This is a genomic window from Cryobacterium inferilacus, assembly GCF_019599185.1.
In the GTDB taxonomy this organism is placed as follows: Bacteria; Actinomycetota; Actinomycetes; order Actinomycetales; family Microbacteriaceae; genus Cryobacterium; species Cryobacterium inferilacus.
The window spans coordinates 1-56,777 of the sequence record NZ_JAIEUL010000022.1 but is presented as its reverse complement, the minus strand read 5'-3'; the positions used below and the strand labels follow the sequence as shown (position 1 = coordinate 56,777).

Annotated in this window: 52 protein-coding genes and 1 pseudogene (1 of these 53 running past the window's edge); 22 read left to right on the top strand and 31 right to left on the bottom strand. The window is 70.0% G+C overall.

The annotated features are described in order from the left end of the window. The 3 genes in view from K2F54_RS16360 to K2F54_RS16350 are tightly spaced (at most 52 nt apart) and all read right to left on the bottom strand, a layout consistent with a single transcriptional unit that may run on beyond the window. A protein-coding gene (locus K2F54_RS16360) for a carbohydrate-binding domain-containing protein (protein ID WP_220606922.1) crosses the window boundary here: on the bottom strand, positions 1-1,536 show its 5' portion. It extends 291 nt beyond the left edge of the window; 1,536 of the gene's 1,827 nt are visible here — the first part of the coding sequence; its start codon is at positions 1,534-1,536; its stop codon lies beyond the left edge, outside the window. Positions 1,537-1,588: 52 nt separating this feature from the next. Then, positions 1,589-2,398 carry a VTC domain-containing protein gene (locus tag K2F54_RS16355; protein ID WP_220606921.1) on the bottom strand — a complete coding sequence of 270 codons (810 nt, stop codon included), beginning with the start codon at positions 2,396-2,398 and terminating at the stop codon, positions 1,589-1,591. Next, positions 2,395-3,021, bottom strand: a complete 627-nt coding sequence (locus K2F54_RS16350) for a DUF4956 domain-containing protein (RefSeq protein ID WP_374107306.1) — start codon at positions 3,019-3,021, stop codon at positions 2,395-2,397. The genes K2F54_RS16355 and K2F54_RS16350 overlap by 4 nt, the downstream gene beginning before the upstream one ends. A gap of 161 nt (positions 3,022-3,182) precedes the next feature. On the opposite strand from K2F54_RS16350, the gene K2F54_RS16345 reads away from it, so the two are divergent. Together K2F54_RS16345 and K2F54_RS16340 are read left to right on the top strand one after the other, a co-directional pair. Beyond that, the gene (locus K2F54_RS16345; protein ID WP_220606920.1) at positions 3,183-3,464 is read left to right on the top strand and encodes a hypothetical protein; all 282 of its coding nucleotides are present in this window, start codon (positions 3,183-3,185) and stop codon (positions 3,462-3,464) included. 55 nt (positions 3,465-3,519) lie between these two features. Next, entirely contained in the window at positions 3,520-3,951 is a 432-nt protein-coding gene (locus K2F54_RS16340; RefSeq protein WP_220606919.1) for a hypothetical protein, read from the top strand. A 28-nt stretch (positions 3,952-3,979) separates the two neighbouring features. Here K2F54_RS16340 and ppsA read toward each other — a convergent pair whose 3' ends face one another. Then, positions 3,980-6,397, bottom strand: a complete 2,418-nt coding sequence (gene ppsA / locus K2F54_RS16335) for a phosphoenolpyruvate synthase (RefSeq protein ID WP_220606918.1) — start codon at positions 6,395-6,397, stop codon at positions 3,980-3,982. Positions 6,398-6,511: 114 nt separating this feature from the next. Between ppsA and K2F54_RS16330 the strand changes: the two genes are divergently transcribed. Further along, positions 6,512-7,051, top strand: a complete 540-nt coding sequence (locus K2F54_RS16330) for a GNAT family N-acetyltransferase (protein ID WP_220606917.1) — start codon at positions 6,512-6,514, stop codon at positions 7,049-7,051. Between the two features lie 42 nt (positions 7,052-7,093). Further along, positions 7,094-8,584 carry a maltokinase N-terminal cap-like domain-containing protein gene (locus tag K2F54_RS16325; RefSeq protein ID WP_220606916.1) on the top strand — a complete coding sequence of 497 codons (1,491 nt, stop codon included), beginning with the start codon at positions 7,094-7,096 and terminating at the stop codon, positions 8,582-8,584. A 7-nt stretch (positions 8,585-8,591) separates the two neighbouring features. On the opposite strand, the gene K2F54_RS16320 is transcribed toward K2F54_RS16325, so the two are convergent. Further along, positions 8,592-10,298: an AMP-binding protein gene (locus K2F54_RS16320; protein ID WP_220606915.1), complete on the bottom strand. Its 1,707-nt coding sequence runs from the start codon at positions 10,296-10,298 to the stop codon at positions 8,592-8,594. Positions 10,299-10,407: 109 nt separating this feature from the next. On the opposite strand from K2F54_RS16320, the gene K2F54_RS16315 reads away from it, so the two are divergent. Next, positions 10,408-11,454, top strand: a complete 1,047-nt coding sequence (locus K2F54_RS16315; RefSeq protein ID WP_220606914.1) for an ATP-dependent DNA ligase — start codon at positions 10,408-10,410, stop codon at positions 11,452-11,454. 36 nt (positions 11,455-11,490) lie between these two features. On the opposite strand, the gene K2F54_RS16310 is transcribed toward K2F54_RS16315, so the two are convergent. Together K2F54_RS16310 and K2F54_RS16305 are read right to left on the bottom strand one after the other, a co-directional pair. Continuing rightward, a complete protein-coding gene (locus K2F54_RS16310) occupies positions 11,491-11,706 on the bottom strand; it encodes a PLDc N-terminal domain-containing protein (protein WP_220606913.1) in 216 nt (71 codons plus the stop codon). A 71-nt stretch (positions 11,707-11,777) separates the two neighbouring features. Beyond that, positions 11,778-12,749 (bottom strand): DNA topoisomerase IB, encoded by a 972-nt coding sequence (locus K2F54_RS16305; RefSeq protein ID WP_220606912.1) that lies wholly within the window; start codon positions 12,747-12,749, stop codon positions 11,778-11,780. A gap of 147 nt (positions 12,750-12,896) precedes the next feature. Here K2F54_RS16305 and K2F54_RS16300 point away from each other — a divergent pair, with 147 nt between their 5' ends. Beyond that, a complete protein-coding gene (locus K2F54_RS16300) occupies positions 12,897-13,355 on the top strand; it encodes an ASCH domain-containing protein (protein WP_220606911.1) in 459 nt (152 codons plus the stop codon). A gap of 125 nt (positions 13,356-13,480) precedes the next feature. Further along, positions 13,481-14,302, top strand: a complete 822-nt coding sequence (locus tag K2F54_RS16295; protein ID WP_220606910.1) for an alpha/beta fold hydrolase — start codon at positions 13,481-13,483, stop codon at positions 14,300-14,302. A 43-nt stretch (positions 14,303-14,345) separates the two neighbouring features. Here the strand turns inward: K2F54_RS16295 and K2F54_RS16290 are convergent, their stop codons facing one another. Beyond that, complete coding sequence (locus K2F54_RS16290) at positions 14,346-14,741, bottom strand: hypothetical protein (RefSeq protein ID WP_220606909.1); 396 nt, start codon at positions 14,739-14,741, stop codon at positions 14,346-14,348. A 9-nt stretch (positions 14,742-14,750) separates the two neighbouring features. Then, positions 14,751-16,310: a PspC domain-containing protein gene (locus K2F54_RS16285; RefSeq protein ID WP_220606908.1), complete on the bottom strand. Its 1,560-nt coding sequence runs from the start codon at positions 16,308-16,310 to the stop codon at positions 14,751-14,753. A 113-nt stretch (positions 16,311-16,423) separates the two neighbouring features. On the opposite strand from K2F54_RS16285, the gene K2F54_RS16280 reads away from it, so the two are divergent. After that, on the top strand, positions 16,424-17,737 hold the full coding sequence (locus tag K2F54_RS16280) for an ATP-binding protein (RefSeq protein WP_308287710.1): 1,314 nt from the start codon (positions 16,424-16,426) through the stop codon (positions 17,735-17,737). Beyond that, positions 17,734-18,468: a LuxR C-terminal-related transcriptional regulator gene (locus K2F54_RS16275; protein WP_220606907.1), complete on the top strand. Its 735-nt coding sequence runs from the start codon at positions 17,734-17,736 to the stop codon at positions 18,466-18,468. Before K2F54_RS16280 ends, K2F54_RS16275 begins: the two co-directional genes overlap by 4 nt. 40 nt (positions 18,469-18,508) lie before the next feature. On the opposite strand, the gene K2F54_RS16270 is transcribed toward K2F54_RS16275, so the two are convergent. Beyond that, positions 18,509-19,243, bottom strand: a complete 735-nt coding sequence (locus K2F54_RS16270) for a glutamine amidotransferase (protein ID WP_220606906.1) — start codon at positions 19,241-19,243, stop codon at positions 18,509-18,511. A gap of 87 nt (positions 19,244-19,330) precedes the next feature. On the opposite strand from K2F54_RS16270, the gene K2F54_RS16265 reads away from it, so the two are divergent. Both K2F54_RS16265 and K2F54_RS16260 read left to right on the top strand, forming a co-directional pair. Further along, a complete protein-coding gene (locus K2F54_RS16265) occupies positions 19,331-20,155 on the top strand; it encodes a thymidylate synthase (RefSeq protein ID WP_255577209.1) in 825 nt (274 codons plus the stop codon). A gap of 61 nt (positions 20,156-20,216) precedes the next feature. Further along, on the top strand, positions 20,217-20,696 hold the full coding sequence (locus tag K2F54_RS16260) for a dihydrofolate reductase (protein WP_255577217.1): 480 nt from the start codon (positions 20,217-20,219) through the stop codon (positions 20,694-20,696). 137 nt (positions 20,697-20,833) lie between these two features. On the opposite strand, the gene K2F54_RS16255 is transcribed toward K2F54_RS16260, so the two are convergent. From K2F54_RS16255 to K2F54_RS16245, 3 genes are all read right to left on the bottom strand, one after another. After that, positions 20,834-21,832 (bottom strand): CPBP family intramembrane glutamic endopeptidase, encoded by a 999-nt coding sequence (locus K2F54_RS16255; RefSeq protein ID WP_220606903.1) that lies wholly within the window; start codon positions 21,830-21,832, stop codon positions 20,834-20,836. A gap of 171 nt (positions 21,833-22,003) precedes the next feature. Next, positions 22,004-23,026 (bottom strand): non-homologous end-joining DNA ligase, encoded by a 1,023-nt coding sequence (gene ligD / locus K2F54_RS16250; RefSeq protein ID WP_220606929.1) that lies wholly within the window; start codon positions 23,024-23,026, stop codon positions 22,004-22,006. A gap of 67 nt (positions 23,027-23,093) precedes the next feature. Continuing rightward, complete coding sequence (locus K2F54_RS16245) at positions 23,094-23,564, bottom strand: VOC family protein (protein WP_220606902.1); 471 nt, start codon at positions 23,562-23,564, stop codon at positions 23,094-23,096. A gap of 166 nt (positions 23,565-23,730) precedes the next feature. On the opposite strand from K2F54_RS16245, the gene K2F54_RS16240 reads away from it, so the two are divergent. Together K2F54_RS16240 and K2F54_RS16235 are read left to right on the top strand one after the other, a co-directional pair. Beyond that, complete coding sequence (locus K2F54_RS16240) at positions 23,731-24,027, top strand: hypothetical protein (RefSeq protein ID WP_220606901.1); 297 nt, start codon at positions 23,731-23,733, stop codon at positions 24,025-24,027. 64 nt (positions 24,028-24,091) lie between these two features. Beyond that, positions 24,092-25,114: a glutathione S-transferase family protein gene (locus K2F54_RS16235; protein WP_220606900.1), complete on the top strand. Its 1,023-nt coding sequence runs from the start codon at positions 24,092-24,094 to the stop codon at positions 25,112-25,114. Positions 25,115-25,199: 85 nt separating this feature from the next. Here the strand turns inward: K2F54_RS16235 and K2F54_RS16230 are convergent, their stop codons facing one another. Next, the gene (locus K2F54_RS16230; RefSeq protein ID WP_308287709.1) at positions 25,200-25,904 is read right to left on the bottom strand and encodes an NAD(P)H-hydrate epimerase; all 705 of its coding nucleotides are present in this window, start codon (positions 25,902-25,904) and stop codon (positions 25,200-25,202) included. A 128-nt stretch (positions 25,905-26,032) separates the two neighbouring features. Between K2F54_RS16230 and K2F54_RS16225 the strand changes: the two genes are divergently transcribed. The 5 genes from K2F54_RS16225 to K2F54_RS16205 all read left to right on the top strand — a co-directional run bounded on the left by K2F54_RS16225 (position 26,033) and on the right by K2F54_RS16205 (position 28,796). Continuing rightward, positions 26,033-26,200 carry a DUF8730 family Cys-rich protein gene (locus K2F54_RS16225; protein ID WP_220606899.1) on the top strand — a complete coding sequence of 56 codons (168 nt, stop codon included), beginning with the start codon at positions 26,033-26,035 and terminating at the stop codon, positions 26,198-26,200. A gap of 73 nt (positions 26,201-26,273) precedes the next feature. After that, the gene (locus tag K2F54_RS16220; RefSeq protein WP_220606898.1) at positions 26,274-27,236 is read left to right on the top strand and encodes a 1-phosphofructokinase family hexose kinase; all 963 of its coding nucleotides are present in this window, start codon (positions 26,274-26,276) and stop codon (positions 27,234-27,236) included. Positions 27,237-27,271: 35 nt separating this feature from the next. After that, entirely contained in the window at positions 27,272-27,586 is a 315-nt protein-coding gene (locus K2F54_RS16215; protein WP_220606897.1) for a hypothetical protein, read from the top strand. 53 nt (positions 27,587-27,639) lie between these two features. Beyond that, positions 27,640-28,086 carry a DoxX family protein gene (locus K2F54_RS16210; protein WP_220606896.1) on the top strand — a complete coding sequence of 149 codons (447 nt, stop codon included), beginning with the start codon at positions 27,640-27,642 and terminating at the stop codon, positions 28,084-28,086. 2 nt (positions 28,087-28,088) lie between these two features. Next, positions 28,089-28,796: a TetR family transcriptional regulator gene (locus K2F54_RS16205; RefSeq protein ID WP_220606895.1), complete on the top strand. Its 708-nt coding sequence runs from the start codon at positions 28,089-28,091 to the stop codon at positions 28,794-28,796. A gap of 277 nt (positions 28,797-29,073) precedes the next feature. Here the strand turns inward: K2F54_RS16205 and K2F54_RS16200 are convergent, their stop codons facing one another. From K2F54_RS16200 to K2F54_RS16165, 8 genes are all read right to left on the bottom strand, one after another. Continuing rightward, positions 29,074-31,314 (bottom strand): UvrD-helicase domain-containing protein, encoded by a 2,241-nt coding sequence (locus tag K2F54_RS16200; RefSeq protein WP_220606894.1) that lies wholly within the window; start codon positions 31,312-31,314, stop codon positions 29,074-29,076. A 143-nt stretch (positions 31,315-31,457) separates the two neighbouring features. Continuing rightward, positions 31,458-34,022 (bottom strand): ATP-dependent Clp protease ATP-binding subunit, encoded by a 2,565-nt coding sequence (locus K2F54_RS16195; protein ID WP_220606893.1) that lies wholly within the window; start codon positions 34,020-34,022, stop codon positions 31,458-31,460. Between the two features lie 185 nt (positions 34,023-34,207). Then, complete coding sequence (locus K2F54_RS16190; protein WP_220606892.1) at positions 34,208-34,831, bottom strand: hypothetical protein; 624 nt, start codon at positions 34,829-34,831, stop codon at positions 34,208-34,210. A 26-nt stretch (positions 34,832-34,857) separates the two neighbouring features. Then, a complete protein-coding gene (locus tag K2F54_RS16185) occupies positions 34,858-35,175 on the bottom strand; it encodes a carboxymuconolactone decarboxylase family protein (protein WP_220606891.1) in 318 nt (105 codons plus the stop codon). Between the two features lie 168 nt (positions 35,176-35,343). Next, positions 35,344-36,141: an ATP-binding cassette domain-containing protein gene (locus K2F54_RS16180; protein WP_220606890.1), complete on the bottom strand. Its 798-nt coding sequence runs from the start codon at positions 36,139-36,141 to the stop codon at positions 35,344-35,346. Then, positions 36,138-37,190: an ABC transporter permease gene (locus K2F54_RS16175; RefSeq protein WP_220606889.1), complete on the bottom strand. Its 1,053-nt coding sequence runs from the start codon at positions 37,188-37,190 to the stop codon at positions 36,138-36,140. The genes K2F54_RS16180 and K2F54_RS16175 overlap by 4 nt, the downstream gene beginning before the upstream one ends. Beyond that, positions 37,187-38,185: a substrate-binding domain-containing protein gene (locus K2F54_RS16170; protein WP_308287708.1), complete on the bottom strand. Its 999-nt coding sequence runs from the start codon at positions 38,183-38,185 to the stop codon at positions 37,187-37,189. Before K2F54_RS16170 ends, K2F54_RS16175 begins: the two co-directional genes overlap by 4 nt. 150 nt (positions 38,186-38,335) lie before the next feature. Then, positions 38,336-38,947 carry a DinB family protein gene (locus K2F54_RS16165; protein ID WP_220606888.1) on the bottom strand — a complete coding sequence of 204 codons (612 nt, stop codon included), beginning with the start codon at positions 38,945-38,947 and terminating at the stop codon, positions 38,336-38,338. Between the two features lie 35 nt (positions 38,948-38,982). Here K2F54_RS16165 and K2F54_RS16160 point away from each other — a divergent pair, with 35 nt between their 5' ends. After that, positions 38,983-39,480, top strand: coding sequence for a DNA alkylation repair protein (locus K2F54_RS16160; RefSeq protein WP_220606887.1), 498 nt, complete (start codon positions 38,983-38,985; stop codon positions 39,478-39,480). Positions 39,481-39,603: 123 nt separating this feature from the next. Here the strand turns inward: K2F54_RS16160 and K2F54_RS16155 are convergent. After that, positions 39,604-40,482 (bottom strand): annotated as a pseudogene (locus tag K2F54_RS16155) (NAD(P)-dependent alcohol dehydrogenase); the annotation flags it as partial. Between the two features lie 219 nt (positions 40,483-40,701). Between K2F54_RS16155 and K2F54_RS16150 the strand changes: the two are divergent. Both K2F54_RS16150 and K2F54_RS16145 read left to right on the top strand, forming a co-directional pair. Beyond that, positions 40,702-42,306 (top strand): DUF222 domain-containing protein, encoded by a 1,605-nt coding sequence (locus K2F54_RS16150; protein WP_220606886.1) that lies wholly within the window; start codon positions 40,702-40,704, stop codon positions 42,304-42,306. Between the two features lie 90 nt (positions 42,307-42,396). Next, a complete protein-coding gene (locus K2F54_RS16145) occupies positions 42,397-42,600 on the top strand; it encodes a hypothetical protein (RefSeq protein WP_220606885.1) in 204 nt (67 codons plus the stop codon). 219 nt (positions 42,601-42,819) lie between these two features. Here the strand turns inward: K2F54_RS16145 and K2F54_RS16140 are convergent, their stop codons facing one another. The 8 genes from K2F54_RS16140 to K2F54_RS16110 all read right to left on the bottom strand — a co-directional run bounded on the left by K2F54_RS16140 (position 42,820) and on the right by K2F54_RS16110 (position 55,645). Beyond that, positions 42,820-46,233, bottom strand: a complete 3,414-nt coding sequence (locus K2F54_RS16140; protein WP_220606884.1) for an ATP-binding protein — start codon at positions 46,231-46,233, stop codon at positions 42,820-42,822. After that, a complete protein-coding gene (locus K2F54_RS16135) occupies positions 46,230-47,042 on the bottom strand; it encodes a DUF4194 domain-containing protein (protein WP_220606883.1) in 813 nt (270 codons plus the stop codon). The genes K2F54_RS16140 and K2F54_RS16135 overlap by 4 nt, the downstream gene beginning before the upstream one ends. Continuing rightward, entirely contained in the window at positions 47,035-48,564 is a 1,530-nt protein-coding gene (locus tag K2F54_RS16130; protein ID WP_220606882.1) for a DUF3375 domain-containing protein, read from the bottom strand. The genes K2F54_RS16135 and K2F54_RS16130 overlap by 8 nt, the downstream gene beginning before the upstream one ends. A gap of 134 nt (positions 48,565-48,698) precedes the next feature. Further along, positions 48,699-49,280, bottom strand: coding sequence for a hypothetical protein (locus tag K2F54_RS16125; RefSeq protein WP_220606881.1), 582 nt, complete (start codon positions 49,278-49,280; stop codon positions 48,699-48,701). 107 nt (positions 49,281-49,387) lie between these two features. Beyond that, positions 49,388-49,504 carry a hypothetical protein gene (locus K2F54_RS19765; protein WP_489667117.1) on the bottom strand — a complete coding sequence of 39 codons (117 nt, stop codon included), beginning with the start codon at positions 49,502-49,504 and terminating at the stop codon, positions 49,388-49,390. Between the two features lie 37 nt (positions 49,505-49,541). Further along, on the bottom strand, positions 49,542-51,215 hold the full coding sequence (locus tag K2F54_RS16120) for an FAD-dependent oxidoreductase (protein ID WP_220606880.1): 1,674 nt from the start codon (positions 51,213-51,215) through the stop codon (positions 49,542-49,544). A 217-nt stretch (positions 51,216-51,432) separates the two neighbouring features. Further along, a complete protein-coding gene (locus K2F54_RS16115; protein WP_220606879.1) occupies positions 51,433-54,933 on the bottom strand; it encodes a lamin tail domain-containing protein in 3,501 nt (1,166 codons plus the stop codon). Between the two features lie 136 nt (positions 54,934-55,069). Further along, a complete protein-coding gene (locus K2F54_RS16110; RefSeq protein WP_220606878.1) occupies positions 55,070-55,645 on the bottom strand; it encodes a hypothetical protein in 576 nt (191 codons plus the stop codon). A 294-nt stretch (positions 55,646-55,939) separates the two neighbouring features. Here K2F54_RS16110 and K2F54_RS16105 point away from each other — a divergent pair, with 294 nt between their 5' ends. Continuing rightward, positions 55,940-56,602, top strand: a complete 663-nt coding sequence (locus K2F54_RS16105) for a histidine phosphatase family protein (RefSeq protein ID WP_220606877.1) — start codon at positions 55,940-55,942, stop codon at positions 56,600-56,602. The last annotated feature ends 175 nt before the right edge of the window (positions 56,603-56,777 follow it).

The following is a 56,777-nucleotide window of genomic DNA, read 5'->3' as shown; positions in this document are numbered from 1 at the left end:
GGCGAGCAGGGTGCCGCCGGACACCGTGAAGGTGCCGTTCACATCGAGGGCACCGTTACCGCTGTTGGTCGGCCCGTTCACAACCAGGGTCCCTCCGCTCATGGTGGCCGACCCGTTGGAGTCGAAACCGTCACCGTCCGCATCGATCACGGTCGTGCCGCCGGTGATGGTGATGGTCTCCCCGCCATCGGAGTCCATGCCACCGCCGCCGCCCTGGGCCGCGGCGCCGGTCTCGGTCGTGGTCGATCCACTGGAGGCATTGAGCCCGTCATCGCTGGCGGTCACCGACACAGTTCCGCCGCCGATGCTGATCGCCGGGCTTTCCAGGCCCTCGTAGGAGGCGGTCACGGTGAGGGTGCCACCGATGACATCCACTGCCGTGTCGGCGTGCACACCGTCGTCCCCGGTGGCGAGGCTCACCTCCCCGGCGGCGACACGCACGGTTCCGTCGGAGTGCAGCGCGTCATCCGCCGCATCGACCACGAGGGTGCCGCCGTCGATGACGGTGACCACGCCGGACTTCACACCCTTCGACGAGACGTCGTCCGTGACCTGGGCGGTGTGACCGCCGCCGGACTCAACGGTGACATCCGCGCCGGCCAGCACCACGTCGGTGACGGCCTGCATGCCGTCCCCGGCCGCGGTGACGTCGACGGTGCCACCCGTGAGGGCGATGTACCCGCGGGTGACGTCCTCGTCGTTGTCCGACTTCAGGCCGTCGCCTCCGGCGGTCACGGTGACGGTGCCGCCGGTCAACACGAGGTAGTCCTTGCCGCGGATGCCGTCGTCGACGGCGGTCACCGTGATGGTGCCGGAGTCGATGACCAGGCCATCCGTGCTGGAGATACCGTCGTTGCCGTTGCCGGTCACCTCGAGGGCGCCGGTGCCGGTGATGGTGAGGTCGGCCGCGCTGTAGAGCGCGGCGTTCGCGTCGGCGTCTTCGGCGTAGGCGTCGGTGTCGGTGAGCGCGTTGCTGGACCCGTCGGCGAGCACGATCATGGCCTCGTCGGCCTCGGTCACGACGAGGGCCGCGCCGGTGGAGTTGCTGATCTCGACCCCGTTGAGGATGAGCCGCACGGTGCCCTCCCCGGCGGAGGCGACGACGATCTGGCCGTCGTCGAGGGTGCCGCTGAGCTCGTAGGTGCCGGCAGCGGTGATGGTGACGGTGCTACCGGAAACGGTGACGGCGTCGCTGTCGCTGCCGCTGTCGGCCGAGCCGGCGACGGATGCGGTGTCGCCGGCCAGTTCGATCGACACCACGTCGGCGTCGTCCCATTCGGCGTCGGCGGCGTCGTCGTGGGTCTGCTGGTTCGCGGCCAGCACCTCGGCGGCGGTGGTCGACTCGTCGATGGCCACGGCGGCCGTGCCGGTGGAGGCGGAGGAGCCGGTGGCACCGGTACCGGTCGAGTCCGCGGCGACGGCCGTACAGCCGGTCAACAGGGCGGCGGTGACGAGGAACGGCAGCACCCGATAGGTGCAGGCCGTTACGCCCCGGCGGCGGGGGCCGCCGGAGGGGACCTGGGCAGATTCGGTCATAGGGTTCTCGCAATCATTGGGGGGAGGTCAGGAACGGGGCCGGCGTGAGCGCTCAGCGGAAGTAGCGGCGCAACACCGGCGCCCACTTGTTGGCGGGCAGGTCACCATGGAGGGCGGCCATGCCCGTGGCGTATTTCGAGATGCTGGCCGGGCGATGGCCGTGCGCCCAGAGCAGCCGGTCGACGGCGGATGCCCGGGAGCCGGACTTGGTCTCCACGATCGCCAGCCGCGGCCGGTCCAGCCGCCGCTGCGGGGCATCCGCCCGCCGCACGCTCGCCCAGGACAGGCCGGTGTCGATCGTGGCGCGGCTGCTCGACTCCGGCAGGAACAGGGTCGTGCGCCGGTACCGGGTCGTCAGGGTCGGCACGAGATCCTGTCCCTCCGCACCGGTGATGTCGGCCTCGTCGAGCACGGTGTCGGTGTACCGGCGACCCTCGGTGGTGAGGGTGGCCCTGTCGCCGATCGCGTACGGCAGCCGGTCCTTGACCGTCACTCCCCTGCCCCCTCGGGTCTTCACCTCGAGGTAACTCTGCGCGGAGTCGACGTAGGTGCGGGTGCGGATCTTGAACCGACGTCGACGCGGATGCGCCGCCATCAGGAAGCTGGTGAGCTGGGGCGTGTCGAAGTACACCGACTCGTATTCGCTGGAGCGGACCCCGTCGATGTCGAGCACCCGCACGGCGGGGTCGAGGTCGGCCAGGACCGCATCGAGCCCGCTGCGCGGCAGCACATACTTGCGGTCGATCCGGGTGAGCAGGCTGGCCCGTTCGGTGAGCTCGGCCAGGTCGATCGTGGCCAGGCCGGCCAGCGGTACGTCGAGCAGGACGCCGGCCGGTCCGGCCGCCAGGGCCGCGGCACTCATCGGCTCGCCGCCTGCAGCACGGGCGCACCGGTCACGCCGTCGCGGCGCGCCGGGGCCAGGGTGTGCGGGGTGCCCACCTGGTAGCGCACGTCGACCACGGTGGTGTCGTTCACCAGGTCGAGGCTACGCACGTGCACACCGTGCACCCGGGCGCCGAGCAGCCCCTCCAGGTGCGCGATCAGCTCGGATTCGTCCGGGAGGGCGGCATTCAGCACCACGGTCTGCTGCCGGTAGCTGCGGAACAGCCGCGGGTGGTCGCCGAAGAAGACGACGGCGACGATGAGGGCCATCAGCACGACGGTGAGCACGGTGGGCTCGGCGCTCAGCCCGGCCAGCAGACCCATGGCCAGGGCCGCGAAGTAGTACGCGACCTCGTGCTGCTCGATCTCGCTCGACCGCAGCCGGATGATCGACAGCACGCCGAACAGGCCGAGGCCCAGGCCCACGCCGACGGTGCTGGACGCGAGCACCTGGGCGACCGCCAGCACGCCGACGTTCACGATGAGGTAGGCGACGACGAGGTCGCGGCGCCGGTGGCGCGGGAAATACAGCCCGAACGTGAGCAGGCTGATGAAGAGCAGATCGATCAGGATGATCGCGGCCTGCAGCATGGTGTCCTCCAAAAATGAACAGTCGGTAACGTGACGATGTCCATCTAGCCGGACGGTTCTATGTGACGGCTATGACCCGGTTATGAGCGGCAGCTGAAACCGTCGGCGCTCGCTTTGTCAGACCGGGCGGAGTAAACTTCGAACATATGTTCTACCTACCGAGGTGATGCTCCATGACTCTGATCAATGAAACCGTCGCGGTCTGGGTGTCCCCGGATGGCGCGCCCGTGCGCCTGGTCTGGCGGGCCCGCCGATTCCGGGTGAGCGACACCCCCACGCCCCTGACGGCGTCGAGCTCGCTGCCCGACGAGCTGCTGTACTTCCTCACCCACCCGCCCCGGCCCGTCGCGGCATGGCGCTGCCAGGGCACGGCCGATGACGGCACCTCGCTGGTCTTCGACATTCAGCACGACGACGGCCGCGGCCTCTGGCAGCTGTTGCGCGCCTACGACTGACTCCATTACGCCAGGCCGGATGCGGCGCTAGGCTCCCTGCGACAAGGGAGGCGCCGTGAGCGACAACGCCAACAACACGCCCAGCAGCACGCCCAGCAGCACGCCCGGCAACACGAGCGGAAACGAGACCGGCAGCACGGCCGGCAGCAACCGGGACGGCGGCCAGGCACCGGCCGGAAGCGTGCTTCCGGTCGGCAAACCGACCCTCACCGACGGCCGGTGGGAGGCCAGGATCACCTTCCTGCGCAGCCGCGCGGCGGTGGCCAGGGCCGAGGTGTCGGCGATCGAGGCGATGCACCGGGACCCCGAGGTTCTGGAGGACATGCTCGTCAACGCCTCGCCGGACGAGGTGGCCATGGCGGAGGCCGTCGAGCACCGGATCAGCGAGCGGGTGATCGCCGCCAGGCAGGTGGCGGATGCCGCTGAGGCGGACTACGAACGCGCCGTGTTGGACGGACCGGACGCGCAGCAGCCCGAGCCCAGCTGAGCCGGGGCCTACCCGGCGCGACGGTCGGTTACGTGGTCACCCGGCTCAGCGGCGGCCAGTCGCCCGCCGTCGCCACCTCGGCCGCCTTGATCCGGTGCACGGTCTTGAGGAACGAGTCCGGGTTGAGGGAGATCGAGTCGATACCCTGCCCGACCAGGAACTCGGCGAAATCGGGGTAGTTGCTCGGCCCCTGCCCGCAGATGCCGATCTTGATGCCGGCCGCGTGCGCCTTCTCGATCGCCTCCCCGATCATCCGCGTCACCGCCTCATCACGTTCGTCGAAGAGGGCGGCCAGGTCGCCGTTGTCCCTGTCGACGCCGAGCACCAGCTGGGTGAGGTCGTTGGAACCGATCGAGAAGCCGTCGAACCGGGTGGCGAACTGTTCGGCCAGGATCACATTGGCCGGAATCTCGCACATCATGTAGACCTGCAGCCCGTTCTTGCCGCGCACCAAGCCGTTCTCGGCCATCACCGCGAGCACCCTGTCGGCCTCGGTGGTGGTGCGGCAGAACGGCACCATTACGATCACGTTGCTGAAGCCGATCTGCTCGCGCACCCGCTTGAGTGCCCGGCACTCCAGGGCGAACCCGTCGGCGTATTTCGGGTCGTAGTACCGGGAGGCCCCGCGGAAGCCGAGCATCGGGTTCTCCTCGGCCTGTTCGAAGACCTCACCGCCCAACAGGTGCGCGTACTCGTTCGACTTGAAGTCACTGAGCCGCACGATCACCGGATGCGGGTGGTACGGCGCCCCCAGCTTGGCGATGCCCAACGCCAGGGTGTGCACGAAGTACTCGGTGAGGTCGTCGTAGCCGCGGGTGAGCTCGGCAATCTGCCGCAGAACCGCCGGGTCGGTGATGCGCTCGGGGTGCACCAGCGCCATCGGATGGATCTTGATCAGGTTGGTGATGATGAATTCCATCCGGGCCAGGCCCACCCCGGCGGTGGGCAGCCGCCACCATTCGAAGGCGGCCGCTGGGCTGGCGATGTTCACCATCACCTGCGTGCGGGTGATCGGCACCGCGCCGAGGTCGACGTCCTCGGTGTCGAACGCCAGCAGGCCCTGGTAGACGAAACCCTCGTCACCCTCGGCGCAGGAGATCGTGATGGGACTGTTCTCGGTGAGCACCTCGGTGGCGGTACGGGTGCCGACGACGGCCGGCACACCGAGTTCGCGGCTGACGATGGCGGCGTGGCTGGTGGGGCCGCCGTGGTCGGTGATGATCCCGGCGGCGCGGGTCATGATCGGCACCCAGTCGGGGTCGGTCATCTCGGTGACCAGGATGGCGCCGTCCCGGAAGTTCTCGATGTCGGCGGGGTCCCGGATCACGCACGCCGTGCCGGCGGCGATGCTGTCGCCGATCGCCACCCCGGAGACCAGCAGCGGTCCGCTCTCGGTCAGGTGGCTGACCGAGAACCGGGTGAGGCTCTTTTGCGAGTGCACGGTCTCCGGCCGCGCCTGCACCAGGAACAGCTCCCCGGTCAGGCCGTCCTTGGCCCACTCCATGTCCATCGCCCGGCCGTAGTGTTCCTCCACGATCTTCGCCCACCGGCCGAGCAGCACGATCTCGGCGTTGCCGAGCACGAACGCGCTCCGCTCCCGCTCCGGGGTGTCGATCACCCGGGTGCGGGCGCTGCCACCCTCCGCGTAGGTCATCTTGCGTTCCTTGCGTCCCAGGGTCTTCTCGATGATCGGTTCGAGCTCCGGCTCAGCGAGCAGTGCCTTGAAGACCAAATATTTGTCGGGGTCGACGGCCCCCTGCACGACGGTCTCGCCCAGACCCCAGGCCGCGCTGATCACCGCCGCCCCCGGAAACCCGGTGTCGGTGTCGATGGAGAACATCACCCCGGAACCGGCCAGGTCGCTGCGCACCATCCGTTGCACCCCGATCGAGAGCGCCACGTCGAGGTGGTCGAACTTCTTCACCTCGCGGTAGCTGATCGCCCGGTCGGTGAACAGCGACGCGTAGCAGCGGCGGCAGGCGTCGAGCAGGTCACGCTCGCCGCTCACGTTGAGGAAGGTTTCCTGCTGACCGGCGAAGCTGGCATCCGGCAGGTCTTCGGCGGTGGCACTGCTGCGCACGGCGACCGGCAGGTTGGCCACCCCGGCCTGGTCGGCCAGGGTGCGGTAGTACACCCGGATGTCGTCGGCGACGGCCTCGGGGAACGTTCCGGCCAGGAAGGCCTCCCGGACGTTCTGGCCGGTCTGGCGCAGAGACGAGCGCCCGGAATGGTAGGCGTCGAGCTGGTCCCGGATCACCGCCTCCAGCCCGTTGGCGGCGATGAAGGACCGGTAGGCGTCGGCCGTGGTGGCGAAGCCGTCCGGCACCCGAACGCCGTGGACCGTCAGGGATCGCACCATCTCGCCGAGGGAGGCGTTCTTACCGCCGACCTGAGGGATGTCGGTGAGTCCGATGGTGCTGAACCAGACCACTTCACGAGCACTCATGTTCTCTCTCCCGGGTTCGCTGGCGCCGGCCGGATAGCCGCCGACAGCCGCAACCTACTGCTGTGCACCGGCCGCGGCTAGGAGCGGGACCGATGGATCGTTTATCGTCGGAGCATGACCCGCACCCGTCCTCCGGTCTCGCTTCGCCCCGTGCGCGACACCGACACCGCCCAGCTGCTTCTACTGAACAGCGCCGCCGTTCCGGCCGTGAACGACCTCGACGCGGAGGAGCTGAGGGCCCTGATCGGCATCGGCCACAGTGCCCTCGCGGTCGTGGCCGATGCCGAGCCGGACACCGTTCTCGGCTTCGTGATCCTGTTCGCCGCCGGCGCGGACTACGCCAGCGAGAACTACCGCTGGTTCTCCGGCCACAGCGACCGTTTTCTCTACCTGGACCGCATCGTCGTGGCCGCGGACCTGCGCGGACTCGGGCTCGGCGCGCTGCTCTACTCCGCGGTGTTCGACACCGCCAGGACCATCGGCGCCGATGTGGTCTTCTGCGAGGTGAACCTGCAACCGCCCAACCCCCGGTCGCTGGCCTTCCATGACCGACTCGGCTTCACGGAGATCGGACGGCAGTCGACCAAGAACGACACCGTGGTCGTGTCGCTGCTCAGTGCCGCCGTGACCGAGGAGGCCGGCCCCGCCCAGTAGCACCGCGCACCGGGAACTCAAGGTGCGGCTACGCTGAGCGACATGAAGCACGCCAGCGCCGGCCAGGCCATCGACCTCCCCCCGTTGCTCGACGGTTGGGTGGCCGGGCAGCGCTGGTTCGCGGGCAAGGGCCACAGCCCGGTGCTGCAGAGCATCGGCCAGTGGGCCCTGCCCACCGATGACCCCGATGTGCGCATCGCCTGCCACCTGGTGCTCGATACCGCCAGCCGATTCCGCACGATCTATCAGCTGCCCCTCACCGAACGACGCCAACCGCTGACACCGGATGCGCCCGACGCGCTCATCGCCCACACCACCGGCGACGACGGCCTCCCCCGGTACCTGTACGACGCCGCCCACGATCCGGCCTACGCCGCCGCCCTGCTGGGTTTCATCCTGCGCCGGGACACGGTGCGGGCCGACGACCCGGCGGACATGGCAGCCTCGGGTGAAACCGCGCCCGCCGCCGCGGGCGACACGACGGTGCCCGCCAGCCCGAGCCCGAGCCAGAGCCCGGCCCGACTGACGGTGGCGGCGAGCCGGGTGCTGCGCGGCGAACAGTCCAATACCTCGATCATCATCGACCGCGTCGACGCCGGCGGCGCCCCGGGCCGACCGGTCATCGTCAAGGTCTTCCGGGTGATCGCCGCGGGTCAGAACCCGGATGTCTCGGTGCAGACCGCGCTGGCCAGGGTCGGTTCCCGGTTCGTTCCCGACCCGGTCGGAGCGGTCTGGGGCGAGTGGAAGAGCCCACTGTCGCCGGCCAGGCTCGGCGGCCACCTGGCCTTCGCCCAGGAGTTCCTGCCCGGGGTGGAAGACGCCTGGCGGGTGGCACTGCGCGCCGCCGCCGCCGGCGAGGACTTCGGCCAAGAAGCCCGCGCCCTGGGCATCGCCACGGCGGCCGTGCACCGCGACCTGGCCAGGGCCTTTCCGACCGAGGATTCCACGGCCGACGTCGTCAGCCAGCTCTGCCACGGCATGCGGGAGAGGTACCGCCTGGCCGCCGGGGAGGTGCCGGGGCTGGCCGAGCATCGGGCCCAGATCGAGGCCGTGTTCGCGCGGGCGCAGACCGCCGCGTGGCCGCGACTGCAGCGCATCCACGGGGACTATCACCTGGGCCAGGTGCTCGACGTACCCGGCCGGGGCTGGGTGCTGATCGACTTCGAGGGCGAACCGCTGCGTCCGCTGGCCGAACGCTCCCTGCCCGACATCCCGCTGCGTGATGTGGCCGGCATGCTGCGCTCGTTCGACTACGTCGGCGCCTCGATCGCCCCGGCCGTGCACGCCTCCCCGGCCACCGCGATCGAGTGGGCGGAGAAGTCCAGGGCGGCGTTCCTCGAGGGCTACCACGACGAGGCCGGCCGGACCCTGATCGGCCAGGAGCCCCTCCTGGCCGCCTTCGAACTCGACAAGGCCATCTACGAGAGCGTGTACGAGAGCCGCAACCGGCCGACCTGGTTGCCCATCCCGCTGCAGGCGGTGCGGCGGCTGGCCGGCGCGGAGCACTCCACCCCCGCCCCGCGCCGCCGTTAGCCGGCGGCTAACGCGCCTTCAGCTCCGGGAACTGGTCGTCTCGCCACTCGTCGACCAGTCGCACCTTGGCGGCGGCGGCCTCGTTCTCGCGCACCCGCAACTCCACCCGGCGGATCTTGCCCGAGTTGGTCTTGGGTAGCTCGAAGAACTCCACCCGGCGCACCCGCATGTACGGCGGCAGGCCGTTGCGGGCGTGCCGCAGCACGGCCAGGGCCGTCTCGGCATCCGGCGCCCAGCCCGCGGCCAGGGCCACGTAGGCCTTGGCGATGTTCAGCCGGGTGTCGTCGGGGGCGGGCACGACGGCGGCCTCCATCACGGCGGGATGCTCGATCAGCACGCTCTCCACCTCGAACGGCGACACCTTGTAGTCGGAGGACTTGAAGATGTCGTCGGTGCGGCCGATGAAGGTCAGGTACCCGTTCTCATCCCGGTTGGCCACGTCACCGGTGTGGAAGTAACCGTCACGGAGCACCTCGGCGCTGCGGACCGTGTCGCCGTGGTAGCCGGACATGAGGTTCACCGCGAGCGTGCTGAGGTCCAGGCAGATCTCGCCCTCCTCGGTGAGTTCCCCGGTGAGCGGGTCGACGAGCACCACGGCCACCCCGGGCAGCGGCTGACCCATCGACCCGGCCAACAGGCGTGACCCGGGCACGTTGCCCACGATCGCGGTGGTCTCGGTCTGGCCGTAACCGTCCCGGATGGTCAGGCCCCAGGCCTGCTGGATGCGGCTGATAACCTCGGGGTTGAGCGGCTCACCGGCCGAGAGGATCTCGCGCAGGTTCGCCGGTTTGGCGCCGACATCCGCCTGGATCAGCATGCGCCACACCGTCGGCGGCGCGCAGAAGGTACTCACGGCGGCGCGGTGCAGCTGGTGCGCCAGCGCGGCGGGATCGAATCTCGAGTAGTTGTAAATGAACACCGTGGCCTCGGCGATCCACGGGGAGAAGAAGCAGCTCCAGGCGTGCTTGCCCCAGCCGGGTGAGCTGATCGCCAGGTGCACGTCACCGGGGCGAAGGCCCAACCAGTACATGGTGGTGAGGTGCCCCACCGGGTAGGAGGTCTGGCTATGCACGACCATCTTGGGTTTGCTGGTGGTGCCGGAGGTGAAGTAGATCAGCGACGGGTCATCGGAGGCCACCGCGACGTCGACCTTGCCAGCGGCGGCGCGGCGCGAGTCGGCGTAGTCGGTCCAGCCGGCGGTCGGCTCGCCCACGCCGATGCGGGAGAACGCGCCGTCGACACCATCGAACTTGGCGGTGTCCTCGGCGTTGGCGATCACATGCTGCACCCCGGCGCGCAGCACCCGGTCGGCCAGGTCGTGGGTGCCCAGCACCGTCGAGGTGGGCAGGATGACCGCGCCCACCTTCATGATGGCCAGCATGGTCTCCCAGAGCTCCACCTGGTTGCCAAGCATGAGCATGACGTGGTCGCCCCTGGCGACGCCCTGCTGCGCCAGCCAGGTGGCCACCTGATCGGAGCGGGTGACCATCTCGTCGAAGCTGACCTTGAGTTCGCGGCCGTCCTCCTCGACGATCCACAGGGCCGTCTTGTGATTGCCGGTGCCGATCACGTCGAACCAGTCGGTGGCCCAGTTGAAACTGTCACCGACGTCGGGCCAGACGAACGCGGCGGAGGCGCCGGCGTGATCGGCGCGCAGCTCGAGGAGCTGGTCTCGAGCGCGGCGGAAATTGGTGGTACTCGGGCGTTCAGTCATCCCTCCATCTTCCTCACTCGAGGATGCCTGTCGCGGCATAGACGGGCATCCGCCTGAAAATCTGTGCACAGAGGTGTTCCCCTGGCCCGAAGCAGGCCAGACTGCGGGCATGGCAGTCCCCGCTCCCGTCTCCCCCATGCTCGCCAAAGCCGTCGACACCGTGCCCGAACCGGCCAGCGTGCCCGGTGGCCTCTCCTACGAGCCCAAGTGGGACGGGTTCCGCAGCATCGTGTCCTTCGACGGCACCGAGAGCACCATCGGCAGCCGCGGCTCGAAGATGCTCACCCGGTATTTCCCCGAACTGACCTACGCGTTCGAGCAGTCCCTGCCAGTGCCGTGTGTGCTCGACGGCGAGATCGTGCTGCGGGCGGGTGAGCCGGGCAACGAGCACCTCTCCTGGGAACGACTCTCCCAGCGCATCCACCCGGCCGCCAGCCGGGTGCGCAGGCTCGCGGACGAGACCCCGGCCATCTTCGTGGCCTTCGACCTGCTCCACCTGAACGGCGACAGCCTGTTGGACACCCCGTTCGAGCAGCGCCGCCAGGCCCTGGCGGCGCTGGTCGGCCCGCTCGGCGACCCCATCCACCTCACCCGCAGCACCCGCGACGTCGACCTGGCCCGCCGGTGGCTGGTGGAGTTCGAGGGCGCCGGCCTGGACGGCATCGTCGCCAAGCCGCTCGCCGCCGGGTACACCCCAGGCAAACGCACGATGTTCAAGGTCAAGCACCACCGCAGCGCGGATGTCGTGCTGCTCGGTTATCGCCGGCACGTGAGCGGCAGCGGGGTGGGGGCGCTGTTGCTCGGCCTCTACGACGCCGACGGCGAACTGCGGAGCGTCGGCGGCGCATCCGCCTTCAGCGACGTGCGGCGCCTGGCCCTGGTGGACGAACTCGAGCCCCTCGTGCTGCGGGACGAGGCCGGCGAGGTGTTGACCGGTGAGACCGAGAAGAGCCGGTTCTCGGCCGGAAAGGACACGTCGTTCGTGAGACTGCGGCCGGTGCGGGTGCTCGAGGTGCGCTACGACCACATGGAGGGCGACCGGTTCCGGCACACCGTGCAGTTCGAACGTTGGCGGCCAGACCGGGATGCCCGATCGTGCACCTTCGAGCAGCTGGAGCGCCCGCTGTCGTACGACCTCGGCAGCGTGTTGGACTGACCGTCCCGCCCGACACCGGGTCGGCCGCCGGGACGGCTAGTCCTTCCGTCCGGCCAGGAAGTAGGCGATCGGGCCGGCGAAGTTGATCGCGATGACCGCCGCCCAGACGCCCTTGGGGCCGTTGACTTTCTTGGCGGGGCGATGCGCCAGGTCACTCCAGGCGAGGCCGGCGAGCACGAGTTGCACGATGCCCCCGGCCACGGTGCCGAATCTCTGTCCCCCGCTCATGTCGCTCCACTTTCGCGATGCCATGTCACTCTCCCGTCGTCTCGCCGCCGCCGTGACTGGCGGCACGCGTTGGACGCATCATGCCACCGAACCGGTCAGGACAGCAGCAGTCGGCGCAGTTCGGACTCGGCGGAGGCGGTGCGGGCCGGGTCGATCGTCTCTCCGGCGATGAACGCGTCGACCACTCGCGGGTCGACGTAGCTGGTGCGGGCGATCGTGGGGGTGTTGCCCAGCACCGCCGCGGCGGCTTCCATGGCCGCAGACAGCGCACGGGCCTGGGCGCGCTTGGTGGGCTCAGGGCCGTTCTTCGCCAGGCTGATCGCGGCGGCGATGGTGCCGCGCAGGGTGCGGAAGTCCTTGGCGGTGAACTCACCGCCGGTGCGTTCCCCGATGAACTCGTTCACGTCTGCGGCCGACACGGAACGGGTGAGCCCGTCATCGTCCCAGGCCAGCATTCGGCCGTCAGGGGCGTCGTGCGGCGCCTCCCGCACGAACGCGGCCACGTCTGCGTCGACGAGGCTGCTCTGCCAGGACTGTCCGCTCTTGGCCGGGAAGGCGAACTGCACGGTGTCCCCCGTCACGCTCACGTGTGTGCGCAGCAGGGTGGTGAGGCCGTGGCTGCCGTTCTCTTCCGCGTACCGGTCGCTGCCGATCCGCAGCGCACCCGAGTCGAGGATGCGGAAGGCGGCGGCCAGGGCCCGTTCCCGGCCGGCGCCGGACTGGTGCAGGCACCGGGTGACATAGCTGCGGGCCCGCGGCAGCGACTCGGCCAGCTCGAGCGCGCGGGCGAACTTCACCCGGTCCTGCTTCAGGCGCCAGTCGGGGTGGTACAGGTATTGACGGCGACCGGCGGCATCCACCCCGGTCGCCTGGATGTGACCGTTGGGATGCGGGGCGATCCAGACCTCACGCCAGGCCGGCGGGATGGCCAGCGCGCTGAAGCGTTCTCGCAGGTCCCGGTCACTGATCAACTGCCCGGCCGGATCCCGGTAGCTGAAACCGCGGCCGGAGCGCCGACGGGCGTACCCCGCCCCGGAGGTGTTGCTGCGACGAAGCCTGACGGCCATGATTTTCCTCTGCCCGATCTGTGGCTTTTCAGCGTAGGGGCACCGTCGGACGCGGGCAAGCAGCGCGCCGGCCGGTGTCGCGTTGCGCGGCCACCGCCGCGACGGCCCTCCCCGTGGTCTTCGGCGCGGGAAACGCTCCCTATACTGATGCTCACCCATCAGCTGACGAAAGCCACCATGCTCGCCGATATCGACACCCTTCCCCCGCTCGTCTTCGGCGAACCGGGCGAGTTCCGTGAACTGATGGTGGCGCTCGTGGTGACCGGTCAGAAGACCGGGTCCTCCAACCTGCGGATCGCCTACGACCTGGCCGGGGATCCCCTGCCCGTCGTCGGCACGACATACGCGCTGGTCGACTCCGCGAACACCCGCGTGGCCGTGGTCGAGGTGCTCGAGGTGCTCGAGCACACCGCCGCCGAGGCCACCCTGGAGCTGGCCAGGCACGAGTCGCCCACGCTGGAGAACTGGCACACCATGCACCACGACTACTGGCAGACCCTGGTTCCCGCCATCCGTCAGCACCTCGGCGACCCCGACTGGGTGTTGACCGACACTGAGCCCGTGATCAGCAAGGTGTTCCGCGTCACCCAGGCCGGGGCCGTCTAGCTCGTTCCTGCCGCGGTGTTGGGTGGAAAAGCACGCCGTTTCGGGGCATCATCGCCAGGACGCCGCGCCATCCGTCTTGACGGGTTGGTGACGGCACGAATGCCCCACCAAACGAAGGGTCACAGATGCCGTACATCACCACCACCGACGGAACCCAGATCTACTACACCGAGCAGGGCACCGGGCGGCCCGTTCTGCTCAGCCACGGCTGGCCGTTGAGCTCGGACGCCTGGCAGGTCGAACTCAAGCTGCTGGCGGATGCCGGCTACCGCGCCATCGCCCACGACCGCCGCGGTCACGGCCGGTCGTCGAAGACCTACACCGGCAACGACATGGACACGTACGCCCAGGACCTGGCCGAGCTGGTCGAGGCGCTCGATCTGCACGATCTCGTCGTGATCGGGCACTCCACCGGCGGCGGTGAGGTGGTGCGCTACGCCGCCCAGCACGGGGTCGGCCGGGTCGTGAAGGTCATCACCGCCGGCGCCGTTCCGCCGCTGATGCTGAAGACCGACGCCAACCCTGAGGGCACCCCGCTCGAGGCCTTCGACGGTATCCGGGCGGGGGTGCTGGCGGATGCGTCGCAGTTCTACCAGGACCTCACCGAGCCGTTCTTCGGCGCGAACCGGGAGGGCTCGACGGTGTCGCAGGGCGCGAAGGACGACTTCTGGCGGCAGGGCATGCTGGTGAACCTGGCCGCGGCCTACGACTGTGTGAAGGCGTTCTCCGAGACCGACTTCACCGAGGATCTGAAGGCCCTGGACGTGCCGATCTTCATCGCCCACGGTGACGACGACCAGATCGTACCGATCGGTGCCGCGGCCCTCAGGTCCGCCGAGCTGGTGAAGCACGGCACCCTCAAGGTCTACCCGGGTGCTCCGCACGGAATCTATGGCGCCTACCGCACCGAACTGGACGCCGACATCCTGGCCTTCATCGCCTCGTAGCCGATTGCGGCGGGGCCGGCACTCGGCGCAGCCGGGGCCGCGCTCAGCCGGCCCGCCGGGACGCGGCCGCGATACCGGCCACGACGAGCAACAGCCCGATGCCCACGACGGCGGTGAGCAGCCAGGTGACCAGGTCCAGACCACCAGGAACCAGTTCCCTGGCGGCGATGAAGGCGGCCAGGGCGAGCATCAGCGCACCCCAGAGGATGGTGGGGAACAGCGGCCGCCGCCTGGGCAGGGCCGCTGTCGCCGGCGCAGCCGTGCTCGTCGTCGGTACGGGGGTGATGGGAGTGGTGTCCGCCGCCGGATCGGCCATCGGGTCGGTCGTCTGGTCCGCCATCGGGTCCGCCGCCGGATCGGCCATCGGGTCGGCCGTCTGGTCGGCCATCGGGTCGGTGGGATCCTGGCCGGAGGTCGGTGTGCTGTTCGCGTCGGTCATGGTGCTCTCCTAGCGCAGGGCCGGCTCGGCCGGCGGGTTGATGGTGACCTGGCCGAAGCCGGTCCAGACGCGAACAGTGGTGACACCGGTTCCGGCACCGTCGCTCACGATCCGGGTGTCGTGTACGAGCACACCGCCGCGATCCGGATCGGCCTCGCCGACGGCGTCGTAGTCGATCTCGCCGGCCAGGACGCCGGCCTCGACGACCACGGTGCGGTTCTCGGGCAGAACCAGCTCCACGTCACCGAAGCCGAGCCACACCTCGACGGTGTGGGAAGAGGCAGACGGCGTGTCATCGACCGCGGTGAGGTCGATGGTGGGCGCCCCGGCGATCATGGCGAACCCGGTGGGATCGCTGGGGTTGTACTGCCAGGTGGGGTCGCCGAAGGTCACCACCTCTGTGCCCGTGGGGATGAACGCGGTGCCGAGCATGGTGGCGGCCAGGACGATGCTGAAGAAGTTCAGCCATCCACCTTCCTTGCCGCGGATGCCCGCGATCACGATGCCGAGGGCGATCACGGCGAGCGCCGCAGCGGCGCCGACGAGGAAGGCCGTGCTCGACCAGGACCCGTCGGCCACGAACGATGCGGCAACGGCCCCGGCACTGAGGGCCAGCCCGGCGACGACCGAGATGAAACCGGCGCCGAGGTGCTTGCGGCGGTGCAGCTCCCGATAGACGTTCGGGTCGAAGGCACTCGCCTCAGTCGGCTTGGTGACGTATGGCGAGGAGCCGCTCGGGGCGCCGCCGTACGGGGCGCTCGACTGGGGGTTGCGGCCGGTCAGGTCATCCCAGAGCGACGGCTGGGAGGGTTGTGCGGGCGGGTCTGGCACCGGCGGGATCGGCGGCACGAAGGAGGAGGACGGTGTGAGCGGTGGCTGTGCCGACGACGAGTGGTTCGCCGAAGCGGTGTCGGGGTATGCGGCGGTCGGGTACTCCGCCGCCGGGGCAGTGGTCGGGTATGGGGTCGTCGCAGTTCCGGTGTTCGCGGTTCCCGTGTTCGGGTAGCCGGAATTCGGGTACCCGGTCTTGGGCTGCTCGCCGGCCCTGGTGCGCGGTGACGGCACCCGCTTGGCGATGTAGATCACCAGCAGGATGATCGCCACCGTGAGCCCGATGGCCCAGCTGGTGCGCAACAGCACCTCCAGCCAGCCCGGCATCCCCCAGATCTCCGGCGGTCCCTGCCACCAGATCCCCTGCATCCACGGTACGAAGGTGAGCAGCAGCAGACCACCGACGGCGATCATGGCCGGCTCGAATACCTGGTTCACGGCCTGCTCCACCAGGCTGCGTCCGCTCTGGTCTGGCATGAGCGCCCAGCCGACCGCGTAGAGGAAGAAGATGGGTCCGCCGAGGATGGCCACCACCACGGCGATGCCGCGCACGATCAGGGGGTCGAGGCCGGTGCGGGCCGCGATGGCACCGCACACGCCGGCCAACCAGCGGTCCTGACCGCGCACGAACCCGAGGCCGCGCACCCAGTCGAAGAAGGCGGCGCCGCCGGGCGGCTTGGGCTGGGAGGCTCCGCCGTACGGGGTGCCTGGCGTCTGAGTGGACGGTGCATCTGTCATGGCTCCATCCTGCTGCTCCCCCGAAGCCACGACCATGGGGGATGACCCTGATTGCACCCTGACGATCCGGTTCAGGGTGCAACCAGTAGCACGGTAGGTGATTGGATGAACGGGTGACCGAACCCCTCACCGGCGACGCCCGCATCACCGGGCAGTTGACTCGACCGCGCCTGCGCATCGTGGCCGGCGTCTGCGCGGGGTTCGCCAGGCACACCGGATTGCCCGTGACCTTCGTGCGCTCGGTGACGTTTGTGCTCGCGCTCTGCGGCGGTGCCGGAGTGCTGCTCTACGCCTGGCTCTGGGCCACCACCCCCGATGACACAGCGGATGCCCGGCTCGGCCCGGACGAACGGTCGGACCCCCTGCCCAAGGCGGTGTTGCTCGCCGCGACGCCCCCGTCCACCCGCGCCGCGCCCGACCGCGACGCCCTCGACAGCACCGCCCCCGTGCCCGGCGGGGCAGCCGACTCCCGGCACACCCCGGTGACGGAGATCTTCCTCGGACTGGCGCTCGTCGGCACGGCCGGGGCCCTGATCGCCAACCGGCTCGGCGCCGACCTGCCGCTGGATGCCATCATCCCTGCCATCGTGGCCCTGGCCGGAACCGGCCTGGCCTGGCGGCAGTTCGCCGAGCTGCGCAGCGGCGCAGGGCCGCGTAGCTCCGGCATGCTCGTGCGGGCCCTGGGCGCACTGGTGCTCGTGGCCCTGGGCATCCTGCTCTTCTTCATCACCAGCGAGAACCCGAACGTATGGACTGTCGTGGTGGCGGCGACCTCGGTGCTCGTGGGCGTGGCCGTGGTCGTGGCGCCGTGGGCCGTTCGCCTCACCCGCGACCTCGCCGACGAACGCGCGGCCAGGGAACGCGCCAGCGAGCGCGCCGAGATGGCCGCCCACCTGCACGACTCGGTGCTGCAGACCCTGGCCCTCATCCAGCAGAAGGCCGGGCCGCAGTCCGACGCGGCCCGGCTGGCGCGTGCGCAGGAACGGGATCTGCGGGAATGGCTGTTCACCGGCGTCACGACCGGGCCCGTGGACCTGTCGACCGAGCTGCGCCGGGTCGCCACCATCCTGGAGCGCGACTTCGCCGTGCACGTGGACGTCGTCTCCGCGGGCTCCATCGACCGCGAGGCGCCGGAGGCGCTGCTCGCCGCGGCCAGGGAAGCCATGCTCAACGCCGCCAGGCACGCCGGCGGACGCATCTCGGTGTACCTGGAAAGCTCACCGACCGCCATCGAGGTGAGCATCACCGACCGCGGGCCAGGATTCGCCCCCGGTGACATCCCGGCGGACCGCATGGGGGTGCGCGAATCGATCCTGGGCCGGATGCACCGCGCCGGCGGCACCGCCACCGTGCAGGCGGGGCCGGGCGGCACCGGCACCGAGATCCGGCTGACCCTCCCCCTCGACGTTCAGGAAGACACCCCATGACCGGCATTCCCCCCGAGCACTCCCCCGCACAGTTCCCCGCACCCTCCCCGTTCGCCGCGGATACGGCGGCCTCTTCCCGTGCCGCGCTCACCGTCGTGATCGTCGATGACCATTCCATCTTTCGGTCGGGCCTCCGCAGCGAACTCGACCCGGCCCTGGTGGTGCTCGGCGAGGCCGCCACGGTCGACGAGGCCGTCGACGCGGTGATCGCCGCCCAACCGCGGGTGGTGCTGCTGGACGTGCACCTGCCCGGCGGTACAGGCGGCGGCGGCGCCGAGGTCATCCGCCTGGCCGCGCCCCGTGCTCCCGGCACGCTGTTCCTGGCGTTGAGCGTGTCGGATGCCGCAGACGACGTGGTCAGCGTCATCCGGGCCGGTGCCCGCGGGTACATCACCAAGAGTTCGTCGGGGGCCGAGGTCTCGGACGCCGCCCGCCGGGTCGCCGGCGGGGACGCCGTGTTCTCACCGCGGCTGGCCGGCTTCGTGCTCGACGCCTTCGGTGCCATCGCCGGCGAGACCGCGGCGACCAACGATGAACTCGACCGGCTCTCGGCCCGTGAGCAGGAGGTGATGCGGCTGATCGCCCGCGGCTACGCCTACAAGGAGGTGGCCGGCGCGCTGTTCATCTCGCCCAAGACCGTGGAGACGCACGTGTCCGCGGTGCTGCGCAAGCTGCAGCTCTCCAGCCGGCACGAGCTCACCGCCTGGGCGACGGCGCGTAAACTGCTCTGACAAACCGCTCTGAGCGGCGCCACGGCCGGCTCACGGATGCCTAGGGCGTGCCGAACCGCTGCACGAAGGCCCTCATGATGGTCGCCGGCTCGGTCACGCTGGAGGCGTCGATGGCGGCCATCACCTCGTCGTAGGCATCCGGTTGGAAGTAGCCGTTGTCGTGGTACACCCGCAGCCGGGTGAGGATGCCGGCCTGGGTGAGCTCGGGGTGGAACTGGGTAGCGTAGACGTTGTGGCCGATGCGGAAGGCCTGCACCGGGCAGTTCTCCCCCGTCGCCAAGAGCACCGCGTTGCTGGGCAACACCGTGCAGGCCTCCTTGTGGCCGACGAAGGCCTCGAAGGTGGCGGGGACCCGTCCGAACAGCTGGTCGTCGACGCCCGCAGGGGTGAGACTCACCAGGGTGGGCCCGGCCACCTCTGACCAGGTGTCGTCGACGACACCGTCGAGGTAGCTGCTGAGCAGGCCGATGCCGTAGCACGCGCCGAGAAAGGGATAGTCCTGCGCGACCACCTCGTCGAGGAGCCCGGCGAGTTCGCGCTCGACCCGGTGTTGCACCACGGACTTGGCGTCGTCGGGGTCGCTGGCGTTGAACGGGCTGCCGCCCACGATCACCCCGGAGTAGTGCGACAGCACGATCGGCGGCAACGGCGCGGCCTCGAGGCGCACGCGGTGCAGCTGGTCGGGGCGCAACCCCCCGGCGGCCAGGAAGCCGGCGTATTCGTCGTCGGCGGCTTCATCCTCGGAACGGGTGGCCAACAACAGAAAGGGCTTCACCGCCCCATGCTATCGGGGGCGGGTGGGCGAGCGGCGGATTCGCGCCTCCCTTCTGGCAGCGCCCGCCCAGCCTGTAGATTTGTATGGATGAACACTTCAGCCGAGACCAGCGCCATCGCCACTCCGTATGAAGACCTGCTGCGGCTGGTACTGGAAACCGGCGCCACCAAGGCGGACCGAACCGGGACGGGCACACTGAGCGTGTTCGGCGCCCAGTTGCGCTTCGACCTCTCGAAGGGCTTCCCGCTCGTCACCACCAAGCGGGTGCACTTCCCGTCGCTGGCCTACGAACTGCTCTGGTTCCTGCGCGGCGAGAGCAACGTGGGCTGGCTGCGCGAGCACGGCGTGAGAATCTGGAACGAGTGGGCCGACGAGCAGGGCGAACTCGGCCCGGTCTACGGCGTGCAGTGGCGCTCGTGGCCCACGCCGGACGGCGGCCACGTCGACCAGATCGCCCAGGTCATCGAGACCCTCAAGACCAACCCGGACTCCCGGCGCATCATCGTGTCGGCCTGGAACGTCGCCGACATCCCCGAGATGGCGCTGGCGCCCTGCCATGCCCTGTTCCAGTTCTACGTCGCGGACGGCAAGCTCTCCTGCCAGCTCTACCAGCGCAGCGCCGACCTGTTCCTCGGTGTGCCGTTCAACATCGCCAGCTACGCGCTGCTCACCCACCTGGTCGCCGCCCAGACCGGCCTCGAGGTGGGCGATTTCATCTGGACCGGCGGCGACTGCCACATCTACTCCAACCACCTCGAGCAGGTCACCGAACAGCTCAGCCGCGATCCGTACCCGGCACCGCAACTCAGAATCACCGCCGAGCGCGACAGCATCTTCGACTACGAGTTCGAAGACCTCGAGGTCGTCGACTACGTGCACCACCCCGCGATCAAGGCCCCCGTTGCCGTCTGAGCCGCCGGCGGATGCGTCGGCGGCGGATGCGTCGGCGTCCGCCGGCCGCTCACCCGTCAGCCTGATCTGGGCGCAGGCGGTGTCCGGGGTGATCGGCGATGCCGGCACCATCCCGTGGCATCTTCCCGAGGATCTGGCGCACTTCAAGGAGCTCACCCTGGCCGGCGCCGTGGTCATGGGCCGCCGAACCTGGGACTCGCTGCCGGAGCGGTTCCGTCCGCTGGCCGGTCGGCACAACATCGTGATCACCCGGCAACCGGATTGGGCGGCAGAGGGCGCCATGGTTGCGCACTCGCTGGCCGAGGCGCTGTCGGCAGCGGCCGACGCATCCGTCTGGATCATCGGCGGCGGTGAGATCTACCGGCAGGCGATGCCGCTGGCCGACCGACTCGAGGTGACCGAGGTCGACCTCGATGCGGCCGGTGACACCATCGCTCCCCCGGTCGATGCGGCCTTCAGCCAGACCGCCGCCACCGAGTGGCTCACCTCGCGTACCGGGCTGCGCTACCGCTTCGTGGGTTACCAGCGCCACCCCGCCTGACCTGCCCGAGGCGCCCGAGCTGCCCGAGCTGCCTCCACAGGCTCCGCACCCTCCGCGGGCTCAGGCTCCGCACCCTCCGCAGGTGAGTTGCCACTTGACGCCCCCTGGAGGCGCCCGAAGGGGCAGTAACTGGCAACTCACGAGATCGTGCCCCAGTGAGTAGCCGGTCGGCGCTGCAGGCGCGGCTGCGTGCGGAACTGGCCGGTGAGCACCAGCAGCACGATCACGACAGCCATCACGATCCAGGTCACCCAGCCGAGCGGGCCGGTAGCGACCGGGTCGGCGGAGGTGTTCGCGGCGACCACCAGCAGCAGGAACCCGGCCGCCGCATTGAACGCACCGTGGGCGAACACGGCCGGCCAGATCGAGCCGGTGCGTAGCCGCATCCAACCCAGCAGCACGCCGTAGAACATGCAGCCGCCGATCATCAGGCCGACCCCGAACAGGTTGGGCTGGCCGAAGTTGTAGCCGAGCAGGATCAGCGGGCTGTGCCAGAAACCCCAGACCACACCGGAGATGAGCAGGGCCGGCCAGGTGCCGAGCGGGCGCAGGCTCTGCAGCAGCCAGCCACGCCAGCCGATCTCCTCACCCAGCGCCAGCACACCGTTCAGCAGCGCCGCGAACGGGATCAACAGCAGCTGTACGAGCACGATCGCGCCCACCGGGATGGGCGAGTCGACGGTGCTGGCCGCCTGCAGCACCTGGGCGAACCCGGAGAAGTTCACCAGGTCGAGCTGCACCAGGCCCAGGGCCGCGGCCAGGAAGACGCCGACGATGACCAGCAGGGCGCTGCCGACGATGCCGAAGACGGTCATCCAGATGGTACGGCCGACCGGGCGCAGCGGCCACAGGCCCAGGTATTCGGCGATCGGGCGGGGTCTCGGTCGCTGCACCATGAACACCACGAACAGGGCGGCGATGCCCGGAGTGAACATGATCACCGGCAGCAGCAGAGCGGCGAGCGGGTTGGCGAGTCCGCTGCCGTCGAGCCACAGCGGCAGGGCGACGACCCAGGCCAGGCCGCACGCCAGCACGATGAACACCACCACCGCGGTCCAGGGCACCGTGGCCGGCACGATGTCACTCTGGTCACGCGCGGATGCTGACGCCTGGTCGCTCTGGATCGGTGCACTCATGCCTGCCACGCTAACCATCCCGCCACCCAGGGACATCCCCCGCGAGACGGAGTCCGGTCGTGAGCACCTCGCGAAAGCGGCGCTGTGGTCACTTCGCGCACGCAGAGACAGCCACACGGCCGCTCTCGCGAAAGAGCAGCAGCGCCACTCGCGAGCCGCCGCACCGCCACCTCAGGGATCGTGGCGGGCCCGGCTGGGCTGCACGCGCGGCGGCTCCCCCGGCATCTTGGGATAGTCCGGCGGGAACGGCAGCTCGCCCAGTCCCGCCTCGAGGTCGCGTTCCCACCACTGCAGCAGAACGTCGATCCGACCGGGGCTGGCGTGCATATCCGCCCACGGGTCGCCCGTGCGGCGCAACCGGTCCGGCACGGTCAGAATCGTGTGCGCCGTCGGATCGGTGGAGGCGAGTTCGTCCCAGGTGATCGGGCACGATACCGGGGCATGCGCCAGGGCTCGCGGGCTGTAGGCACCGGCCATGGTGCGGTCCCGGTTCGCCTGGTTGAAGTCCAGGAAGATGCGCTCGCCACGCTCCTCCTTCCACCAGGCGGTGGTGACGGTGGTCGGCATCCGTCGTTCGACCTCGCGGGCGGCCGCGATCACCGCGTGCCGCACCACCTGGAACTCGGCGGTGGGCTCGATGGGCGCGAAGACGTGCAAGCCGCGGTTGCCGCTGGTCTTGACGAACGCGGTGAGACCGGCCTCGGCAAGCACGGCGCGCAGCTCGACGGCCACCGGAATGGCGTCATCGAAATCGGTGCCCGGCTGCGGGTCCAGGTCGAGGCGCAGCTGGTCGGGGTTGTCGGTGTTCTCCGCCAGGGACGGCCAGGGGTGAAAGACCACGGTGTTCATCTGCACGGCCCAGACGGCGCCCGCCGGTTCGTCGATCACGAGCTGCGGATGCGTGCGCCCGCTCGGGTAGACCACGGGCACGGCACGCACGAACTCCGGCGCGCCCTTGGGCGGGTTCTTGGAGAAGAACTGCTCACCGTCGATGCCGCCAGGGAAGCGTTGCAGCGACACCGGCCGGTCGCCGTTGGCGGCGACGAATGCCTCCCCGACGGCCACGATGTACTCGGCCAGGTCGAGCTTGGTGATGCCGACATCCGGCCAGAGCACCCGCCCGGGGCTGGACACCCGCATTGTCCTGTCACCGTGTGGTCCGCCGACAACGATCTCCGTGGCATCCGCGCTCATGCCGCCCACCCTAACCCCGTCGAGCCCCGAAAATCCGGCGATTCTCGGGGCGCTCACGGTTCGCAGGCTAGACAGTGTCGCTGGAGGCGGCACCGCGGGGGGCATCCGCTGTCACATCGGCGGGGGCGCCCGCGATGTTCACCATCCAAGCCACGCCGAATCTGTCGACGCACATGCCGAATTTGTCGCCCCAGGGCGCGACCTCAAGCGGCATCGTCACCGAGCCGCCGTCGACCAGTCTGTTCCAGTAGCCGCTCAGTTCGGCCTCATCCGCGTTGTCGCCGCTGAGCGACAGCGAGAAATTGTTGCCGGGCTTGTACTCCATGCTGTTGGGCGTGTCCGACGCCATCACCGACATGCCGTTCGGCGTGGTCAGGCTCGAGTGCATGGTCTTGTCCTGCTCGCTCGGGTCCTCGCTGGCCTGGAACTCGGCGAATGTGCTGCGGGTGAGTTCGCCGCCGAACACCGACTGGTAGTACTCCATGGCCTCCTTGGCGTTGTCACGAAAACTCAGGTACGGGTGCAGTTGCGTGCTCATCGTCGCTCTCCTTCTGTGCCGTGGTTGTCAGTTACCCGACGATTATCGACCCGGATGCCACCGCACGCGAGAGAAAGAATGGCCCCAGCCATCCGGTCGGATACGCTTGCCGCAATCGCCACGAGCAGGCATCGATCTCGCGGGCACACTCCACCGAAGGGCCGCCATGGACCACGTCGCCACGATCGTCGCCGACATCCACGCCACCAAACCAGAGGCCCTCGCGGTCATCGCCGCGACCCTGGATGCGCCGGTGCAGGGGGCGCACACCGCGCATGCCTTCGTGGCGCTGCCACACGGCGGCCGGGTCGAGGTGGAGATCCCCAAGTTCGGTGAGGCCCCTCCCCTGGCCATCGACATCCACGACCCCAGGGGCGCAGCCCAGGCTCGTGCGGCCGCGCAGTCACTGCTCGACCTGCTCGCAGACGCCACGGCCTGGCCGCTGCACCACCTGCACGACTGAGCGATCCGGGACACGGATCGCCAACTCCATGCGTACGCACGGGATTTTCCCGTAGCGTGGAGCCATGAGCAATCTCACTCCCAGTACGCTGCGTCCGAGTTACGTGGAGCCCGGCAAGGACTTCGACCGCGACACCAATTACATCGAGGACCGCATCACCCGCGACGGCCGCGACGGCTGGCCCGTCGAGCCCGGCCGCTACCGCCTGGTGGCCGCCCGCGCGTGCCCCTGGGCCAACCGCACCGCCATCGTGCGCCGCCTGCTCGGCCTGGAGAAAGTCATCTCGCTGGGTCTGCCCGGCCCCACGCACGACAAGAACAGTTGGACCTTCGACCTCGACCCCAACGGACTCGACCCGGTCCTCGGCATCGAGCGCATTCAGGATGCCTACTTCGCGCGTTTTCCCGATTACCCACGCGGCATCACGGTGCCGGCGATCGTGGATGTGCCCTCCGGGAAGCTCGTGACCAACAACTACCCGCAGATCACCCTCGACTTCGAGTCAGAGTGGGTGGACTACCACCGGCCTGGCGCCCCCGACCTCTACCCGGAGGCACTGCGCGCCGAGATCGACGAGGTCGCCGAGCTGATCTTCCACGATGTCAACAACGGAGTGTACAAGTGCGGGTTCGCCGGCAGCCAGAAGTCCTACGAGCGGGCCTACGACACCCTGTTCGCCCGGCTGGACTGGCTTGAGGAACGCCTGACCACTCAGCGTTACCTCGTCGGCGACACCATCACAGAGGCCGACATCCGCCTGTTCACCACGCTCGCGCGATTCGACGCGGTCTACCACGGCCACTTCAAGTGCAACCGCAACAAGCTCAGCGAGATGCCGGTGCTCTGGGCCTACGCCCGCGACCTGTTCCAGACCCCTGGCTTCGGTGACACCATCGACTTCGACCAGATCAAGAAGCACTACTACGTGACGCACGGCGACATCAACCCCACCGGCATCGTGCCCAAGGGGCCGGATGCGTCGGTGTGGCTCACCGCGCACGGCCGTGAGGCCCTCGGCGGCCGTCCCTTCGGCGACGGCACCCCGCCGGAGGCGCCCCTGCCGAACGAGCGGGTCCCGGCCCTGTAGGGAGACAGCGGTACGGCGCCCGGCACGTCGGCGGGTCTCCCGGCGTGCCCGGCCCGACATCAGGCCAGGTGGTCAGACCTGGTCGTCAGCCCAGGTCGCGCCGGCGGATGCGCTCCAGCTCGTCGGCGATGCCGATGTCGGCCACGACCACCCGGCCGGCGTACGCGGCGGCGGGATGCTTCAATAGTCCGGCCTTGCAGCCGCCGAAGGTCACGGTGAGATCGGCGCGCAACACAGTCGCATCCGGCACACTGCCGTCGTCCACGCCGATGCCGCTGGGCAAGTCGACCGCCACCACGAGGGGCGGATGCCCCGGGTCCAGCACCGGCAGGATCGCCGCCACGGTGTCGTGCGCGGGTCCGCGCAGCGCCGGACTGTCGCTGGTTCCGGTGCCCAGGATGCCGTCGAGGATGAGGTCGGCCGATCGGGCCAGCGCGGCGACGACGTCGGCGGGTTCACCGACGGGGCGCAGATCGGCTCCGCGCGCGAGCACCGCCTCGAGCGCCTCCCGGTGCACCCGCGTGCTGGTCGGCAGGATGCACAGGGCGGCGCCCTGCTCGGCCAGCAGGTCGGCGGCGTAGAGGGCGTCTGCGCCGTTGTTGCCGGCCCCGGCGAGCACCAGTATCCTGACGCCGGCCACTCCCCCGGTTCGGCCGCCGAGCAGGGCTTCCGACTCGCGCGCCAGGGCCGCCGCCGCTCGGTGCATCAGCGGAACACCCCGTGCCAGGAATGGGGCCTCGGCCTCGTGGACCTGGGCGGCGGTGTACGTGGGCATGGGCGGGGTGGGCACGCCGCCACCCTACGCCGCCGGGAGGGTGGGCAGCCGTCGCGCCCAGCATTCGGTCAGACCCGGATATACCCCATGGGGTATTGTGGGATCTCCAGGCCGGTCGGCCTGGCCCACCAGAAGGAGACCCCATGTGCCGAGCCGTGACCTGTAAGACCTGCGGAAAAACCACCTGGGCCGGCTGCGGCCAGCACGTCGACCAGGTGATGCGCGGGGTGTCCCGCACCGACCGCTGCGCCGGTCACGAGAAGGAGGCCTCCTCCGGCGGATTCTTCTCCCGGCTGTTCTCCCGGAGCTAGCCGGCAGCCCGACCGGAGGAGCACATCCGTTCATTCGGTGACCCCGCCTGACTCACAGTCCTAGGCTGGGGTCATGGATGCCTCCAGGTCGACACCGCTGCGGCCGATACTCACGCTCACCATCAACCCCGCCCTCGACGTCAGCACTTCGACGGAAAACGTGGTCAGTGAGCACAAGATGCGCTGCGGGCTCTCCCGCCTCGACCCCGGTGGTGGTGGCATCAACGTGTCGCGGGTCATCCAGCGACTGGGCGGCCAGACCCTGGCCATCTACGCCGCCGGCGGACCGACCGGCGAGGCCTATCGGCGGCTCATCGAGGCCGAGGGCATCCCCACCGTGGTGGTGCCGATTGCCGGCAGCACCCGGGAGAGCTTCACCGTCGACGAGACCGGCACCGGCAAGCAGTTCCGTTTCGTGCTGCAGGGGCCCGAGGTCACCGAGACCGAGTGGCGGGCCTGCCTCGCCCGGGTCGCGGCGGCAGTTCCGCACGGCGGCTACTTCGTGGCCAGCGGCAGCCTGCCGCCTGGTGTTCCCGATGATTTCTACGCCAGGGTTGCCCGTCTGGCCCACGCCCAGGAGGCCCGCTGCATAGTGGATGCGTCCGGCCCGGCCCTGGCCGAAGCCCTCGCAGAGGGCGTCTTCCTGGTCAAACCCAGCGCACGTGAGCTGGGTGAGCTGGTGGGCTCGACCCTGGACACCGAGGAGAGCCAGATCACCGCCGCGAGTGCCCTGGTCTCGCGCGGATCCGCCGAGTACGTGGCCCTCACGCTCGGCGGCGAGGGTGCGGTACTCGCCTCGGCCGCCGGCGTGCTGCGCCTGGCGGTTCCGCGGGTACAGGTGCAGAGCACCGTGGGTGCCGGCGACAGCTTTCTGGCCGCCTTCGTGTTGCGCATCGTCCAGGGCCACGACGCACCCGCGGCCTTTCGCGCCGCCGTTGCCGCCGGCAGCGCCACGGCGATGACGCCCGCCACCGAGCTCTGTCACCGGGAGGACGTGGAGCGCCTGGAGGCCGAACTCGCCCTGCTGCCGGCCTGAGCGGCCTGTCGGTCGGCGAGCTTAGTCTTGGTCACATGAAGCTGACCAGAATCGACGCTCCCGATCGAAGCTTTTCACGCTGGCTCACCGATGAGGAACTGGGCCAGGTGCTGGCCGCGAGCCGCGGTTGGCGCCTCGGCAGCGACGGCAGTGTGGTGGCCGGCTCGGTGCGCAAGACCACCATCGCCCCGTCACTCTCGGCGCTGGGTGCGGCGGCGACCGCCAATCGTTGGGTGAGCCGACCCGCCCAGGCGGGCAGCGACGGTAGCGGGCCGACCCACATGATGTGGGGCGTGTTCGAGGCCCGCACCGACGCCGAAGTGGCGGCCCTGGTGGCAGGGACCCTCTGACCCACCGCACCGTCACGCGCCATTGACCCGGTGATCAATGTAGGCTGGGCGGCATGACGCTCCTTGCTCCGCAGAAGTCCCGCACCACCGTTCTCCGCACCGTGTTCCGCCTCCTGCTCGGCGTCGCCCTGCTCCTGGCCGGTATCAGCCACCTCACCGTCAACCGTGAGGCGTTCCTCGCTCAGGTGCCCACCTGGTTGCCGCTCGAGGGTGACTTCGTGGTCGTGGCCTCTGGAATCGTCGAGATCATCCTGGGCGCGGCACTGCTCGTGCTGGGTCGCTATCGCGTGCAGGTCGGCTGGATCGTGGCGCTGTTCTTCATCGCCATCTTCCCGGGCAACATCTCCCAGCTCGTCACCCAGACCGACTCGTTCGGGCTCAACACCGACCTCGACCGTACCCTCCGGCTCTTCTTCCAGCCCGTGCTCGTGCTCTGGGCACTCTGGTCAACGGGCGCCTGGAAGGCGTTCCGCGAGTACCGCGCGAAGAAGCGCGGCTGACCGTGGGCGGACCCAAGCTGCCCGAACAGGAACGCTGCGACACGATCCTCGCCGCCGCGTACCAGATCGCCCTCACCGAGGGGCTCGACGCCGTCACCGCGCGTCGCGTCGCCACAGCGGCGGGAATCTCCTCCGGCCTGGTCTTTTTCCACTTCCAGTCCAAGGACGGCCTGCTCCAGGCGCTGCTCGACGTGCTCCTGGACGGCACCCTCGACGCGCTGACCGATCCAGCCCTGGCCGCCCTGGCCCCGTGGGACCGGCTCGAGCGGATGATCAGGGTCGAGCTCGACCGGCTCGTGCAGTATCACGCCGGCGTGGAGCTGCTCTTCGCGTTCTACTTCGCCCGCCGCGACGAAGTGTTCCGTGCCCGCATCGAGGCCTCCTTCGGCCGCTACCACGACGCGTTCCTGCCGGTCTGCCGCGAGGCGGTCGGCACCGCGGTGCCCGTGGGCTCCGGCAGCACGATCGCCACCACCGGCGCACCCGGCGCACCCGGCGCACCCGACGCACCCGACGCACCCGACGAGAGTGCCGGCACGCGCGCAGGCAGCCCGGCCGGTGGCGTCTCGGCCGACGACCTCGCCACGAGCGTTGTCGCGCTCATCCAGGGCGCATCCATCCAGGCCATCCGCAACCCGGCGGCGGTCGATCCCGAGGCGCTGCTCGCGACCGTCCGGGCGCTGCGCCCACGGCCCGCCGAGAGGTCATAGCCCCGTCAGTTGCCAGTTGCGGCCCACTCGCCGGCTCCCAAGGGGCGCCACGTGGCACGTCACCCCGAGGAGCGCCCGCGGGTGGCAGCGCGGCCTGCGCCGACTTGCCGCATAAACCCCCTTCAGCACCCGCGAAACGGATGTTTGCGCGAAGTCGACGAAGCGGCCTGCGCCGACGTGCCGCAAAAACCCCCTTCGGCGCGCGTGAAGGGGGTCTTTGGGCGAAGTCGGCGACAGGTGTGCGGGTGCGACGGCGCGACGGCGCGGCGCCCTGGCGCTACGCCAGATCGCCCAGCCCGGCGGGCAGCGGGCCGTCGCTCACCAGGTACAGGCGCTGGGTGGCGCGGGTCATAGCCACGTAGAGCGCCCCGGCGCCGCGTTCGGATGCGGCCACAATCGCGGTCGGGTCCACCACGATCACGGCATCGAACTCGAGGCCCTTGGAATCCTGCGGGGTGAGCAGCGCGACGTCCCGCAGCAGGCCGACGGCTCCGCGACCGACGATGTCACCGAACTCGGCGGTGAGCAACGCGGCGAGAGAGTCGATCTGCTCCTCCACCACGATGACCGCCACGGTTCCGCCCACACCCAGGGCCCGTTCGCGCCGCAGGGCGGCAACGGCATCCGTGAGCACCTCGACCGGCCAGTCGCTGGCCCGCACGGTGCGGGATGCGGTGATCGGCAGGCCGTGGGCCACCGCCATGGTCTCTGCGGCCTCGGCGATCTGGCTGGGCGTGCGGTAGTTCACCGTGAGCTCCTCCAGACGCCAGCGGTCGGCCTCGAACGAGGCCTCGAGCACGGGCGCGAGGGCCTCCCGCCAGCTGTCCGCAGCGGCGGCAGCGGCGGCCTGGGCGATGTCGCCCACGATGGTGAATGAGCGGCGCGGCCCGCGGCGCATGAGCAGCCGCCACTGCATCGGCGAGAGTTCCTGCGCCTCGTCCACGATCACGTGGCCGTAGGTCCAGCTGCGGTCCAGCGCCGCCCGCTCTGCGGTGGTGGCCCGATCGCCCAGCTCGGCGAAGTTGTCAGCCAGGGCCTTCGCGTTCACGAGCCCCTTGACGTCCATGTTCTTGATCGCCAGCTCGGCGTTCTCGATGTCGCGCTTGCGCTGCTCCTTGGCCTCACGCTTCTGCGCCGCGTCGACGGCGCTGTACTCGCCGAGGTGCTCCGCGGCCTCGTCGAGCAGCGGGATGTCGGCGATGGTGAACTCGGCGTCGCGCGGCCGGTGCAGCAGGGCGCGCTGCGCCGCACGCCAGCGCGGGGTGAGTTCTTCGAGCCACTGCGGCCGGGCGTAGAGGTCTTGCACGAGCTTCTGCGGGGTGAGCGGCAGCCAGGCGGTGTTCAGGGCCACGCGCACGTCGTCGGCCAGGCGCAGGTCCTCGCGCAGCATCGGCAGGTCGGTGTCGTCCATCGACCTGCCCTGCCGCTGCAGTTGCTCGAGCCATTCCCTGGCCAGCGCGTTGAGGGCTTGCTTGACGAAGACCACCCTGGCCTCGTTGTGCGGCTTGCCGCCGGCACGGGCCCGGTGGATGGCGGACTCGATCAGCTGGGGTTTGAGCACCAGGGTGTCGCCGTTCACGAGCAGTTTCTGGCTGGTGGCCGGCACCTTCTGCCGGCTCTTCACTGCCCGGGCGATCAGGTCGGCCATGAGGGTCTGCCCCTTGAGCGCGGCGACGGCGGGGGCGTCCTCGTGGCTGGCCTCGACGCCGGGGAACAGCTGGCCCACCGAGGCGAGCACCACTCCGGTCTCGCCGAGGGACGGCAGCACGGCCTCGATGTACTGCAGGAACGACGTGGACGGGCCCACGATGAGCACGCCGGCGTTCTGCAGCCGATCGCGGTGCGTGTAGAGCAGGTACGCGGCGCGGTGCAGGGCCACGGCGGTCTTGCCGGTGCCCGGCCCGCCCTGCACGACGAGAACGCCGTTCAGCTCAGAGCGGATGATGCGGTCCTGTTCGGCCTGGATCGTCGAGACGATGTCACTCATGTGCCCGGTGCGCTGGGCGGTGAGCGCCGAGAGCAGCGCCCCCTCACCCTGGTGCAGGTTGGCGGTGTCGCCGTCCAGCAGCGCGGCATCCAGGATCTCGTCTTCGATGCGGATGATGCGACGGCCGCTGGAGAGCAGGTGCCGGCGGGAACGGGCGCCGAGCGGCGTCGCGGCGGTGGCCTGGTAGAAGGCGCTGGCCTGCGGCACCCGCCAGTCGAGCAGGATCGGCTGCAGGTTCTCATCGCGGAGGCCCACTCTGCCGATGTAGCGGTAGACGGGCGCGCCGTCCTCCTCCGGGGCCGTCTCCAGTCGGCCGAAGGCGAGGCGGTCGTCCACCTCGCGCAGCTGCACGATGCGGTCCTCGTAGGTGCGGGCGAAGGTGTCGCGTTCGGAGCGGGACTGGTGGTTGCCGCCGACGTCAAGCATCCGCACGGCCTTCAGCTGGGCCTCGGCTTCACGCTGCAGCTCGTCCAGGCGCGCGTACAGCGTCGCGACGTAGTCCTGTTCGCGCGCGAGCTCCTGATCAACCACTCAAACACCCCTCAAATCAAACGATCAGTTTAGCCGCGAATGACCTGAACGGATGCCGGGACCCGGCCGGCACCCGCGAGAAACGGATGCCGGCCTGGGCCTGTCGCTGCCCGGTGCGTGACGGGGAGCCTCGATGGCCGGCGCTATGCCGCCACCGGTAATCCGGCCGGCTCGGCCGCCACGCGCAGGGCGCCGTCGACGACAGTCACGGCCACCGCTCCCCCGGCACCGAGCTCAGAGGCCACCAGCAGATCGGCGATGCGATCGTCGAGCTCACGCTGGATGACCCGGCGGAGCGGCCGGGCGCCGTACTCCGGCTCGTAGCCGTGCTCGGCGATCCAGTCCACGGCCGCGTCGCTCACGGTGAGGTCGTGGCCCTGGGCCTGCAGCCTGACCTCGGTCTGGCCCAGCAGCAGTCGCACGATCTGGCGCAGTTCGGGCTGATCGAGCTTGCGGAACAGCACGACCTCGTCGATCCGGTTGAGGAACTCCGGCCGCATGGCCTCGCGGAGCTTGCCCATCACCCGGTCGCGCAACGCCTTTTCCGAACCGAAGCCGTTGTGCGCGCCGTCCAGATCGGCCGTGAAGCCGAGGGCGCCGCTGCGGCTGGCAAGCACCTCAGAGCCGATGTTCGAGGTCATGATGATGACCGTGTTGCGGAAGTCCACCGTGCGACCCTGGCCGTCGGTGAGGCGGCCGTCGTCGAGCACCTGCAGGAGCAGGTTGAAGACATCCGGGTGCGCCTTCTCGATTTCGTCGAGCAGCACCACCGAGTACGGGGTGCGCCGCACGTGCTCGGTGAGCTGGCCGGCCTCGTCGTAGCCGACGTAGCCGGGAGGGGCGCCGACCAGACGGCTGACGGTGTGCCGCTCGCCGAACTCGCTCATGTCGAAGCGGAGCATGGCCTTCTCGTCACCGAACAGCGACGCGGCCAGCGCCTTGGCCAGTTCGGTCTTGCCCACGCCGGTGGGGCCGAGGAAGAGGAAGCTGCCGACGGGCCGGTTCGCGTCGCCCATGCCGGTGCGGTTGCGGCGCACGGCCTTGGCGATCACGGTCACCGCGTCGTCCTGCCCGATGACCCGCTGGTGCAGGTCGCCCTCGAGCGTGGCGAGGCGTTCCCGGTCGCCAGCGGTGAGGCGGCTGGCCGGGATGCCGGTGGCGCGGGCGATGATCCAGGCGATCTCGGCCTCGTCCACCACGGCTGACGGCGCAGGCAGGGTGGAATCCTGGTCGGCCTCTGCGGCGGCAATGGTCGACGCCAGCTGCTCGGCCTCGTCGCGGAGGCGCGACGCGTCCTCGTACGCCTCGGCGGCGACGGCGACGGCCTTGGCGGTTTCCAGGCCGGCCTGCTTTTCGCGCAGGCCCTCGATGTCCACCCGGGAGCCGAGCGCGAGGCGCGCGCGGGCGCCGGCCTGGTCGATCAGGTCGATGGCCTTGTCGGGCAGGAACCGGTCGGGGATGTACCTGGCGCTCATTTCGACGGCGGCGCGGATGGCCGCATCCGTGTAGCGCACCGAGTGGTGCTCGGCGTAACGACCGGCGAGGCCGGCGAGGATCTGCACGGCATCGTCGATGCCGGGCTCGCCGACCTTCACGGGCTGGAAGCGCCGTTCGAGGGCCGGGTCCTTCTCCACCTTGCGGTACTCGGTGAGCGTGGTGGCGCCCACCACGTGCAGTTCACCGCGCGCCAGTCGGGGCTTGAGGATGTTGCCGGCGTCCATGCCGCCCTCGCCGGAGCCGCCGGCGCCGACGACGGTGTGCAGCTCGTCGAGGAAGACGATGATCTCGTCGCGGCGTTCGCTGATCTCGTCCATGGTCTTGGTCAGGCGTTCCTCGAAGTCGCCGCGGTAGCGGGTGCCGGCGAGCATGGCGGGCAGGTCGAGTGCGATGACGCGCTTGCCGCGCAGTTGTTCTGGCACCAGTCCGTCGACGATGGCCTGGGCCAGGCCCTCGACCACGGCGGTCTTGCCCACGCCGGCCTCGCCGATCAGCACCGGGTTGTTCTTGGTGCGCCGGGAGAGGATCTCGACGGTCTGTTCGATCTCGTCGCTGCGGCCGATCACCGGGTCGAGCCTGCCGGAGCGGGCGCGCTCGGTGAGGTCGATACCGTAGGTGTCGAGCATCGGGGTGTCGGATGCTCCGGCCTGGCCGGCGGTTGTGGCCTGGCCCTCATCGGTGTCGTCCTGCTGGGCACCGGCCTGGAGGGACTCGGCGGTGACACCGGCCGCGGCCAGCACCTGGGCGGCCGGGGCATCCTGGTTCACCACGAAGGCGAAGAACAGGTGCTCTGGATCGATGTAGGTGGAACCGAAGGCGCGGGCAACCTGGTGCGCGTCCAGTAGGGCGCGCTGGGCCGACGGCGTGAGCGCAGGCGACGAGGTGGCCTGCTGGTCGCTGGACTCTGGCAGGCGCTGGTCGGCGGCGGTCACGATGGCGGCGGGGTCGCCACCGGCACGGCGGATGGCCGAGGCGGCGGGCTCCTGCTCCACCATGACTCTGAGCAGGTGCAGGGCGTCCACGTGGGCGTGGCCGTGGTCGACGGCGAACTGGGCCGCCTGCACGAGAAGCTCGTGGGTGCGGCGGCTGAGCAGCCGGGTGATCTCGATGGGACGGCCGGACTGAGCCTGGCGCTGGCCCTGCAGGTAGCGGGCCAGGAACTCGTCGAATGATCCGTTGTCGGATCCGGCCGGGCCGAAGTATGTAGGCAAGGAAACCTCCTGGTGGAATCTCAACGAGGACGTTCCAAACTTGAGCGCCCTCGACTCAACTCAACGCCTGGGCTCCGGTTTCATTCCCGTCCGATGCTGAGATTCCCCTGACCGCCCAGACGAACCGTTCGGAAAGCCCTGAACACGGGGCCTGGGGCGTGGGTCACGGTTCGCGACGGGGAGGGTCAGGAGGTGAGAGTGCCGCACTCTGGGGCGGCACGGAAGGCCTGGCCAAGGGTGCTGGAGGTGTCTCGAGCTGCCGTACTGATGGTCTGTGCCGTGGCACCGAGGTCGGTGAGCACGTCGCTGGTGTCACCGACGAGCGTCGCCAATGCGTCGATCCTGGCCGCTCCGCTGGTTCCCTCCACCCGACCGGCACTGGTCTGCAGGGCGGTGAGGGACTGGTTGACGGAGTCGATCGAGTCCTGCACCGCGGCCAGTTCAGGGTCGTCGCCGAGATTCTCCGGCGGGGACTTCACGGTGTCGACCAGGGCGGCGACCGAGTCCGAGACCGTGTTCATCTGATCCGACACCGCCGTACCCACCGAATCCCCGCCGGTGGCCGCCGCCGTGGCCAGGCCCTGCACGTCGGTCTGCAGGGTCGAGACGTCACCGCAGACGGTGCCGGCCCAGGTGACCTGCGCGTCGGTCGGCGGCGAGGCGGTCTGGCCGGCCGAGGGTGTGGCCGACGGGCTGGCCGGTTCCGAGGCGGCCGGCGCGGACCCGGTCGGCGACGGATCGGTACCGGCGCCGGCCGCGCATCCGGTCAGTAGCACCAGCACGGCCAGCGCCACCAGGGGTTTTTTCACGGGTGCTGCTCCTTATCGATCCGTCGTCACTGGGTGTCCATCTCTGAGTCGAGTTGGATGGCCAGGTCGAAGGCCTCGACGATCTTGCGCGCGGAGGACAGCAGTCGCGGCGTGCCCACGATCGGGGCGACCGCCACGAGCACGTCCTCGACGTCGTCCACGGTCAGCCCCACGTCGGCCGCAGGGCCGATGTGCATGAAATACGATCCGACCGGCGCGTCAACGGCCACCAGCGCTGCGATCCTGGCGATCATCAGCGTGCGTGGGTCCAGATCGGTGCGGGCCAGCGACACGGCGTTGATCTCGGCCGCCGCATCCAGTATCGGTGTTGTTCCTGTTGCCATGACTCTCGCTCCATTTCCGGGGCGGTGCCCCGTCCGGTTTCTCGATCAGGGCCGGCGCACCGAAGCGCGCCCGCCTCACGCCGCAGACGGTAGCAATCAATCGGTGTGCAGCCGCTGAAGAGGAGCTGGAATCGTCCGATCCGGGTGAGGCCGGCTGGCCGGGCCGGCTCAGTCGCGCTCGAGCTCCCTGGCGAGGGATTCCAGCTCTGCTCCGCCGGCCATCAACCGGGTCAGTTCGTCGACGCTGATGCCGGTGCGGTCGTATTCGCCCAGGCTGGCGCCACGGTTGAGCACCAGAAACCTGTCGCCGACCGGGTAGGCGTGGTGCGGGTTGTGCGTCACGAACACCACGCCCAAGCCGGTGTCACGGGCGTGGGCCACGTAGCGCAGAACCACGCCGGCCTGCTTGACGCCGAGCGCGGAGGTGGGCTCGTCGAGGATGACGACCCTGGCGCCGAAGTAGATGGCCCTGGCGATCGCCACGGACTGCCGCTCACCGCCGGAGAGGGTGCCGATCGGCTGGTCGACGTCGCGCAGGTCGATGCCCATTCGGTGCAGCTGCTCGTGTGTGATGGCGCGCATCTCCCGCGCCCGCAAGCGCGCGAACGGGCCGACCCCTGCGGTGAGTTCGGCGCCGAGGAAGAAGTTGCGCCAGACCGGCATCAGGGGAACCACCGCGAGGTCCTGGTAGACCGTGGCGATGCCGGCGTCGAGCGCCTGCCTCGGGCCGGTGAAACGGATGGCGCGGCCGTCGAGCAGCAGCTCCCCCGTGGAGTGCGGGTGCACGCCGGCGAGCACCTTGAGCAGTGTCGACTTGCCCGCGCCGTTGTCGCCGAGCACGCAGAGCACCTCCCCTGCGCCGACCGAGGTGGAGATGTCGTCGAGGGCGATCACCGATCCGTAGCTCTTGCCCAGCCCGCGCACCTCGAGAATCGGTGCAGCCGTGGTTCCGGCCCCGCCGCTCACGCGCGCACCCCGGCCTGGCGGCGCACCGACAGGTTCACGAGCACCGCGAGCAGCAGCATCCCGCCGAGGAAGGCCTTGAGCCAGTTGTTGTCCCACTGGGCGAAGACGATGCCCTGCAGGATCATGCCGTAGATGAGAGCACCCAGCGCGGCGCCGATCGCGGAGCCATAGCCGCCGGTGAGCAGGCTGCCGCCGACGACGGCGCAGATGATGTAGATGAACTCCTGGCCGATGCCCGTGGTGGCCTGCACCGTGGCCACGTCGAAGAGGCTGAGCATGCCCACCAGCCAACCGGCCGCCGCTGTGCCCATGAACAGGCCGATGCGGGTGCGCCTGACCGGCACACCGGTCTGCACGGCGCTCTGCAGCGCTCCGCCGATGGCGAAGATCCAGTTGCCGTAGCGGGTGCCGAGCAGCAGCCAGCTGGCCAGGGCGGTGATGCCGATCCACCAGAGGATCGACACCTTGAGGTCCAGGCCGAGCACCGGAATGGTGGAGCCGAAGATCGCCTTGCCGACCTCGAAGTCGGGTACCAGGATCATGTTCTGAATGGCCACCTGGCCGGTGACGAGCTTGGTGCCGGCCAGGTTGAGGCCCTGCAGGATGAAGAAGGTGGCCAGGGTCACGATGAAGCTCGGGATGCCGGTCTTCACCACCAGGAGTCCGTTGGCGGCGCCCACGGCGAGGGCGATCAGCAGCGCCAGGAGCATGGCGAACCAGAGGTTCATGCCCCACTGGGTGGTGAATGCGCCCACGAGCAGCCCGGTCGTGCCGGTCATGGCACCGGCCGAGAGGTCGAATTCGCCGCCGATCATGAGCATCGCCACGGCGACGGCCATGATGCCGAACAGCGAAGCGGAGTACAGCCAGGTGGCCGCGCCGGCCGGGGTGAGGAAGGAGGCCGTGGTGAGCGAGAAGTAGCCGAAGACGGCCAGGGCGGCGATGAGCGCCCCCATCTCTGGGCGGCGCAGCAGGCGGGCGAACGGATGCCTGCCGGCCATCCGCTCGTCGGTGCCTGGCCGTGCGGCGGCTGGGGCGACCGCCGTCATCGGGTGCCGTTGCCCGCGTAGGTCGCCACCTGGTCGGCGTTCTCCTTGGTGACGAAGCCAGGGCCGGAGTAGACCGGCTGGCTGCCACCCACGACGTTGCCGTTGGTGTGGAACAGTTCGAGGAAGGTGACCGGCAGGTAGCCCTGCAGGTACGGCTGCTGGTCGACAGCGAAGAGGATGCTGCCGTCGTTGATGAGGGTGGTGACGTCGGCGGAGACGTCGAAGGTGCCGATCTGGGCGTCGCTGCCGGCCTCGGCTGCGGCCTGGGCGGCGGCGACCCCCACCGCTGAGTTGAGGGTGAGGATCCCGTCGATCTCTGGGTCGGCCAGGAGGGCGCTCTTGATGGTGTTCTGGGCATCCGCGATGTTCGCGATGTCGACCTGCACGTTGCTCAGGCCACCGTCGAGGGTGTCGGCGGCTCCGGCGCAGCGGTCTTCGAGGCCGGCGTTGCCGGCTTCGTGGATGACGCAGATGACCTTCGTTGCGGATGCCTCGGCCAGCTGGCCGCCCGCGCCCTGCCCGGCCAGGTACTCGCCCTGGCCGACGTGGGTGATGGCGCCCACGGCGGCGGAGTCCTCTGCACCGGAGTTGATCGTGATGACCGGGACGTCGGCGGCGGCGGCATCCGCGAGCGCACCCCTGAGGCCGTCTGGGTTGGCCATCGACACGATGATGCCGTCGACGTCGGCGGCGATGGCGGTCTCGATGAGCTGGCTCTGCTTCTGCACGTCTGGGTCGCCCTGGTAGGTGACGGTGCTGCCGTAGAGGGCGCCGGCGCTCTCCGCACCGCTCTTCACGACGTCCCAGAAGGCGTCGCCCGGCACGGCGTGCACGACGAGAGCGTAGGTGCGGCCGGTGTCGGCGCCGGCGGCGGTGCCGGTGTTCGCGCCGGTGGTGCCGCCCGTCACGGGTTGGCCCGTGCAGGCGGTGAGGGAGATCAGGGTGAGGGCGGCGACGGTGCCGGCAACGGCCCAGCGGGCGGGAATTCTCGACACGGGTGCTATCGTCCTTCGATCGTGAGACCGGCGCAGGCCGGTGGCGCGCCTCTGCGGCGCAGTCCAGCTTATGCGTCTGGTTTACGCGTCAACGAACCGGTGCACGAAGCGTGGCCGAACCGACGCCGGGCCGAGACCGGTCGGGAACGGTCACGCGTCGCGGGCCACCTGCTCCAATCGGTCGTGATAGCCCGCCCACCAGTCCGCCTCCGCGGGGGGCAGATTGCTGTTGCCCTGCCGCATGCCGGCCGCGCCGTCGAGGAGTTCCCGCACGATGTCGGCGTGCCCGGCGTGCCGGTGGGTCTCGCTGATCAGGTGCAGCAGGATGCGGTGCAGCGTGACGGTGTTGCGGTCCTCCGGCCACCAGGCCACCCGGCCCAGGCCGTGCAGCGGCACGGTCTCGAGCGTGACCGCGGAGTGCGCCCAGACCCGGCGGTACAGCGCCACGATGTCGGCGCTGCGCTCGTCCAGGGTGGCCCACATGTCGGCGTTGTCCTCGGCATCGTCCTCCATCCAGGGCAGCGTCTCGGGGAACGGCCGGCCGAAGGTGTCGCCCAGATAGCCCGCCTCCACGCCGGCCATGTGCTTGACCAGGCCGAGCAGGTTGGTGCCGGTCGGCACCATCGGCCGCCGCAGGTCGTACTCGCTCAGCCCCTCGAGTTTCCAGAGCAGGGCGTCCCTGGCGCTCTGCAGGTAGAGACGAAGGTCAGCGGTCTGGTCAGCAGCGGTCATGTCGGCAGCGGTCTGGTCGGCAGCGGTCATGCCGACCAGCCTCGCAGATCGGCGAGAATGGGGAGATGAGTGCAGCCGGCGAGTTCGTGGACGCCACCCTGCAGAACGAGAGCACCTGGGAACGGGCGGAGGCCGACCTGCACCGCGTGGGCGGCACCGGGCTCGTCTTCTACGGGGCCTCCGTCGGGGCCGTGCGCGGCACCATCCGGGACGCCGGCCGCCGCTACCCGGGGCTCTGCCACGACGAGATCACGCTGCTCAGCAGCGAGCTGTGGGCGGAGCCGGTCTTCGAGCGCCGCCTCGCGGCCATCGTGCTGCTGCAGACCCACGTGCGCCTACTGCGCGCCTCCGACCTCACCCGCATCGAGGGTTTCCTGCGCCAGGCCGGGGTGCCCGCACTCATCGATCCGCTGGCGACGGATGTGGTGGCGCCCCTGATCACGGCGCTGCCCGCCGGTGCCCGCGGGCGTGCCCTGGCGGTGATCGGTCGCTGGGCGACGGAGCCCGGTGCCGGGCCGCGTCGGGCCGCCGAGCTGGTGCGAACGCGGCTCGAGCCGATCTGAGCCGATCGGCCGGGGTGGGGCGGCCGGGGCGGCTACACCGTGATGACGACCTTGCCCCTGAGGCTGCCGTCGGTGAGCCGGCGCATGGCCGTCGCCGCCTCGTCGAGGGGGGTAGACCCGGTCGATGACGGGCCGGATCGCACCCGTGTCGAGCAGACCGGCCAGGGTGTGCAGGTCTTCCTGGCGCACGGTCGAGACCAGGCCGGTGAGTTTCTGCGGCACGAACGGCGACAGCAACAGGGCCAGGAGGGATCGCTCGAACCCGCCGGTCACCCGGCCGCCGCCATCCCCGCCGATGATCACCAGGGTGCCGCGGCGGGCCAGGAGCCGGCGTAGCGACGACACCGACCGGTTGCCGCCGGTGTCGAGCACGAGGTCGTATCGCTCGCCAGAGCGGGTGATGTCGCCGCGGGTGTAGTCCACCGCCGCATCCGCCCCCAGCGACAGCACGTAGTCGAGCTTGGCGGCGCTCGCGACCCCGGTCACGTGCGCGCCAGAGCCGTGGGCGATCTGCACGGCGTAGCCGCCGACCGCTCCTGAGGCCCCGATCACGAGCACCCGCTGCCCCGGGCCGGCGGCCCGCAACGGGGCCAGGGCCTGCAACGCCGTGACGGCCGAGGTGGGCACCGCCGCGGCCTGCTCGAAGTTCAGCGCCGCCGGTTTGGGTTCGAGCTTGTCGGCGCCGGCGATGGTGAACTCGGCCAGGGATCCCTCGCCGACGCCGAAGACCTCGTCGCCGGGCCGAAATCGGGTGACGTCGATGCCGACGGCCTCGACCCGACCGGCGACATCCATACCCCGCACCCGGGTCTTCGGGGCGCGAAGCCCCACCGCGGCCCGTACGAGGTAGGGCTCACCGGTCATCAGGTGCCAGTCCCCCACGTGCAGGCTCGCCGCCACGACCCTGACGAGCACATCGTCGTCGCCCACGGCGGGCGTCTCGATCTCGGCGGGGTGCAGCACGTCGGCCGAGCCATAGCGGTCCTGAACGATGGCCCTCATGAAGGTCTCCAGACTGTCGGGGTGAGGCACGTGCCGTGGATACTGCGCTCGGTCAGGTTCGCGGCTGTCTAGCCCAGCCGGGCATCGTCGACCTCGTCGATTGAACACCCGAGCGGTCGGGAAGACCACCCTCGATTCCCCCGCGGCACGGCCGAAAAAAGTTCTCCACAACCCGGATTTTCACAACACAAGACTTCGATACTGAGCTATTCTCACTACATGCCCAGCATCGCAGCTGTATCCGCCCCCGACACCCCGCCGAAACCGGCCCTGGCCGCCGATTCGCTGGCCGGTTCACTGGCCGCCGCGGTGGTGCCGGTCGAGCGGTTGGGGGCCTGCAGCACCGACTACGACGCCCTGACGGATGCGGAGCTGCTCGCCGGTCAGCGGGACCTGGCCCGGCTGAGCCAGCTGGTCGAAACCCGCAAGGCGTGGCTGGCGAAAACCCTCGCGCACCGGTCCCGACCCGAGCTCGGTCAGCAGGGCCTCGCGGCCCAGCAGGGCTTCCTCTCCCCCGCCGAGCTGATCCAGAACTTCACCGGCTCCACCCGACACGACGCCCGCAAGCTCGTGGATGTGGGCCGGATGCTCGCCGACACCGAAGCGGCCGATGCGGCCGCGGAAGAGCAGGCGCGGCGGGTGCTCGACGGGACCGACGACCCGGGCGAAGCGGGCGCGCCACCCGGCCTCTTCGACCAGACCACCATCGACGCGGAGCCCGCCGCCCTGCCCTGGTACGCGCCGATCTCCCGTGCCGCCGCCACCGGCACCCTCTCCGTTGCCGCCGCGCACGCGATCCGCACCGGGCTCGGTGACATCGACGCCGTCGTCACCGCCGAGAAGCTCGCCGACGCCGTGCACACCCTGGTGCACGAGGCCACCCGGCTGACCGTGGACGAGCTGCTCAAGCGGGCGCGCCGGATGCGGGACAGCCTCGACGAGGCCGGCATCGCCGTGCGGGAGAAGAAGGCCTGGGACGACCGCTACCTGCGGGTCTGGAGAATCGATACCGGCCAGGTCCACGTGCACGGCCTGTTCCCGCCGGAACAGGGCCAATACATCCTGGATGTCTACGACAGCCTCACCGGCCCCCGCCGCGGCGGCGTGCGCTTCGTCGACCCCGACCGGGCCGCCTGGGCCAAAGCCGTGCAGGACGACCCGCGCAGCACCGACCAACTCACCGCCGACGGCTTCCTCGAACTGCTCAAGGCCGGCAGCACCGTCAACCCGGATCGGATGCTCGGCGGCCGCACCCCCGCCGTCCGCATCCTGACCACCGCGGCCCCGCACGCACCGGCCGCACCCACGGGCCCGGCCGCAGAGCCCGATCCGACCGCGGCCCTGGTCGCGATCCCCGACGGCACCGGCCACGGCTTCATCGAAGGCAACCCGACCCCGGTCTCCCAAGAGACCATCGACCGGATCATCTGCACCAGCGGCACCGTCGAGGTCAGCTTCGACACCGACGGCCAACCGTTGAATCTCGGGCGGGAAGAACGTATCTTCAGCCAGGCCCAACGACTCGCCCTGGCCGCCCGCGACGGCGGCTGCATGTGGGGCGAGTGCGACAAACCCCCCTCCCGCACCGAAGCCCACCACCTCGACCAATGGCTGCGCGACCACGGCAGCACCGACATCCGCTCGGGCATCCTGCTCTGCCCACCACACCACCTGCTGCTGCACAACCAGGGCTGGCAGATCTTCGAGAACCACGGCACCTACTGGCTCAGACCCCCGGCCGCGGTCGATCCCGGCCAAACCCTCATCCGACTGCACGGCAAAAGCCATGCCGCCCTCGAGCAGCACCCGCCCGACCAGCACTGAGCGGCACCCGCGTGTGACGACGCCAAGCCGGACTGCACGCACCGAAAGTGGTCCGTCAGATCGTCTGCAGTGCCGCTAGCCTGAGGAACCATGACCTATCAGCCCGCACCAGCACCCGCCGCTGCACCGTCGCAACGAAGCCGCCGTTGGGTGCACGCGGTCCCGGGCGTCATGATCATTGCGGTCCTGGCGGTCGCGGCCATCGCCGGCATCGCCGCGTTCGTCGAAGCGAACGGCGACTCGGTCACCCGACCGGCCGCGCCGTTCCAAGCGATCTTGGTCGGGGGCATCTGACTGGTCCCTGCCGCTGCCACCGGGATCTTCCTCACCTCACTCGCGTACCTGCTCGTGATTCCCGCCCGGTCGCTCTGGCTGCGGATTCCGCACATCGTCCTGACCGGCGTGGCGGCGGCCCTCACCGTCGCGGCGATCATGTGGTTCCTGCCGGCGCTGGCGCGCACCTAGCCATCGCCGCCGCGAAGGCGGTGCGCGCCCTGACCGCCCCCAGGGGCGTCAGGCGGCTTCGCCCTCCTCGGCCGCCGGCGAGGCGAGCGGGGTGATGTAGGAGAACCCTGTGCCGGTGTTCTTGGTCACCGAGAGCACCAGGTCCATGTGCGGCTCGAGGGCGGTGACCTTGTCCAGCGGTGATCCCACGATCAGCTGGAAGCCCAGGCCCTTCCAGGCCGCGACGGCCCGGCCGGCGAACTCGGAGTCCGACTTCACGAACCCCTCGTCGAGGAAAACCGGGGCGAAGCGGGGCCGGGTGCGGCTCTCGTCGCCGAGCTGGAAGCGCAGGGCCGCACCGACGACGAACGCCACCAGCTCCTGCGACTCGCCACCACTCTTCCCGCCGAGCGAGGAGTACGTGCTGACCTCCACACCGTCAGGGGTGGTGCGCACGGCCGTGATCTCCACGTGCCGGCGCACATCCAGCAGCAGGTCCCGGTCGGAATCGATCGTGCCCGCGTCATCCGGTCGTCGAATGAGGTTCATGAACGCCTGCAGCCGCCTGAACCTGTCCTCGGTCTGCTCGTCGGTGAACTCTTCGGTCGTGCCGGAGGAGAGCAGCTTGAGCTCCTTGCGGAAGGCCGTGGAGTCGTCGCGGTGCAGCCGGCGCAGGGAGATCTGCAGCCGGTCCCGCCCCGCCCCGAACGGCAGGGTGCGCAGGATGTCGTTGATCGGTCGCAACCGGTCCTCGATCTCCTCGATCGAGGTGGTGAACGCGCCGACGAGCGGAACGAGGTCCTGCCCGCTCCACGACGACAACCGGCGTTTCCACTCCTGCCGACGCTCGAACAGGCCGAGGGTGTACACAGCGTCGAGGATGTCGTTGTAACTGGAGTACGACTCCATGCCGACACCGATGTTGGGGTCAGGCCAGCGGCTCTGGAAGGTTTCGAAGATGCCGATCAGGGTGTTCCTGGCGCTGCGCGCGGTCTCGCGGTCTTGGCTGGACTGCTCGATGAGGCGTTCCCGCAGCCGCTTGAGCCCGCTCGCGAAGGTGGCCAGGTCGGTGCTGTCGCCGACGGCGGCGAACTGGGCGTTCAACAGGGCCGAGTGTTCCTCGGTCAGACTCACGCTGTCATCGGCCTGGATGCGCTCGAGGGCGTCGTTCACCGCGTCCTGCCGGTCCACGATCGCGGCGTGTTCGTCCGCGAGCACGGCCCCGGCCCGTTCGGTCTCGTGCTTGTGCTTCTGGGCGGCTTCCAGCTCCGCCGTCAGGCGTGCCTCTTCGTCCTTGAGGCCGCGCAGCACGTCGCTGGTGGCGAGCAGGCGTTCCCGTTCGGCCTCCTTGTCGCCGATCCGGGCCTGGGCGGCCGCAACATCGATGCTGGCCCAGACCGTGTCGATCACGTGCTGGTGCGCATCCTTCTGCCTGCGTAGCGCGATGATCTGTCCGGCCTTGGCGGATGCCCTCTGCGCGAGCGAGTCGGCGGAGGCCCTGAGCGCGGCCAGCTCGTCGTCGATCTCGGCCAGGCGCACTCCGCTGGAGAAGCCGATGATGGAGCGCTGGTCCTTGTTCCACCCGTGCGAGCCGCGCTTGCCGTTGCGGGTCTGCCCGGCCTGGGTGACCCTGGCGCCGTCGCCGGCGAGGTCCTCCGCACCGGCCACGCAGAGCGCGTCGATCGACGGCGACTGGGCGCGATCCTGCACCCAGCGGCTGAACGGCGAGTCCTTGAAGACCAGCTTGCCCGAGACGTAGCGCGGGTCGGGGTGCACCTTCTGGTGCGGGTGCAACGCGACACCCTCGAAGTGGATGCGCACCGGGATGTGCAGCGGGTCGATGGCCTCGCCGAGGGCCCGCAGGCGCGTCTCGTCGACCAGCATCACGCGCACCACCGACGCCAGGGTGACCTCGGCGGCCTGCCGCCAGGCGTCCTCCCCCGGTGCGATGTCGATGAGCTCGGCCACGAAGGGCAGCTCCTCGGCGGGAATGCCCGCGGCCTCGGCGATCATCAGCCTGGCGTTGTGCAGGTGCTGCGGTACCAGGCTGGCCCGGCCCCTGAGGAATCCGTGCTCCTGCTTGAGGGTGCGGATCTTCTCCTCGATCGGGTATGCGGTGCGCTGCAGCGCCACCCGCTCCAGGTCGAGCTCCTGCTCGGTAGCGGCGAAACCGGCGACGAAGGCCTCAGCGGCCAGTTGCGCGGCGGCGAAGCTGTCGGCCGAGTCGATGGCGTCGGCGTCGATGACGGCGGTTCCGTCGGCATCGCGCAGACCGATCCGGTCGTCGAACCTGGCCCGCTCGGCGGCCACGTCGTCACGCTTGGCGGCGAGCACATCGAGCTCGTTCTGCAGGCCGGCGAGCACGTCGCCGCCGTTGTCACGCTGCTGGTGCTGCAGGTCGGCGACCCGGCCCTTCAGCGCGGTTTCGGCATCCCTGGCCGAGGTGAAAGCGGCCTGGTTCTCCCGCCGGTTGATCCGGTTGGTGTCCGCCGCGGCATCGAGCAGGCCGTGCTCGGTGAGCAGCTGCCAGAGCACGAACGGGGTGTCGCCGCCCTGGTGCACACCGAACCGGTCGATCAGGTCGGCCTTGGCGGTGGCGTTCTCGTAGTCACGGTACAGCTCCGGCAGGCGTTCCAGCACCTTGGCCTTCTGCGCCTCGGTGACCATGGCTCCGTAGGAGCGCTCGAGGTCTTCGAAGTGGTCGACGGCCTTGTCGGCCGCGGCGTAGGTGGAGGGTTCCTCGAGCACCATCGACTTGTAGAGGCCGTCCACGGTCTTCACCTGCTGACCGGCCTGGATGCGCGCGAGCAGGCGCAACGCCTTGCCGCCCTCGCCGTTGGCGCCGATGCCGAGCCGGGTGTAGAGCGTCTGCGAGAACGCCGCGTAGGTGTCGAACACGTCGAGGTCGCTGAACCGGTTCTTCAGGGCACGCTTGTCGAAGCGGGCCTCGGTGACGTCGGCGAGTTCGCGCAGGTCGAGCACACCGTCGCGGGTGGCCATCTTCATGGTCACATCGGCGAACTTCGTGGCTCCCCGCGGCACGAAGTACGCCCGCAGCACGGTGAAACGGCGCTGGTTGTCGTCGATGAAGGTCATCGCCACGGCGCCCCAGGTGGCCGAGTCGGCGCCGCGCAGCACCTGGTCGTGCATCGCCCCGGTGTCGGCCTCGCGGGTGGAGTCGGTCTTGCCGCGCAGGTACGTCATCAGGTTGCGCTGGTCGACGCTACGGGCCCGACCGGACCCGGCGTCGTTGGAGGCGCCGTTGAACGGGGTGTCCGAGGGCATCATCAGCGCCAGGTAGGCGTCGAGCAGGCTGGACTTACCGGTACCGGATGCGCCGGAGACCAGGGTGGCTGAGGTGGCGAAGTCGACGCTGTGGTGGCCCTGGAAGCCACCCCAGTTGACCATCTGGAAGGACTCCGCACGCCACTGGGTGGTGCCCTCGGTGGCGCCGTCCATGTGGAAGAGCGGGGAATCGGTCATGAGGCTGCCTCCAGGGCGGGGTCGGCAGGGGCGGTGGGGACGGTGCTGTCGAGAACGGGGCTGTCGAGCGCGGTGCTGTCGAGAACGGCGGTGTCCAGCACGGCCGCGGCGGCGGCATCCGGCTGCTCTGTGCCGTTCTGGTCCACCAGCCACTGCCACAGTTCGGTGAGCCGCTCGATGGGCAACAGCACCTCGATCACGGCGGAGATCCGGAACCGGTCCGGGTCGCTGGTCTTCAGCAACACCCTGGCCTTGGCCAGGCTGTCCACGGCCGCGGTGGCTCGCCGGGCATCGCCGAACCTGTCGGTGGCGTGCTCTGGCCGGAAGTGCGCGACGTTGTCGACGAGGTTGTCCCTGTCGACGATGACGATGTCCACGCCGTTGGCCCGTTCGCTGCGGAAACGCTGCCGCAGCAGCACCAGCAGGATGGTCTCCTCGCGGGTGTACGCCACGTCGTGCAACAGGGTGGGGAACTTCTCCCCGCCCTCGCCGACGGCCTGGCGTTTGAAGGCCACCTCGTAGTGCAGGTCGACGTGCAGGTCGAGGAAGAGGTCGTTCAAGCGCGAGGTCAGCAACCGCTGCGAGGCGAGCAGGGTGCGCCACTCGGCGGGCTGCAACGCCGCGGAGATGTAGCGGTGCTTGAGCAGCAGCACCAGCGTGCGGCGCTGTTCCACGGTGAGGCCGCCCTCGTCGCCCTCGAACAGCGAGAAGCTCTGCGCGGCGTCCTCGGCCGACACCGCGTCGGTCGTCTCGTCCGGCGCCTCGGCGGCCGCCCCGGTCATCGTCTCGTCGGTCGCGTCGTCAGTCATGATCAGGTCCATAGTTCAGGGCGGCCAGGGCCGCGGTGTCAGCGTCGGTCAGGGTGATGCGCGGCACCGTGAAGGTGCGGCAGGAGCCATCCGGCCGCACGGTGTCGAAGGCCTCGGTCGCCGGGGCGCCGGACTCGGCATCGGTGCGACCGGTGCCGTCAACGGCGTCGACCTGGGTGGCGAGTTGCAGGAGCCCGAGGATCTCCACCGGGCGGCGCATGCCCGGCTCCAGCTTGTTGAAGGCGTCACCGACGGATGCGGCGCCCTCGGTACTGAACGCCGTCACGATGGCGTCCCGCAGCTCGCCGAGCAGCGGGCCGCCCTGGGTGCGCATGTCGTCGAGGCTCTGCGGCTCCGGCGCGAACGCCGAGACGTCGTCGAGGGGCGGCGGCGCGATGTGCGCCACGGGGTCGTAGAAGCGTTCGCGCAGGTGGTCGAGCTCGAGGGTGCCCGGCATCAACTCGGCGGTGACGGTGGATCGCGGTCCCGCGGTCTCCATCCAGACGGCGAGTTCCTTGTTGATCTCCCGCAGCAGCCGCTCGAGTTCGCGGTCCTTGACCACGTCGTGGTTGACGATGTGCTCGCGGAGCGTGGTGGTGAGGCCGTTGCGCTGGGTGAGCACGTCATCCACACCTTTGCGGATCAGGCTGACCGTGCTCATGAAGCTGCGCCGTTCCTCGGCACTCAGCTCGAGGGCGAACGGGTGCAACAGGATCGACTCGAGGTCGGTCTTGAGCGTGGCGAGCAGGTCCTCGTCGCGCAGCAGCACGATGGCACCCTCGAACGCGCGCCCTTCGGCGGTCGACGACATCAGCGCATCCGTCTTGGAGAGGTACTCGTCGAGGACCTCGCTGATGGGTCGTTCCTCGCCACGGAAGTCGTTCACGATCTGCCGGTGCATGCCGGCGACCGACTCCTCGACCCGTTTGAAGTCGCTGGGCAGTTGCGTGATGAGGTCGATGAGGTTGTCGTAGCCCTCGTGCATCTGGTTGTTGGTCGCCGCCGCGACCTCACCGCCCGCGGCCAGCCGGTCGCGCTCGGCGGCCAGCGCGGCCATCTCCAGGTCGAGCCGGCGGATGCGTTCGTCGCGGTCCGGGTTCGCCTGGGTGGCGCGGTGGCGCACGGTGGCGACGATCGTGGTGAGCCGGGATTCGCTGATCAGGGCGCGATCACGGGAGAGCCCGTCGACGAGCAGCAGCGCCTCGAGGGCGTGCGAGGTGAGCGAGTACTGCTCCTGGTCGTCATCGCCGGTCTCGCGGTAGAGCCACTGGTCGTTCATCCACTGCACGCAGAGCGCCCGGCCGTTGCGGCCGGGAACGTCGACGCCGGTGGAGCGGAGGTCGGCCAGGTAGGCATCCACCTGGGTGTGCAGCCGGTCGGCCTGCACGCTGCGGCGGTCACGGCTGAACGAGGACTTGAACACGGCGAGCACAAACGGCGCCCACTTGCGGTCGAGCAGCCGCAGGGTCGGTCGGTCGAAGGCATCGCGCACCCGCGCCAATTCACCCGCAATCTCACTCACCACGCACGTTCCCTTCAGGCCCTGATCCGGCTCGCCCAGACGGGCACACCCCAGCAGGCTCGGCCGTAACGGCCTCCTCAACCGTAGTCGCCCGAACCGACCCTCGCGGGCATCCGGCTGGCCCGCGCCCGCCGTCAGTAGCCGTCGTCCCCGTCCCCGGCCGCGGCGTCGGCCTTCAACCGGAGCAACGCCAGGTCCACCAGCAGGAACATCTCGGTGCGTTCGGCCCGGTGAAGCTGGTAATCCGGCTCCGACGGGTCGATCGACAGACGCAACAGCCTGGTACGCATGGCGTCTTGTACCTCGGCGCTGGCCGCGTTTTTCGCCTCCTGCACCAGGCGCACGATCTGGTCGTCATCGTCGGCCACGCCGGTCAGGGCACCGGCGAGCTTCTTGTGCACGCGAGTGCGCTTCTTGAACTGGCGGATGTCCATCTGCTGATCGTCGGAGAGATCCAGCCGCCAGGTCGACGCTTTCAGGTCCTTGCGTTGGCGGGCCACCCGGATCGCGGACTCCCGGTTCTCCTCGGCGAGGGCGAGCAGTTCCCTGCGGGTGGTGGCGGCGAACCTGGCCGGGTCGAAGTCGGCGTGTTCGGCCAGGCCGGAGACAATGATGTCGTTCTTCACGGCCATGCGCACGGAGGAGAGCGCGATGAGCAGCCCCTCGTCCACGATGCGCGCCAGCGGCACCCGGGTGTGCTGCGTCGCATCCGTCACAGGTTCAGTTTACTCAGCCGCACCCTGGCGAGAGGTCAGTTGAGGTCAGTGCGAACGCTCCACACCCACCCCAACTGCCCTCTCAGCGGTGGTGCACCAGCGAGCGGTCAGTTACAGCTGCACCGCTGGGCGGGTGGCACGTCGGCCATGACGCTGGCGACGTGTTCGCCGCAGCCGGCCCAGGTGATCTTGCCGCAGGTGTTGCATCGGACTGCACTACACATGAATGACTCCTTTGAGTGAATTGGTGCGGGTGGGGGCTCAGGCGGGGAGCAGGGCGTCGGCGCGCTCTTGGTCGCTCCGCGCCGCATCCGTGCCGGCGGCCCAGGTGAGGTAGCCGCCGTCGAGGTTGACCGCGTCGCGGCCGAGCTGGGCGAGCAGCCGCACGGCGGTGTGGCCGCGCTGGCCCACCTTGCAGTGCACGATCAGGCGACCATCTGGCAGGTCGGCCTGGCGGGCACGGATGTCGTCGAGCGGGATGTTGACCGAGCCGGGGATCGCGGCCTCGGCGTACTCCCCCGCCGTGCGCACATCCACCAGGGTGGCGCCGGCGGCGCGCTCGGCGTCGAGTTCGTGCCATTGCACCGACGGGGTCAGGCCCTCCGCGGCGTTGAGTGCCACGTAGCCGAGCATGTTCACCGGGTCCTTGGCCGAGGAGAACTGGGGTGCGTAAGCCAGTTCGAGGTCGGCGAGTTCGGATGCGGTGATGCCGCCGGCCATGGCCGTCGCGATCACGTCGATGCGCTTGTCGACCCCGTCGCCGCCCACGCCCTGGGCGCCGAGGATGGCATCGGTGTCGGCGTCGACGACGAGCTTGAGCGCCATCGATTCCGCTCCAGGGTAGTAGCCGGTGTGTGAGGCGGGGTGGGTGTGGAGCACCCGGATGTTGCGGCCCCGGCCGCGCAGCAGCTTTTCGTTCCAGCCGGTGGCGGCGATGGTGAGCCCCATCATGCCCACCACGGCGGTGCCGAGGGCCGGGCGCACCCGGATGGTCTTGCCGGTGATCACGTCGGCGACCAGGCGGCCGTGGCGGTTGGCCAGGCCGGCCAGGGCCACCAGGCGCTGCTCACCGGAGATGGCGTCGGTCTTCTCGACGGCGTCGCCGATGGCGTAGACGTCGGGGGCGCTGGTGCGCAGCTGGTCGTCCACGGCGATGCCGCCGCGCTCACCGATTGTGAGGCCGGCGGCCTTGGCCAGGGCGGTGTCTGGCCGCACACCGATGGCGGCGAGCACGAAGTCGGCCGCGACGACGCTGCCGTCGCTGAGGGTGGCACTGGTCTCACCGATCTCGGCGACCTGGGTACCCAGGCGCACGCTCACGCCGGCGGCCCGCAGCCGCTCGGCGACGGGGCCGGCCATTTCGGGGTCGAGCGGAGGCAGCACCTGGTCGCCGAGTTCCACGAGGGTGACGTCCAGGCCACGGTGCACGAGGTTCTCCACCATTTCGAGGCCGATGAAGCCGGCTCCGATCACGAGGGCGCTCTTCGGCGCCACGGCGAGGGCGGCCATGGCGGCGTCGACGTCGTCGATGTCGCGCAGGGTCAGCATCCGCTCGCCACCGGGCAGCGGCGGCCGCACGGGTGACGCGCCGGGTGAGAGCACAAGGGCGTCGTACGCCTCGGTCGACTCCTGGCCGCTGGCGAGGTCACGCACGGTGACGGTCTTGGCGGCGCTGTCAATGCCGATCACCTCGGTGCGCACGCGTACGTCGAGGGCAAAGCGGCCGGCCAGCGACGCGGGCGTCTGCAGCAGCAGGCTGGAGCGTTCTTCGATGACGCCGCCGAGGTAATAGGGCAGCCCGCAGTTGGCGAACGAGACGTGGCCGCCGCGTTCGAACACGATGATCTGGGCGTTCTCGTCGAGGCGACGCAGACGGGTGGCCGCAGACATTCCGCCCGCGACGCCGCCGATGATGATGTATCGGTTCTTGGTCATGAGTCCATCTTGCTATACCCCAGGGGGTATCTGCAAGTCGAGTGCGGGCGGACCATCACTCTCGTTTCGGCACTTCGCACAGTGTGCGCGCCTCAGCACTGTGCGATGTGCCGAAATGAAACGATTCGGCCCGGACACGAGCGTCCGGCGGCCGCACCCTCGTGGGTGCGACCGCCGGACGGTTGAGCAGCGGCGTCTGTGGCGCCTCCACCTCGGGCTACATCGTGGCGGTGCGCTTCCGACGAAGCACCAGCACGGCCGCACCCGCGATCAGGGCGAGCAGCGCAATGAGCGCGGGCGTGACCACGTTCACACCGGTGCTCGCCAGGCTGCCTGCTGTGCCGACGGTCCCGGTGGCCGCGGTGCCGGTGATCAGGATGTCGTCCCAACCGATCAGCGTGCCGTCCTCGGCGACGACCACGACGCGGTGCGCTCCCGGTGCGGTGTCGGCGGGGATGGCCACCCGCACGGTGCCGGCGGCACTGACCGTGGTGGAGGCCAGCAGCGTGGGCGTGGAGTGCAGCCAGACATGCACCGGTTCGCCGGCGAAGGCGCTGCCGACGGTGACCGTGATGACGCTGCCCACGGTGGCGCCGGCCGGAGCCGAGACCGGTCCGCGGGCGGAGTCGGTCAGGGCGTCGTTCGGCACCGGCGCGGGAGGGGTCGATCCCGGAACGGTGACGGGCGCCGTGGTCGGCGCGGGGGCCGGCACCGGGATCGGCACCGGAATCGGCTCCGTCGTCGGCACCGGGATCGGCTCCGCCGTCGGCACCGGGCTCGGCTCCGTCGTCGGCACCGGGCTCGGCTCAGTCGTCGGCACCGGGCTCGGCTCGGTCGTCGGCACCGGGCTCGGCTCAGTCGTCGGCACCGGGCTCGGCTCCGTCGTCGGCACCGGGGTCGGCTCCGTCGTCGGCACCGGGGTCGGCTCCGTCGTCGGCACCGGGGTCGGCTCGGTCGTCGGCACCGGGCTCGGCTCAGTCGTCGGCACCGGGGTCGGCTCGGTCGTCGGCACCGGGCTCGGCTCAGTCGTCGGTACCGGGGTCGGCTCCGTCGTCGGCACCGGGGTCGGGCCGGGCGTCGGCTCGGGGTCGACCGGGCTGCAGTCGATGCTGCCGGTGCGGATAGCGAAGCCGTCGGTGTTGGAGTCATCGGCCCAGAACACGCTGGTCGTTCCCTCGGAGCAGCTGCCCTGCGGCGCGATGGCGAAGCCCTCATTGTTGAGGTTGGGCATCGAAGCGGGGCGCTCGTAGACGCGGCTCACGGCGAAGCGACCGTCGTTGTCACCGGTCTGCGCCACCTCCAGCACCGCGGAGCGGCCGTCGCAGGTGTCGTCGCAGACAGCCCAGAACCGACCGGTCGCCGCCTCGAATTCGAGGTCCATCACACCGCTGAATCCGCTGGCGATGGTGGCGACTCGGGTGTAGTCCCCCGAGTTCTGGTCGAGGGCGTAGGCGTAGATCGTGCCGTTTGCCTCGAGGCCCACGAAGAATAGGCCGGTACCGTGTCCGGAGTAGTCGGCCGGGTCGTAGGCGGCGTTCGTGGTTTCGTCGAGCATGCCCTCGGCCACCAGGAAGGTGTCCGGCACCCACGCGATCGCCTCGAGTCCGGCGTTGGCGCCCACGACGGGCAGGTCGGCGGTGAGGTTCCACTCCTGGTCGGCGGCGAGCTCGGCGCCCGTGCCGGATGCGTCATAGCGCAGCACCGCGGGCCGGCTCACGCCGCTCACAGCATTGTTGCGCTCGCTGGCGATGAAGATGCCGCCGTCGGCGCCCGCCGAGGTCAGCGCGACGCCCTCGGCGTCCACGTCGCCGGTGCCGTCGGTGTAGTGCAGCACCTTGCCCGTGCCCCAGCCGTCGGTGGTGTCCGGCGCCCAGCCGGCGCCGTCGGCGACGAGCTTGTAGAGCGCGCCGGTGCCGTTCTTAGCGGCCCAGAGCACGTCACCCGCGGTGCCCGCTGCAGCGCTGTCGTCTTCGTAGGCGAGTCCGCTCATGTTGCCGCCGAGCACGCCGGCGGGGTCGACGGTGCGAACCTCCGCCGAGCCGGGCCAGGCCGCGGTGACCAGGTCGCCGGTGCAGCTGTTCGCGGCGCCCTTGGTACTGGCCGTCGTCGCTGCGAAGTCGCCGGTGCCATCGGCACAGCGACCGTAGCTGGTCGTGGCGTGCGCGGTCCACGAGTAGCTGTCGAGCAGGGTGCTTTCGGCGGCGGCGAAGAGGCGGGCGGTGTCGGCGCCACCGAGGCCGAAGCCGCCGTCGACGTCCAGGTCGATCGCGAGGTATCCCCCGGCCGCGATGCTCGTGCCCGTCGCCAGAACGAGGGCGTGGGTGTCGTCGTTGTCCTTCAGGACGAAGCCGGAGACATCCGCGTCGGTCGCACCGTTGTTGACCAGCTCGAGCCAGTCACCGGGCGTGCCGCCGCTCGACTCGATCTCGTTGAGGCGCACGGGCGAACCGCAGTCGTTCGCGGCGCCCTTGGTCGAGGAGGTCATCTGGGTCAGCTCGGTGCCTCCAGGGCAGATGCCCCAGGTCGTGGCCGCGTGGCTGGTCCAGCTCACCGAACTCACCAGTGTGAAGCCGTCCGGGGCGAACAGGCGAGCGGAGTCTGCCGAGCCCAGGCCGAAGCCGAGCATGCCCTCCTCGACCACGAAGTAGCCGCCGGCGGAGATGACGGAGCCGCTGGGCAGCACTGCCGTGTGGGTGTCGTCGTTGTCGCGCACGATCCAGCCGGTGAGATCGACATCGATCGCGCCGGGGTTGAACAGCTCCACCCAGTCGCCCGGCGTGCCGCCGCTGGACTCGGTCTCAGTGATGCTCACCTCCGGCGTGACGGGTACGACGCAGTCGTTGGCCGCTCCCTGGGTCGCCGTGGCCGTGTCGGCGAATTCACCGATACCGTCAGGGCAGCGGCCGTAGGTCGAAGCGGCGTGCGCCGTCCACGCATAGGAGTCGATCAGGGTGACCCCGTCGGTGTCGAACAAGCGGGCGCTGTCCGCTCCGCCGAGGCCGTAGTCCATGGTGGGGGCCTCGACGACGAGGTGACCGCCGGCAGCGATGGTCGAACCGACGGGCAGCACGGCCGCGTGCGTGTCGTCACTGTCCCTGAGCACCAGCCCGGAGACGTCGACGGACGCCGCTCCCAGGTTGACGAGTTCGACCCAGTCGCCGGGGGTGCCGCCGTTGGACTCGATCTCGTTCAGGCGCACGGTGTCGGCGACGGACACGTCGCAGTCGTTCGCCGCACCGCGGGTGGATGCCGTGGTCTCGCGGAACTCCCCGGTGCCGTCCGGGCACCGGCCCCAGCTGGTGCTCGCGTGCGCGGCCCAGGCATAGGAGTCGACCAGGGTGCTGCCGTCGGCCAGGAAGAGCCGGGCGATGTCGGCCTTGCCGAGGCCGAAGTTGGTGGCGCCGTCGCCGTCGACGTCGACAGCGAGGAACGCGCCCGGCTCGATGACGGTGTCGGCGGGCAGGGCGAAGGTGCGCTCGTCCTTGTCATCCTTGACGACCCAGCCCGAGACATCCGCCACGGTGCTGCCGGTGTTGGTCAGTTCGATCCAGTCGCCGGGGGTGCCGCCGTCTGACTCCACCTCGTTGATGCGGACGGAGGGAGCCGGGTCCGACGGGGCCGGTGCCGCCAGGGCCGGGCTGGCGGTGGCGGCGAGTGGAACCGCCAGAGCAAGAGTGAGGATGGCGGCCAGGCTTGGCCGACGCCAGTGAGTGCGCACAGAATGCCCCTTCGAGGCTGTGGGTGACGAGCCTCGGATGGGCCCGGTCCACTGTGGCGATGCCGGGAGAACGTGCGGTGAACAGCGGGCGAACACCTGCGGCAGCACCGGTCGACACCCGGCCCTGACTGGTCCGCTACTGCGGCACCCGCCGGAACGGGATCGACGACGCCAGGATCAGGACGACCAGGAACGAGCCACCGAGCACCGCCACCCAGGCCCCGCGCGGGTCCGTGAGCGCCAGCCGTGCACCTCCGAAGAGTCCGGTCGAGAGCGGAGTCGCCGCTACCGCTGCACCGACGAGAACTCCCACAATGATTCGACCCCACAGCGGTCCCCGGCCGGAGATGGCGTACCCGCCGCCGATGGCGATCAGTGCCACGGCCACGGCCGCTCCGCCGATCCCCGTCGTCACGAACTCCAACGCGGCACCTGGCCGCAGCAAGGGTGCCACCGCGAGCAGGAGCGGCGCCAGGGCCAGCCACCGCCATCCCCGCGCTCCCCCACGGCGCCGCAGCGACTCCGCCCAGCCGAGCAGCCCGCCGGTCACGGCGCCGGGCAGCAGGATGAAACCGAAGGTTCCACTCCACTCGAATCGGGACGACAGCCCCACGAGCTCGGCCATGTAGGCGCGAAACCCGGCCGCCCAGGCCAGACCGCAAATCAGTCCGATCACGATGAGAGACGGCGTGGATGTTCGCTCGTCGGCCATGGTCGCCTCCGTCCGTCCTAGGAGACTGTAAGAGTCCCCGCACCCCACGGCAAGCCCCCACCGGGAGGCCACTCGGCAACGCCCGCGCCCTCGGGGCGCTCCACCCTCAACGAGTTGCCGCACACGGCCCCTTCGGCAGGCCGGACAGGCACTTCTGCGGCATGTCGCGGGGACGCGAGTAGCCGACATGCCGCAAACACCCCCTTCGGCGGCCCGCACGGGCACTTCTGCGGCAACTCGGAGTTGCCACCGCTTCACCACGCGCGGGCTGGCCGTGCCTATGCTGGGATGACCATGCGACTCCTCCTGATCCGCCACGGCCAGACTCCCGCCAATGTGCTCGGGCAGCTCGACACCGCCCACCCAGGGCCCGCACTCACCGACCTCGGTGAACGGCAGGCGGCGGTCATCCCCGACGCCCTTCGGTTTGACTCCGTCGACACGATCTTCGCCTCCACGCTGCGGCGCACGCAGCTGACCGCGGAACCGCTCGCGCTCGATCGCGGCCTCGACATCCGCGTGGCCGACGGCCTGCACGAGATCGAGGCCGGCTCGCTCGAACGCCGCAGCGACCACGTGTCCGTGCGCCGGTACATGGAGACCGTGTTCGCCTGGGGTGCAGGGAACCTCGACGTGCAGATGCCCGGCGGCGCAGACGGCAACGAGTTCTTCGCCCGGTTCGACGCCGATATCGCCGTTGCAGCGGCCAGCGGCCACACCGCGGCGGTGTTCAGCCACGGGGCGGCCATCCGGGTGTGGGCGGCGGCTCGGGCCACGAACGTGCCACCCATGTTCGCCGGTCTGCACGATCTCGACAACACCGGTGTGGTCGAACTGTCCGGCACCCCCGAGGAGGGCTGGACCCTGCTCTCGTGGGCCGGCGTGCCGTTGGGTGGCATGCCCCTGGTCGACACGAACGCTGTCGACCCGACCGGTGAGGCCCTCGACGCCTCCTAGCCGCGCCGACGCGAGCGGCGCCCCGTGCACGACTCGGGTGCACAACTCCTGCTACTTCTCACCCACCGCGGCAGCGGATGCCTGCGGTGACCCGGTGATTCCGGACAGTCCATATGAGATTTGATTGGATTGTTGTTATGGCACATCGAAAGTACGGGCGGTTTACCCCTGAGAT

Bases quoted from the DNA above. Each gene is read 5' to 3' on its own strand.
- K2F54_RS16355 (WP_220606921.1), bottom strand. From the start codon at position 2,398: ATGAGTGCCGCGGCCCTGGCGGCCGGACCGGCCGGCGTCCTGCTCGAC.
- K2F54_RS16345 (WP_220606920.1), top strand. From the start codon at position 3,183: ATGACTCTGATCAATGAAACCGTCGCGGTCTGGGTGTCCCCGGATGGC.
- ppsA (WP_220606918.1), bottom strand. From the start codon at position 6,397: ATGAGTGCTCGTGAAGTGGTCTGGTTCAGCACCATCGGACTCACCGAC.
- K2F54_RS16330 (WP_220606917.1), top strand. From the start codon at position 6,512: ATGACCCGCACCCGTCCTCCGGTCTCGCTTCGCCCCGTGCGCGACACC.
- K2F54_RS16325 (WP_220606916.1), top strand. From the start codon at position 7,094: ATGAAGCACGCCAGCGCCGGCCAGGCCATCGACCTCCCCCCGTTGCTC.
- K2F54_RS16320 (WP_220606915.1), bottom strand. From the start codon at position 10,298: ATGACTGAACGCCCGAGTACCACCAATTTCCGCCGCGCTCGAGACCAG.
- K2F54_RS16315 (WP_220606914.1), top strand. From the start codon at position 10,408: ATGGCAGTCCCCGCTCCCGTCTCCCCCATGCTCGCCAAAGCCGTCGAC.
- K2F54_RS16310 (WP_220606913.1), bottom strand. From the start codon at position 11,706: ATGGCATCGCGAAAGTGGAGCGACATGAGCGGGGGACAGAGATTCGGC.
- K2F54_RS16305 (WP_220606912.1), bottom strand. From the start codon at position 12,749: ATGGCCGTCAGGCTTCGTCGCAGCAACACCTCCGGGGCGGGGTACGCC.
- K2F54_RS16300 (WP_220606911.1), top strand. From the start codon at position 12,897: ATGCTCACCCATCAGCTGACGAAAGCCACCATGCTCGCCGATATCGAC.
- K2F54_RS16295 (WP_220606910.1), top strand. From the start codon at position 13,481: ATGCCGTACATCACCACCACCGACGGAACCCAGATCTACTACACCGAG.
- K2F54_RS16290 (WP_220606909.1), bottom strand. From the start codon at position 14,741: ATGACCGACGCGAACAGCACACCGACCTCCGGCCAGGATCCCACCGAC.
- K2F54_RS16285 (WP_220606908.1), bottom strand. From the start codon at position 16,310: ATGACAGATGCACCGTCCACTCAGACGCCAGGCACCCCGTACGGCGGA.
- K2F54_RS16275 (WP_220606907.1), top strand. From the start codon at position 17,734: ATGACCGGCATTCCCCCCGAGCACTCCCCCGCACAGTTCCCCGCACCC.
- K2F54_RS16265 (WP_255577209.1), top strand. From the start codon at position 19,331: ATGAACACTTCAGCCGAGACCAGCGCCATCGCCACTCCGTATGAAGAC.
- K2F54_RS16255 (WP_220606903.1), bottom strand. From the start codon at position 21,832: ATGAGTGCACCGATCCAGAGCGACCAGGCGTCAGCATCCGCGCGTGAC.
- ligD (WP_220606929.1), bottom strand. From the start codon at position 23,026: ATGAGCGCGGATGCCACGGAGATCGTTGTCGGCGGACCACACGGTGAC.
- K2F54_RS16245 (WP_220606902.1), bottom strand. From the start codon at position 23,564: ATGAGCACGCAACTGCACCCGTACCTGAGTTTTCGTGACAACGCCAAG.
- K2F54_RS16240 (WP_220606901.1), top strand. From the start codon at position 23,731: ATGGACCACGTCGCCACGATCGTCGCCGACATCCACGCCACCAAACCA.
- K2F54_RS16235 (WP_220606900.1), top strand. From the start codon at position 24,092: ATGAGCAATCTCACTCCCAGTACGCTGCGTCCGAGTTACGTGGAGCCC.
- K2F54_RS16225 (WP_220606899.1), top strand. From the start codon at position 26,033: ATGTGCCGAGCCGTGACCTGTAAGACCTGCGGAAAAACCACCTGGGCC.
- K2F54_RS16220 (WP_220606898.1), top strand. From the start codon at position 26,274: ATGGATGCCTCCAGGTCGACACCGCTGCGGCCGATACTCACGCTCACC.
- K2F54_RS16215 (WP_220606897.1), top strand. From the start codon at position 27,272: ATGAAGCTGACCAGAATCGACGCTCCCGATCGAAGCTTTTCACGCTGG.
- K2F54_RS16210 (WP_220606896.1), top strand. From the start codon at position 27,640: ATGACGCTCCTTGCTCCGCAGAAGTCCCGCACCACCGTTCTCCGCACC.
- K2F54_RS16185 (WP_220606891.1), bottom strand. From the start codon at position 35,175: ATGGCAACAGGAACAACACCGATACTGGATGCGGCGGCCGAGATCAAC.
- K2F54_RS16175 (WP_220606889.1), bottom strand. From the start codon at position 37,190: ATGACGGCGGTCGCCCCAGCCGCCGCACGGCCAGGCACCGACGAGCGG.
- K2F54_RS16165 (WP_220606888.1), bottom strand. From the start codon at position 38,947: ATGACCGCTGCCGACCAGACCGCTGCCGACATGACCGCTGCTGACCAG.
- K2F54_RS16160 (WP_220606887.1), top strand. From the start codon at position 38,983: ATGAGTGCAGCCGGCGAGTTCGTGGACGCCACCCTGCAGAACGAGAGC.
- K2F54_RS16150 (WP_220606886.1), top strand. From the start codon at position 40,702: ATGCCCAGCATCGCAGCTGTATCCGCCCCCGACACCCCGCCGAAACCG.
- K2F54_RS16145 (WP_220606885.1), top strand. From the start codon at position 42,397: ATGACCTATCAGCCCGCACCAGCACCCGCCGCTGCACCGTCGCAACGA.
- K2F54_RS16140 (WP_220606884.1), bottom strand. From the start codon at position 46,233: ATGACCGATTCCCCGCTCTTCCACATGGACGGCGCCACCGAGGGCACC.
- K2F54_RS16135 (WP_220606883.1), bottom strand. From the start codon at position 47,042: ATGACTGACGACGCGACCGACGAGACGATGACCGGGGCGGCCGCCGAG.
- K2F54_RS19765 (WP_489667117.1), bottom strand. From the start codon at position 49,504: ATGTGTAGTGCAGTCCGATGCAACACCTGCGGCAAGATCACCTGGGCC.
- K2F54_RS16120 (WP_220606880.1), bottom strand. From the start codon at position 51,215: ATGACCAAGAACCGATACATCATCATCGGCGGCGTCGCGGGCGGAATG.
- K2F54_RS16110 (WP_220606878.1), bottom strand. From the start codon at position 55,645: ATGGCCGACGAGCGAACATCCACGCCGTCTCTCATCGTGATCGGACTG.
- K2F54_RS16105 (WP_220606877.1), top strand. From the start codon at position 55,940: ATGCGACTCCTCCTGATCCGCCACGGCCAGACTCCCGCCAATGTGCTC.